The organism is Mesorhizobium comanense, from assembly GCF_005503535.1.
GTDB lineage: Bacteria > Pseudomonadota > Alphaproteobacteria > Rhizobiales > Rhizobiaceae > Mesorhizobium > Mesorhizobium comanense.
In genome coordinates, this window is sequence record NZ_SCNN01000014.1 from 113,051 (window position 1) to 169,877 (window position 56,827).

Consider the following 56,827-nt stretch of genomic DNA (forward strand, 5'->3'; position numbering starts at 1 on the left):
GGATGTCGACATGGGCGCGGTGGTCGGCGCCAGGGCGGCGGTGAAGTTCGGCCCGGCCAAAATCTACGCGCAACTGGACAAGACCATCGGCGGCAGCGACGGCATGGAGGGCACGCTTGGCATCGAGGTGACCCGGCCTCTGTCCCCGTCATTGATTGTCGGCGCCGGCGCATCGGTCGTCTTCGCCGACGAGAAATACATGCAGGCCTATTTCGGCGTCACGCCGGAACAATCGGCTCGCTCGGGGTTGGCACGGTATGATGCCGGCGCCGGGTTAAAGCGCGCCGATTTTTCGATTTCCGCCACATATATGCTCGATCGGAACTGGATGATGCGCGGCCAGGCGGGGGTCGGCATTCTTGTGGGGGACGCTGCCGACAGCCCCGTGGTTGTCGACAAGATCCAGCCCTCGGGGATGCTTCTCGTCGGATATCGGTTCTAATGCCCACACACCCAGCAATGCAGGCAGCGGCAGGTTCTGGCCGGATCGATCTGAACGCCGAGTTCAAATCGCCAAGGCAAGGCCCGCATATCCTCATTGTCGAAGACGATATCGAGATCGCGCGCATGCTGGGCGAGACGCTCACCGAAAACAGCATGACCGTGGAGATCGCCGGCAACGGCGTGCGCATGAACGCCGTTCTCCGCAACCAGAAATTCGATCTCATCGTGCTCGATATCATGCTGCCTGGCGAGAACGGTCTCAGCATCTGCCGCCGGCTTCGCGCGCAGACGAACGTGCCGATCCTGATGCTGACCGCGCTTGGCGAGGAAATCGACCGCATCTTCGGACTGGAGATCGGCGCCGACGACTATGTGACGAAACCGTTCAGCGCGCGCGAACTGACAGCCAGGATACGGGCATTGCTGCGCCGCACGGCTTACGCTCCCGATGAGCGGGACCGGTCGAAGGTGCTTCGCTTCAACGGTTGGCGCATCGATCCCGTTCGCCGGCAATTGCACGATCCCAGCAATGCGCGGGTCGCCACCACGACGCATGAGTTCGATCTGCTGCTTGCGTTCTGCCGCAATGCGGGCCGGGTCCTGTCGCGCGAGGAGCTTCTCAGCGTAACCCATGCCGGGCTTGCCGGCCCGATCGAGCGAAGCGTCGACGTCCATGTCAGCCGAATCCGCCAGAAGATCGAAAAGGACGCGCGCGATCCGGTTCTTCTCAGAACCGTCCGGCTGGGTGGCTATATCTTCACCGCGACGGTGGAGGAAGCGTGAGGCGCCTGGTCCGCCGCTTCCTGCCGCAGTCGGTGCGTGGGCAGTTCGCGGCGATCATTTTCATGGCCGTGATCGCGATCATGTCCGCCGGATCGGCCGTCGAAGGTTTGATCGAAAATACCAACCTTCCCGTCGTCGAAGACAGTGCCAGACGGGCCGGTGTCGTCGCTGCCCTGTTGCGCGAAACGCCAACCGAAGCCCGCGCCGCTGTTTTGGCCGCGGCAGCGCGCGCCGGCTTCGATTTCAAGATCCTGCCCAGGCAACAGACCAGCAATATTCCGGATTCCTATCTGCAATGGCGAAGCATCGCATGGCTTCTCCAGATCGAGAGCGGCCCGATCGCCGGGCGCTGGATAAGGATCGGTGGCCAATACGCGTTTGTCATCGATCTGGACCGCCAGAGTGTCCTGGCGCATTTCGGCATGCCCGATTCCTGGCTGACATCAGGCTTCGTCCGTGTCTCGTTCTACAGGTTCATGGCTTTCGTCGCCTTGCCCGTACTGATCTGGCTGTTTGCGGTCTGGGCCGTGACCGAGCCGTTGAAGCGCATCGCCAACGCAGTGGGGGAAGCAGGCATCGAGAACGGCAACGAGCTTTTCGCCGAACGCGGCTCCATCGAAATGATCGGGCTGGCGCGCGCGCTGAACAGGATGAGGACACGTATCCGCACGATGATCGAGAACCGCACGCGTATGCTGCGCAGCGTCAGTCACGACCTGCGCACGCCGTTGACACGGCTGCGGCTTCGCGCCGAACGCATGGATGAAGGCCTCGTTCGAACCGCCATATTGTCCGATGTCCAGCACATCGAGGATCTGATCGACGAGACCCTGACCTATCTGCGCAACGACGTGTCGACGGAAAAGCTGCAGCGGGCCGACATTGCCAGCGTGCTGCAAACCGTCTGCGCCGAATTCTCCGATGTAGGGTTCTCCGTTTCCTATTCCGGGCCGGACAGGCTCCTGGGCTGGTGCAAGCCCAATGCGCTGGCGCGTGCGATCACCAATCTGTGCGACAACGGGGTCAAATTCGCCGGCAACGTCACCGTCGCATTGACGCAGACCGACACAGCGGCGCGCATCGCGGTCGGCGACGATGGGCCGGGCATTTCGATGACGGCGCGCGCCCGCGTTTTCGAACCCTTCTTCAAGGAGGACATGTCGCGCGGCGTTGCGTCGAAGCACGGTTTTGGCCTCGGCCTGTCGATCGTGGCCGATATCATCCAGGGCCACGGCGGAAAGATCGAGTTGCACGACAACCAGCCAACCGGCCTGGTCGTGACCGTCGATCTGCCGAATGGGCCAGAGGTCCAGCCGTCATGAACGCTTGGTGCCCGTCGCCGAGTGCATACCAAGGGTAACGCTCGGACATATCAAACGAAATGCGCCCTGCCCGCCATGGCGGCGGCTGACACAAATCGGATTTCGGGAGGGAGAATGGTGCGGTCGAGAAGACTCGAACTTCCACGGGTTGCCCCACAGCGACCTCAACGCTGCGCGTCTACCAATTCCGCCACGACCGCACGTGGTAGGAGCCGGAACCGACCGGCTCGCGGCGTGTAGCAAATCGTTTCCGGCGAAACAAGTGCGCAATGCGCAATAATCCTAAGCGATTGGCATAACAATCCACAGAGCCGGAATGAGCACCCGGAACTGGACGTTTGCGCGCGATATCGCCATATGGAGAGGAGATGCATGCCGCCCCGGGCACCGGCCTTCGGCCTTGCCACGGGGACGCATAAGCGAAACAACGACAAGCCATGCCAGAACGCAGCCAGATCGCCACGTCGTTCCTGCCCTCGCCCGGCTCAGCACCGGTGGAATGGGTGATCGAGCCGGGCCTCACGGCCTATCCCGACGCCCTTGCCTTCATGGAGGCGCGCGCCGAGGCGATCCGCAGCGGGGCCGCCGGCGAACTGGTCTGGCTGGTCGAGCATCCGCCGCTCTACACCGCCGGCACCAGCGCCCGTAACGAGGACCTGATCGAGCCCGACCGCTTTCCGGTCTTCTCGGCCGGCCGGGGCGGTGAATACACCTATCATGGCCCCGGCCAGCGGGTCGCCTATGTGATGCTCGACCTGAAGCGCCGGCGCGAGGATGTGCGCGCCTTCGTGGCAGCGCTGGAACAGTGGATCATCGCCACGCTCGAAGCCTTCAACGTGCGCGGCGAACGCCGCGAGGACCGGGTCGGCGTCTGGGTGGTGCGGCCGGACCGCCCCGCGCTGCCGGACGGATCGCCCGCCGAGGACAAGATCGCGGCGATCGGCATCCGGCTGCGGCGCTGGGTGAGCTTTCACGGCATCGCCATCAATGTCGAGCCGGACCTCTCCCATTTCGGCGGCATCGTGCCGTGCGGCGTCCAAGACCACGGCGTCACCAGCCTCGTCGACCTCGGCCTGCCCGTCACCATGGCCGACCTCGACTTGGCTCTGAAATCAGCGTTCGAGGACGTATTCGGCCCGGCCGCGTCCTTGCCTGCCGAATCGGCTCGCAAGGCCGGCTGACCTCCGGTCCGGCCAGGCCGATTGCCGGCCCTACGCAGCTATCAGACCAGTTGCGCCGCAGCCCACAGGACACCGTATCCGTGGATCGCGAACACCGCCAGCAATGCGCCCGCTAGCACAAAACGGTCGACGGTCCGGATCGGCTCCAGCTCATGACGCGGCTTCACCCCGCTGCCCACGGTAAGCAGGCTGAGGATGGCGAAAACCGCACCGGCCGCGAGCAGGAAGCTGGAGGAAAAGCCCGCCTGCCAGCCAAGCGCCAGGAAGGCCGAGAGCAGCGAGAAGGAAGCCAGTGCCAGGGCGATCGGCCCGGGACAGATCTGGCGCAGCACCTGGCCCCCGTCGAATTTCCACACCGGCACCAGATTGGCGATGTTGAACAGGGCGGCACAGCCGGCGAGCGCGGCCAGCAGGGTGGCGACAGCCTTGTGGCCTTCACCGCCCGCGAGGGCGCTGGCGGCAATGACGATCGGCACCAGGAAGGCGGAAAAACCCGCTCCCATCAGCGCCACGAAGGCAACTTCGAAACGGCTGCTATAGGGCCGTCCGCCAATCGCGATGCCGCCGAGCAGCGGGATGAAGATCATCCGGGCCCTGCGGTGGCCCGTCAGCCTGAACGCCGCCATGTGACCGAGCTCGTGCAATGCCACCACCGACGTCAGGATAGACGCCAGCGCCAATCCGACGAGGTGCAGGCCGAAAAAGGGCCACAGGATCAGCGCCGACAGCACGGCGAAGCCGACCTGGCTCAGCGGATGCTCGAACCAGCCGCCCTTGCGATACTGCCCCGTTACCGCCCAGCGCTCCAGCTTGGACAGTTCGCGACGCATGGCGAAGAAGCGGAACACGAGGAAGGCGACGCCCCGGTAGCGGTCGGTACGGCTCAGCGTCACGCGCGTGCCGGCGCCTTCTGAAACGAGCTCCGCCGTTTCGCTGTAATCCTTCCAGAACGAGCTATCGAGCGCGGTGTCCTCGACGACGCGCATCGAGAATCGGCTGTCCTCGACAATGCCGTCGAAGCGCGCCCTGCGCTCGATCGGCTTGCCGTCGCTGCCTTCCCACGACAGCATGATGCGGGCGACGCCCTCCCCGTCCAGCGGCTGCGCCGACAGAATCTCGCCGGACCAGCCTGCATCGCTGCCCATCGGCCACAGCGCCTGCCAGAGGCGCTGCCGGTCCGCGGGAATCACGCGGCTGGCGCTGACCGTGCGCAAACCGAGCGGCACGGTCATCAAGAGAAAGATCAGCCCGAGATTGCTGGCCACCAGAATGGCCGTGACGATGGGCGACACTTGGACGTTGCTCCCTGCCTTCGGAAGCACCCTAACGTCGCGGCGGCAAGAAAGACTTAACGGCGGGAGCGGTCTTCAACGACCGAGAAAACAGCGGCGGCAAGCGCCGCCAGATCACATGGCTCCGATCCAGATCGCCATGGAAACGAGAAACGCGCTCATGCAAACCAGCGAGATGACATCCTGAACCAGATCGGTCATAACTCTCTCCTGTTGTTGATATGTTTTTAATTTGTTCTAATTTTGTTCCAAAGTCAATCGACCTCAGCGCCCTCGGATACGGAATCCCGGCCGGTCAATTCCGCAGGGTTAAGAAAAGGTTGATGAGACGTGGCCCTGTCGCCGCGTCGACTTCCCGGTGCCCGATGGCGCCACCATCTCGCCGCGCCGCAGCGAGAGTCGGCGCCGTTCAGGATGGTAAGCTTGCGCGGTCCAGGGCGTAGCGCCGTTGGACAGCCATCACTCGTACCGCAACGCTTCGACCGGATCGAGACGGGCGGCCTGCCAGGCCGGAAACAACGTCGCCAGGAACGAAAGGACAAGAGCCATGACAATGACCGACAACGTCTCGCCCAGTTCCATCCTGGCTGGAAGCTGGTTGAGGAAATAGAGCTCGGGATTGAACAGCACCTTGCCGGTCATCCAGGAGAAGAACTGGCGGATGCGCTCGACGTTGAGACAGATGACGACGCCGAGCAGCACGCCGGCAAGCGTGCCCGCGACGCCGATCGCCGCGCCCGCCATCAGGAAGATGCGCAGGATAGCGCCACGCGTCGCGCCCATGGTGCGCAGGATGGCGATGTCATGCCCCTTGTCCTTCACCAGCATGACCAGGCCCGAGATGATGTTCAGCGCCGCCACCAGCACGATCAGCGTCAGGATCATGAACATCACATTGCGCTGGACCTGCAGAGCCGAGAAGAAGGTCTGGTTGCGCTGGCGCCAGTCGACGATGTCGATCGGCCGTTGCGCGGCCTCCTCGATCTTCGGCTCCAGCGCGTCGACATCGTCGGGATTGTCGACATAGATCTCGATCGTCTGCGCCCGGCCGTCCATGTTGAAATAGAGCTGCGCTTCCGAAAACGGCATGTAGACGATGGAGCTGTCATACTCCGACATGCCGACTTCGAAGATCGCCGCAATCTTGTAGCCCTTCATGCGCGGGTTCGTGTCGAGCGGCGTCACGTCGCCGTCCGGCGAGATCAGCGTGATCGTATCGCCGAGCGTCAGGCCCAGATTCTCCGCCATGCGTTTGCCGATGGCCACGCCCTCGCCGCTGTCGAAGCCATCGAGCGAGCCCTGCTTGATGTTGCTGGCCACGATGGCGATCTTGCCCAGATCCTCGCCCCGGATGCCACGCACCAGAGCGCCGGTGCCACCGCCGACATTGCCTTGCGCCAGCACCTGGCCGTCGATCAGCGGCAGCGCGTATTTGACGCCGGCCACGCCATTGATGCGGCTGGCGACCTGGGCGTAATCCTCCAGCGGCGAATCCAGCGGCTGCACGATAAGATGGCCATTGACGCCCAGGATGCGCGTCAACAGTTCGGCGCGGAACCCGTTCATCACAGCCATCACCACGATCAGCGTCGCCACGCCCAGCATGATGCCGAGGAAGGAGATCGAGGCGATCACCGAGATCACCGTCTCCTTGCGCCGCGAGCGCAGATAGCGCCACGCCACCGTGCGTTCGAAGATGGAGAACGGGCCGGCGCCCGCCGATCTCGCAGCCGCCGCCTCGCTCATGCGGCGACACCCAGGCATTGGAGAGCAGTGGCCAGCGGCATAAAGTAGCCCTACAGCGGTACGACCTTGCCGTCGGCGAGCGTGACCCGCCGATCCATGCGCGAGGCCAGTTCGTGGTTGTGGGTGGCGATCAGCGCCGCCAGTCCCGATTGCCGCACAAGCGCTTCCAGCGCCTCGAACACATAGGAAGCGGTGACCGGATCGAGATTGCCGGTCGGCTCGTCCGCAAGCAGCACCAGCGGCGCATTGGCGACCGCGCGCGCGATGGCGACGCGCTGCTGCTCGCCACCGGACAGTTCGGACGGCCGGTGCGATGCGCGCTTGCCGATCTGCATGTAATCGAGCAATTGCGCCGCGCGTTCGGACGCTTCCTTGCGCGGCAGCCCCTTGATGAGCTGCGGCATCATGATGTTTTCCAGCGCCGAAAACTCCGGCAGCAGATGATGGAACTGGTAGACGAAGCCGACATCGTTGCGGCGGATCGAGGTGCGCTCGTCGTCGGAAAGCCGCCCGCAGGCGCGGCCGGACAGGATCACGTCGCCGGCGTCAGGCCGTTCCAGAAGGCCTGCCGTATGCAGCAGTGTCGATTTGCCGGTGCCCGACGGCGCCACCAGCGCCACCATCTCGCCGCGCCGCAGCGAAAAGTCGGCGCCGTTCAGGATGGTGAGCTTGCGCGGGCCCTGCACATAGTGCCGCTCGACACTCTTCAGCTCGATAACGGCCTCGGCCATCACTCGTACCTCAAGGCTTCGACCGGATCGAGACGAGCGGCCCGCCAAGCCGGAAACACCGTTGCCAGGAAGGACAGGCCAAGCGCCATGATGACGACATAAGTCGTCTCTCGCCCATCCATCTTCGCCGGCAACTGGCTGAGGAAATAGAGCTCGGGATTGAACAGCACCTTGCCGGTCATCCAGGAGAAGAACTGGCGGATCGATTCGATGTTGAGGCAGATGACGACGCCGAGCAGCACGCCGGCAATGGTGCCTGTGACACCGATCGCCGCTCCGGTCATCAGGAAGATGCGCAGGATGGCGCCGCGCGTCGCGCCCATCGTGCGCAGGATGGCGATGTCGTGCCCCTTGTCCTTCACCAGCATGACCAGGCCCGAGATGATGTTCAGCGCCGCCACCAGCACGATCAGCGTCAGGATCATGAACATCACATTGCGCTCGACCTGCAGCGCTGAGAAGAAGGTCTCGTTGCGTTGGCGCCAGTCGACCAGGTCGATCGGCCGTTGTGCGGCTTCCTCGATCTTCGGCTTCAGCGCGTCGACATCGTCGGGATTGTCGACATAGATCTCGATCGTCTGCGCCCGGCCGTCCATGTTGAAATAGAGCTGCGCTTCCGAAAACGGCATGTAGACGATGGAGCTGTCATACTCCGACATGCCGACTTCGAAGATCGCCGCGATCTTGTAGCCCTTCATGCGCGGGTTGGTGCCGAGCGGCGTCACGTCGCCGTCCGGCGAGATCAGCGTGATCGTATCGCCGAGCGTCAGGCCCAGATTCTCCGCCATGCGTTTGCCGATGGCCACGCCCTCGCCGCTGTCGAAGCCATCGAGCGAGCCCTGCTTGATGTTGCTGGCAACGATGGCGATCTTGCCCAGATCCTCGCCCCGGATGCCGCGCACCAGCGCACCGGTGCCGCCGCCGACATTGCCTTGCGCCAGCACCTGGCCGTCGATCAGCGGCAGCGCGTATTTGACGCCGGCCACGCCGTTGATGCGGCTGGCGACCTGGGCATAGTCCTCCAGCGGCGAATCCAGCGGCTGCACGATAAGATGGCCATTGACGCCCAGGATGCGCGTCAACAGTTCGGCGCGGAACCCGTTCATCACAGCCATCACCACGATCAGCGTCGCCACGCCCAGCATGATGCCGAGGAAGGAGATCGAGGCGATCACCGAGATCACCGTCTCCTTGCGCCGCGAGCGCAGATAGCGCCACGCCACCGTGCGTTCGAAGATGGAGAACGGGCCGGCGCCCGCCGATCTCGCTGCCGCCGCCTCGCTCATGCGGCGGCACCAAAGCGTGTTTTCGCCTCGGCGACCGGCAGCGTCACGCGCTCGCCGGTCTTGCGGTTCTTGATCTCGACCTCGCCCGCGGCGACGCCGCGCGGCCCGACGATCACCTGCCAGGGCAGGCCAATCAGATCGGCGGTCGCGAACTTGCCGCCCGGGCGCTGGTCGGTATCGTCATAAAGCACGTCCTTGCCGGCGGCGGTGAAGGCGGCGTTCAATTCGTCGCAGACGCGGTCGCACTCGGCGTCGCCGGCCTTCATGTTGATCAGGCCGATATCGAACGGCGCCACGGCCTCCGGCCAGATGATGCCGTTCTCGTCATGGCTGGCCTCGATGATCGCCGCCACCAGCCGCGACGGGCCGATGCCGTAGGAGCCGCCCGAGGCGAAATGGTCCTTGCCGTCGGGTCCGGTCACCTTGGCGCCCATCGGCTTGGAATACTTCTCGCCGAAATGGAAGATGTGGCCGACCTCGATGCCGCGTGCCGAGACCTGATCAGCCGCCGGTACGCTTGCCCAGGCCGCCTCGTCATGCATCTCGTCGGTTGCCGCGTACGGCGTCGTCCATGTCTTGACGATATCCGATATCTCGCCGTCATTGGCGAAATCGGTGTTCGCGCCGGGCACGGCGAGCGAAAGATAGTCGCGGTGGCAGAACACCTGGCTCTCGCCCGTCTCGGCCAGGATGATGAATTCGTGGCTTAGGTCGCCGCCGATCGGCCCGGTATCGGCCCGCATCGGAATGGCCTGCAGGCCCATGCGCGTGAAGGTCCTGAGATAGGACACGAACATTCTGTTATAGGCTGCCCTCGCGCCCTCGAAGTCGAGGTCGAAGGAATAGGCGTCCTTCATCAGGAATTCGCGCGACCGCATGACGCCGAAGCGCGGCCTCACCTCGTCGCGGAACTTCCACTGGATGTGATAGAGGTTGAGCGGCAGGTCCTTGTAGGACTTGACGTAGGCGCGAAAAATCTCGGTGACCATTTCCTCGTTGGTCGGCCCGTAGAGCATGTCGCGGTCCTGGCGGTCCTTGATGCGCAGCATCTCCTTGCCGTAGTCGTTGTAGCGGCCGCTCTCGCGCCACAGGTCGGCCGACTGGATGGTCGGCATCAGGATTTCCAGAGCGCCGGCGCGGTTCTGCTCCTCGCGGATGATGTTGCAGACCTTGTCCAGCACCCGTTTCCCAAGCGGCAGCCAGGAAAAACTGCCCTGGCCCTGCTGGCGGATCATGCCGGCACGCAGCATCAACCGGTGCGAGACGATCTCGGCCTCGCGGGGATTTTCTTTGAGGATGGGCAGGAAATAGCGCGACAAACGCATGGACTGGTCCGTGAATGAGAAGGGCCACGCCAGAATCGGCGCGGCGCAGGCTTGCTTGACCCGGCTTCATAGCCATTTCATGGCGGATTGGAAACCCGGGCATGGCGTCGCCTCGGCGCCTTCGTGCCTGCAATCCCTCTGTTGCCGGATGATGTCGCGCTGGTTAGCTTGAAGCCGAAAGCCGCGGCAATCCCGTCGGCTTGGGGTGGATCGGGGCATTGCGTTTTTTCCTGACAGTCATCCTGGCGATTCTCTTCGCCTCGGCGGCCCATGCGGAGCGGCGTGTCGCGCTCATCATGGCGGCCGACGACTATCGCAATGTGCGTCCGTTGAAAAACGCAGTGAATGACAGCCGAACGATCGAAGCCGCGTTGCAGAAGCTCGGTTTCGACGTCACCACCGAAGCCAACCGCGACCTGAAGCGCATGCGGCGAGCGCTGGAGGATTTTCGCGACGACGCAGCCGGCGCGGATGTCGCCCTGATCTATTTCTCCGGCCATGGCGTCGAGATCGCAGGGGACAATCGCCTTCTGCCGGTCGACGCCGATCCGTCTTCGCTGGACCGGCTGAAGGCCACGACCCTTGCGCTGGAGGAGGTGCGGCAGACCGTGACCTCGGCCGGCAGGATCGGCCTCGTTGTTCTCGACGCATGCCGCAACGATCCTTTCGGCCAATCCGAAGACGGCGCCTCCGGCAGCGGTCAATCCGGTGCAGGAAGAGGAGTCGTTGCCATCGCTCCCGAGGTCAAGGCGGAGGCAAAGCCAGGGCTCGGACGCATGGGCCGGGCCGAAAACGTCCTGTTCGCCTTTTCCGCGGCGCCCGGACAGACCGCCTCCGATGGCGCATCCGGAAACTCGGACTTTTCCGCCGCTTTGGCGAAGTTCCTGCCGACCGATGGGCTCGAAATTCGCTCCGTCCTGACGCTGGTGCAGCAGCAGGTCTATGATCAATCCCGCGGCAAGCAGCTTCCCTATGTGGAGAGCGGCCTGCCGCAGCTTTTCTTCGCTGCCCAGACCAGCAAGGACGCCCTGCCCGAGCGCGACCGGCTGCTGCTTGCCATGGCCGACGTCACACCCGACCTGCGCTCGGAGGTCGAAACTGTGGCCGCGAACGCGGATATGCCGCTGGCACCACTCTACGCCGCGCTTATCACGTCCGACGGCAAGGCCCTGGCGCCGAGACAGCGCCAGCAGAAACTTAAGGAGGCGGCAGACGCCTTCATCAAGGTCCGGGCCGATCTGCGCAATCTGGCCTCCTCCGACCCGCAGGTGACCGCGTTGCGCCAACAGGCTGAGGCGCAACTGGCGCTCGGCTCGTTCGACGAGGCACGGGCGCTGCTTGGCAAAGCGGCTGACATCGACGGCAAATCGCGCGACGATCTGAAAAGTCGCTTCATCGAGCGCACGCTGTCGGAAGCAACGACGCATTACCTCGCCGGAGGCGCCTCGCAGGCGCAATTGCGTTACGACCTCGCTATCGAGGACTACCGCAAGGCCGTCGCGCTCTATGCCGATGTCGAGGGTTTCCCGATACCGGACGAGGCACGCTACCAGCAGACACTGTCGTGGGAATTCATCGGCACGCTGGAAACGACCGTCGGCCATCTGCAGGAAGCCGGCAAAGCCTATGATTCGATGGTCCGATCCGCGGAGAAACGCGCGGCCGCCGAGCCCGACAAGATCGACCACCAACGCGACCTTGCCGTGGCGCTGAACAAGGTGGCCGACGTCAAGAAGGCGATCGGCGATAGCGCCGGCGCGATTGCCCTTTACCAGCAGGCTCTCGCCACGATGAAGGCGATCCTCGAAAAGGAACCTACCTTTGGCTATCTGCGTGACTACGCCATCTGCTTCAACCGCATCGGTGACGTCATGCGGGTATCCGGTGACGGACCGGGCGCGCTGGCCAATTATCGCTCGGCGCTCAAGGTGGCTGAATTCCTGGTCGAGCAGGCGCCGGATGATGACGGCTTTCGGCGCGACCTTGCCGTCAGCCACTCCAAGATCGGGCTGGCGCTCAGGCTGACCAATGATCTGGACGGCTCGATCGCAGAGTATGAAGTTTCCCTGCGGATCACTGAGGCGCTGGCGAAAAAGACGCCTGACGACACCGAACTGCAGCGCGACATCACCGTCAGCCTCACCGCGATCGGCGACCTGCAGCGGCTGACCGGGCATAATGAAAAGGCTTTCGAACCCTACAAGCGCAGCGTCGATATCGCGCAAAAGCTGGTGGCGCGGGACCCCGGCAACACATTGTGGCGGCGCGACCTCGAGCTTGCGCTGGGCAAGATATCCGACGCCCGCGCCGAGGCCGGAGACATTGATGGAGCGCTCGCCGACCGCCGCTCGTCGCAAGCCATTGCGGAATATCTGGCCGAGCTCGACCACGACAATGCCGAGTGGCAGCGTGACCTTGCCGTTGGCCACAACCGCGTCGGCGATATCTTGATGAGCAAGGGCGACAAGAGCGGCGCCGCTGCCGAATATCAGGCCGGTTTCCTGATCGCCAGCGCACAGCTGGAGGCCGACCCGGGCAATGCGCAGCGCACGGTCGATGCCGCCTTCAGCCATTACAAGCTTGCCATTGCCGGTATCGACACTCCGGCGAATCTCAAAGCCGCGCTGGCCATGCTGACGGGGCTGAAATCTCAAGGACGCCTGCCGGGCGCCAATGATGTCTGGATCGGCATGGTCGAAAAAGCGATGGCTGAGGCCGGGGTCGCGAAATAGGCTCGCATAGGCTGCGCGGAGAGCCGAACGTCTTCTGGTTTGGCCGCCAATTCTTTGCGCGCGTCAATTCAGGAGAGGCTCAAAAGGCTCCGCCGATGCTTATTGATCGATTCAAAAGCAAAGCATGCCATACTATTGTGCAGTGCAGCACGAGAATGCCTGTTTCGAGGCAAAATTCTTCGTGACATTTTCATTCGGCTTAGGCTAGTGTGCCGCGATAACCGAGAGGGCGGAGAAAAATCTGCTCTCCTACGCGGTCAAAGTCTTGGGAGGATGCGATCTAGGCGCGGTTACTCGCTGCCGCCGGAAACCGGAAACAGATCGGACGCGTTTAATTGCAAGGCCTCGTGCCTTGCATTTTTTTTGTGCAATCATCTGGTTAGCGCAACGGGTTAACAGCCCACATTACCCTGCGTCAGCAAACATGCGGCCCGCGAAATAAGCGGACCTGGCACCCCTCTTCCACAGAGTCGGAAACGGCGTCGCGGACGGCCTATTTTGCGGGGGGTTGGTCGAAATCCGGCACGATGTGCGGGATGTCGTTGAGGCTATAGCCCAGGCCGTGGGTGAGGCCGTAGAAAATGCCCATCACAATAGCCGTGACGATGGTCGTGCGGATCACGGCGCGCAGCATGTGCGGGCCGCGCGGCGCGCTCGCGACTGTACCGAGCGTCACATCGTGATCGTCGTCCTGCGTTTTGACGCTGAACGGCAGCACGACGAACAGCACCACCCACCAGGTCGCGAAAAACAGGGCGGTGAACGAAACCCAGCTCATGATTGCTCCAGTTCGGTCAGCGTGCCGAGGAAATCCTTCGGATGCAGGAACAGCACCGGCTTGCCATGGGCACCGATCCTGGGGTTGCCGTCACCCAGCACGCGGGCGCCGGAAGCCTTGAGCGCGTCGCGCGCGGCCAGGATATCGTCGACCTCGTAACAGAGATGGTGCATGCCGCCGGAGGGGAACTTCTCGAGAAACGCCGCGATCGGCGAGCCGTCGCCCAGCGGCTCCAGCAATTCGATCTTGGTGTTGCCGACATTGACGAACACCACGGTGACGCCATGCTCCGGCAGAGCCTGCGGCTCGCTCACTTCGGCGCCGAGCGTGTTGCGATAGGTGGCGACGGCGGCGGCAAGGTCCGGCACCGCAAGCGCGACATGGTTCAGCCGTCCCAGCATGTGCGAGCAATCCTCCTGCGTCCAATGCTGGCGTCATACGTCAAATCGACCGGCATCAACAGCCGTTGAGGACGGGCGCACTGTCGCACTTCGATCTGTCGCCGCCAAATCACGATCTCCGGCTGTTCCAACCCGCAAGCGCAAAGTACAAAAGGCAATGTCTGAAATCAGCCCTGCCCGCGCCCGCGTCTTCGCCTTCGATCTCGGCTCCTTCAAAGCCGCCGCTTTGCTCGACGCCGCCGATGTCAGGGACAATTTTGCATCGGCTTTCGCTGCCGGACAACCGCAGGCCGCGGTCGACGAACTCGCTGCTTCGAACTTCATCGACCGGCATCGGTACGAGCATTGTTTCATTCCAACGCTGATCGATACCGGTTCGCAAAAGGTCCTGTTCGACACGGGCTGCGGAGATGAGGGCAGTTCGATTCTGGATTGCCTTCACGACCTTGGGCTCGGCCCGGACGACATTGATGTGGTGGTCATCACGCACGGTCACCCGGACCACATTGGCGGTCTGGTCAGGAATGGCGAACCGGTTTTCAAACGCGCCCGCCACATATTCGGCGCGGCCGAATTCGCCTTCTGGACCGAAGGCGACGCGGTTCGCCCGGCCAGGCTGGCCAACCGTGACCTGTTCAGGCGGATATGCGCCGGCCTGGCGGAGCGCGCGACTTTCATCGCGCCCGGAGATGAAGTCGTGCCCGGCATCACCGCCGTCGACGCGGCCGGTCATTCCCCCGGGCTTCTGGCGTTTCTGGTCGAGAGCGATGGGAAGCGGTTGCTGATCTGGTCGGACGCCTTCCTGCACTATGCCGTGTCCATCCAGCATCCGGAATGGCATGCCGATTTCGATGACGACAGGGACCGTGCGGTCGAGACCCGCAAGCGGCTGCTGAAGATGGCGGCGGAGCAGCGCCTGCTGGTCGCGGGCCACCACATGCCATTCCCCGGCCTGGGCTATGTCGGACAGGCCGACGGATCTTTTCGCTGGATTCCGGTCAGCTACCAGCTGAACGTCTGACCTCGCCGGACAGTTACCTCGTGACGAAAACCGTGACCAGCGGCTTCTTGCCCCACGCCTCGTTGGCCGCGCCACGCACCGCGCGCCGCACCGCCTCCTGCACCAGGTCGAGATCCTTCCGGCGCTGGCGCGGAATAGAATCGACCGCGCCGACAGCGGCATCGAGCATCAGATCCTCGAGCGTCTCGCCGCTCGCATCGGCCTCGGCGACGCCGATGGCGACTAGGTCGGGATCGCCGGCCAGTTCATATTTGTCGTCGAGCACGACATTGACCGCGACATGCCCGGCAAAGGACAGTTTGCGCCGGTCGCGAATACCCATCGCCTGGTCGGTGCCGATCAGATTGCCGTCCTTGTAGATACGGCCGAACGGCACCTGGTCGATGATGGCGGCGGGGCCGGGGGCAAGCCGCAGCATGTCGCCGTCGCGCACCTGCGCCACCTGGCCGATGCCGGAGGTCGACATCAGCGACCCCTGCGCCACCAGATGCGCGGCCTCGCCATGCACGGGAACGCCGATCTGCGGGCGCACCCATTCATACATCTTGCGCAGTTCGCTGCGGCGTGGATGGCCGGAGACGTGCACCAGCGCGTCGCCGTCCTCGATGATCTTGATGCCGAGATCGATCAGGCGGTTCTTGATTTCGAGAATCGCCTTTTCGTTGCCGGGAATGGTGCGCGAGGAAAACACCACCGTGTCACCCGCCGTGAGCGATACCGATTTCATCTCGTCGCGCGACAGTTTCGCCAGCGCCGCCAGCGGTTCGCCCTGGCTGCCGGTGCAGATGATGACCAGATTTTCGCGCGGGATGAAGCCGAAATCCTCCTCGGCGATGAACTCCGGCAGGCCGTCCATGTAGCCGAGCTCATCGGCCACGTCGATGACCCGCTTCAGCGAGCGCCCGAGCACCAGGCACTGGCGGCCGGCATCGCGCGCGGCCCGGGCGATGGAAACGATGCGCCCGACATTCGAGGAGAAGGTGGTGACGGCGACACGGCCCTTGGCCGCCTGGATGACGCCCTTGAGCCCCTCGCCCACCGCGACCTCCGAAGGCGATTCGCCTTCCCTGAGCGCATTGGTCGAATCGCAGACCAGGGCCAGAACGCCCTTGTCGCCATAGGCGCGGAACCGGGCCTCGTCTGTCTTGGGTCCGATCGTCGGCTCCGGATCGATCTTCCAGTCACCGGTGTGGATGACCGTGCCGGCCGGAGAGGTGATCGCCAGCGACATCGGTTCAGGAATGGAGTGGGCCACCGGAATGGCCTCGATCTCGAACGGGCCGACGGTGAATTTTTCGCCGGCCCGGTAGATCGTCACCGGGATTTTCGGCGCGCCTTGTTCGCCCTGCCGCTTGGCGTCCAGCAGTCCTGCGCTGAACGGCGTCATCCACACCGGCGCCTTCAGCTTCGGCCATGTATCGAGCAGCGCGCCGTAGTGATCCTCGTGTGCATGGGTGATGATGATGCCGCGCAGATTGGCGAGGTTCTCCTCGATGAAGCGCGTATCAGGCAGGATCAGGTCGACGCCCGGATGCGCCGCGTCGGGAAAGGTCACGCCGACATCGATGACGATCCACTCGCGCGCGTTCGGCGGCCCGTAGCCGTAGAGGGCGAAGTTCATGCCGATCTCGCCGACGCCGCCGAGCGGCACGAAGACGAGTTCGGCGTTTTCCGCTTTCGCCATTATTTTTCCCTTCCTGGCCCTCGGGCCAAGCCGTTGAAGCAATCCCAGGAAAAGTGTGTAACGGCTTTCCCACAGGAATTGCGCAAAAACAAATCAAACCCGCGCGGACGCCACCGCGCCGAAATGCACGTCGCCAGCGGCAACCGTCACAACTGACCCCTCACCGTCGCGGATCACGAAACGGCAGTCCTCGTCAATGGTCTCGAACACGCCGCGCACCACATTACCGTCAATTCTGACAGCAACCTCGCCGCCAAGGCCCGCCGCGCGCGCCAACCAGCGCCGCCTGACGGCGGCAAGGCCGCGCCCTTCGTCCCAGAGCCGCGCATTCTCGCTCCATGCATCCGACAGCGCCAGGAACAGCGTTTCGGCGTCGCATGTCGCGCCCAGGGCCTGAAGCGATGTCGCCGGATACGGCAAATCCGGCGGATGTGCCACCACATTGACGCCGATTCCGACCGCAACGGCGAACCGGCCGCCATCGAGCATCGCCGACTCCAGCAGGATACCGGCAAGCTTCGCGCCCGATGCGAGCACGTCGTTCGGCCATTTCAGTTCGAAACGGTTCTGGCCCTGGCTGCCACCGTCGAGACCGATGGCGATGCGCCCCTTCGGCACCACCGCATCGAGCGCGTCGGCAAGCGACAGGCCGGCGACGAACCCCAGTGTCGCGGCAACGCGAAGCTCACCGCCGGTAATGAGCAGCAATGTCGCCGCCAGATTACCCTCGGGCGACACCCAGGCTCGGCCGCGCCGTCCGCGCCCGCTCTCCTGCTTCTTGGAAACGACCCATAATCTGCCGGTGTCGCCTGCCCTTGCATGGTCGAGCGCCACCGTGTTGGTGGAGCCGACGCTGTCATGGGCCTCGAGCCGGAAGCCTTCCGACGCCGAGGTTGGGGCCAGCCGAAATGCCATCCCGTCAGAAGAACGTCTTGGCCGCGGCTTCGGCATAGGTGCCGATCGGTCCGCCGATCAGCACGTAAAACAGCACGAAGGCGCCGGACACGCCGAGCACGAGGCGCAATTCGCTCGCCATCGGCACGAAACCGCCGACCGGCTCATCGAACCACATGATCTTGATGATGCGCAGATAGTAGTAGGCGCCCACCACCGAGGCCAGCACGCCGATGATCGCCAGCGCGTAGAGATGCGCGTTGATGGCGGCGAGGAAGACGTACCACTTCCCCCAGAAGCCGGCGAGCGGCGGGATGCCGGCCAGCGAGAACATCAGGATGGTGAGAATCGTGGCCATGATCGGGTTGGTCGAGGACAGGCCGGCCAGATCGCTGATCTGTTCGACATTGCCCTCCTTGCGCCGCATGGCGAGGATGAAGGCGAAGGTGCCGAGCGTCATCACCAGATAGATCAGCATGTAGATGGCCACGCCGCGCACGCCGGCCTGGCTGTTGGCGGCGAGGCCGACCAGCGCATAGCCCATGTGACCGATCGAGGAGTAAGCCATCAGCCGCTTGATGTTGGTCTGGCCGATCGCGGCGAAGGCGCCGAGCGCCATCGAGGCGATCGAAATGAAGACGATGATCTGTTGCCAGTCCGAAGCGATCGGCTTGAACGCACCCATGGTGACGCGCACGATCAGCGCCATCGCAGCCATCTTGGGGGCCGCCGCCAGGAAGGCGGTCACCGGTGTCGGCGCGCCTTCATAGACGTCGGGCGTCCACATGTGGAACGGCACGGCCGAGATCTTGAAGGCAAGGCCGGCCAGCACGAAGACCAGGCCGAAGACGAGACCAAGCTGGCGTTCGCCGCTGCCAAGTGCCGAGGCGATCTCCTGGAAGCCGGTGTTGCCGGTGTAGCCGTAGACGAGGCTGATGCCGTAGAGCAGCATGCCGGACGACAGCGCGCCGAGGACGAAATATTTCAGGCCGGCTTCCGTCGAACGGACATTGTCGCGGTTGATCGCGGCCAGCACGTAGATCGCCAGCGACTGCAGTTCGAGGCCGAGATAGAGGCCGATCATGCCGTTGGCCGAGATCATCAGCATCATGCCGAGCGTGCACAACAGGATCAGCACAGGATATTCGAACTTGTCGAAACGCTCGGCCTTGGCAAAGCGCATCGACATGACCAGCGTCACCGCCGAGCCGACCAGGGCCAGCACCTTCATGAAGCGGGCGAAGGAATCCTGGATGAAGGCATGGCCATAGGCGGTGCCCTGCCCCGTGGAGAAGATCAGCCAGGCACCCGATATCACCAGCACGGCAACCGCAAGGCCGGTCACCGTGTTGGCGGTGTTGGAGCGCGAATAGGCTCCGACCATCAGCAGCGCCAGCGCGCCGATGGCAAGGATCAGCTCGGGCGTCGAGAGCGACAGGCTGGAGAGAAGGTCCGGCGTCATGGTTCGCAAAACCCCTGGTCAGTTCGCCGCCGCGGTCTGCGCGGCGCCGATGGATGCGGTGACATTGGTGACGAGCGACTTGACCGACTGGGCCGTCGCGTTGAAGACGGGAGCGGGATAGACGCCGAAGAAGATGACCAGCACGACCAGCGGATAGATGATCGCCTTTTCGCGCGTCGACAGGTCGAGCAGCCCCTTCAGGCTATCCTTGGTCAGCGCACCGAAGATCACCCGGCGGTAGAGCCAGAGCGCGTAGGCGGCCGACAGGATGACGCCCGTGGCGGAGAAGAACGCCACCCAGGTATTGACCCGGAACACGCCGAGCATGGTCAGGAACTCGCCGATGAAGCCTGACGTTCCCGGCAGGCCGACATTGGCCATGGTGAAGATCAGGAACACGGTGGCGTATTTCGGCATGTTGTTGACCAGGCCGCCATAGGCCGCGATCTCACGCGTGTGCATGCGGTCGTAGATGACGCCGACGCACAGGAACAGCGCGCCCGAGACCAGGCCGTGGCTTAGCATCTGGAAGATCGCGCCCTGCACGCCTTCCTGGTTCATGGCGAAGATGCCCATGGTGACGAAGCCCATATGGGCGACCGACGAATAGGCGATCAGCTTCTTCATGTCCTCCTGCATCAGCGCCACCAGCGAGGTGTAGATGATGGCGACGACCGACAGCGTGAACACCAGTGGCGCGAACATCTCGGATGCCAGCGGGAACATCGGCAGGGAGAAACGCAGGAAGCCGTACCCACCCATTTTCAGGAGAATGCCGGCCAGGATGACCGAGCCCGCCGTCGGCGCCTCGACGTGCGCGTCCGGCAACCAGGTGTGAACCGGCCACATCGGCATCTTCACGGCGAAGGAAGCGAAGAAGGCGAGCCATAGCCAGGTCTGCATGTTGGCCGGGAAATTATGCGTCAGAAGCGTCGGAATGTCTGTCGTGCCGGCCTGGAAGAACATCGCCATGATGGCGAGCAGCATCAGCACCGAACCGGCCAGCGTATAGAGGAAGAACTTAAACGAGGCATAGACGCGCCGCTTGCCGCCCCACACGCCGATGATGATGAACATCGGGATCAGGCCAGCTTCGAAGAAGACGTAGAACAGCACGATATCGAGCGCGCAGAACACGCCGATCATCAGCGTTTCCAAGAGCAGGAAGGCGATCATATAGGCCTTGACCCGCTTCTCGATCGCTTCCCACGACGCCAGAATGCACAGCGGCATCAGGAAGGTCGTCAGGATGACGAAGAGCATCGAGATGCCGTCGACGCCCATATGGTAGGAGATGCCGGAATCGAGCCAGGCGTATTTTTCCACGAACTGGAAGCCGGCCTGCGAATTGTCGAAGCCGGTCCAGATGAACAGCGACACCACGAAGGTGAATGCCGTGGTTATGAACGCGATGGCGCGGATGTTGCGGCGCGCGTTTTCACTGTCATCCCGGATGAACAGGATAAGCAGCACACCAACCAGCGGCAGGAAGGTGACCAGCGAGAGGATTGGCCAGGCGGTCATCAGAGCATCATCCAGGTGACGAGTGCGGCAACGCCGATCAGCATGGCGAAGGCATAGTGGTAGAGGTAGCCGGTCTGCAACTTGACGACGCGGTTGGTGACATCGACGACGCGCGCCGAAATACCGTCAGGCCCGAGCCCGTCGATGACGGTGCCGTCGCCGGTCTTCCACAGGAAATGGCCAAGGCGCTTGGCGGGCCGCACGAACAGGAAGTCGTAGAGCTCGTCGAAATACCACTTGTTGAGCAGGAAGGCGTAGAGCCCGCGATGCTGCGCGGCGAGATTGGCGGGCATTTCCGGCGAGCGGATGTAGAACTTCCAGGCCACCAGCAGACCGATCAGCATCGCGACGAAGGGCGACAGTTCGACCCAAAGCGGCGATTCATGGATCTCGTGCAGGATGTGGTTATCAGGCAGCGTGAACAGCGAAGCCTTCCAGAACGCTTCGTAGCCCTCGCCGATGAAGGAATTGTGGAAAATGATGCCGGCAAAGAGCGCGCCGGCGGCCAGGATGAACAGCGGCACCAGCATGACGGGCGGCGATTCATGCACATGGTGCATGACCTCGTGGCTCGCGCGCGGCTTGCCATGGAAGGTCATGAAGATCAGCCGCCAGGAATAGAAGGACGTGAAGCAGGCAGCGATGACCAGAAGCACGAAGGCAAGGCCCGCGACCGCATTGTGGCCGACGAAGGCGCTCTCGATAATGGCGTCCTTGGAGAAGAAGCCGGCCGTGCCGATGACGGTCACCGGAATGCCGACGCCGGTCAGCGCCAGCGTGCCGATCACCATCATCCAGTAGGTGGTCGGGATCAGCTTCCTCAGGCCACCCATCTTGCGCATGTCCTGCTCGTCGGACACGGCATGGATGACCGAGCCGGAACCGAGGAACAGCAGCGCCTTGAAGAAGGCGTGCGTGAACAGGTGGAAGATCGCCGCGCCATAGGCGCCGACGCCCAGCGCCACGAACATGTAGCCGAGCTGCGAACAGGTCGAATAGGCGATGACGCGCTTGATGTCGTTCTGCACCAGGCCGACGGTCGCGGCGAAGAAGGCGGTGAAGGCGCCGATGAAGGTGACGACCGTCAGCGCCGAATGCGACAGCTCGAACAGCGGCGACAGGCGCGCCAGCATGAACACGCCGGCCGTCACCATGGTGGCGGCATGGATGAGCGCGGACACCGGAGTCGGGCCTTCCATGGCGTCGGGCAGCCAGGTGTGCAGCGGCACCTGCGCCGACTTGCCCATGGCGCCCATGAACAGCAGCAGGCACACGACGGTCATCGCCGCCTGCTTGTCCAGCGCATGGCCGAGGAAAGTCAGCACGGCGGCACCGTGCGGGGCGCCTTCAGCCGGAACGAACGTCGCCGCATTGGCGAAGATGGTGCCCAGATTGACCGAACCGAACAGAACGAACACGCCGAAGATGCCGAGCGCGAAACCGAAATCGCCGACGCGGTTGACCACGAAGGCCTTGATGGCAGCGGCGTTGGCGGAGGGCTTCTTGTACCAGAAGCCGATCAGCAGGTAGGACGCCAGGCCCACCCCTTCCCAGCCGAAGAACATCTGCACGAGGTTGTCGGCCGTCACCAGCATCAGCATGGCGAAGGTGAACAGCGACAGATAGGCGAAGAAGCGCGGCCGGTTCGGATCGTGGTGCATGTAGCCGATCGAATAGATGTGGACCAGCGCCGAGACGGTGTTGACCACCACCAGCATCACCACCGTCAGCGTGTCGATGCGCAGCGCCCAGGAGACGTCAAGGCCGCCGGACTGGATCCAGTGCAGCACCGGCACCGTGAACACCTCGCCGTGGCCGAAGCCGACGCTGAAGAAGGCAACCCATGAGAGCGCGGCCGAGATCACCAGGAAACCCGACGTGATGTATTCGGATGCCTTGGCGCCGAGCGAATTGCCGAACAGGCCGACGATCAGGAAGCCGAGAAGCGGAAGGAAGACGATCGCTTGATACATAATAGCCCCGTCAACCCTTCATCATGTTCACGTCTTCGACCGCGATCGAACCGCGGTTGCGGAAGAAGACGACCAGAATCGCAAGTCCGATCGCGGCCTCTGCCGCCGCGACAGTCAGCACGAACAGCGCGAACACCTGGCCGACCAGATCGCCGAGCGCCGCCGAGAAGGCGACGAAATTGATGTTGACCGCAAGCAGGATCAGTTCGACCGACATCAGGATGACGATGACGTTCTTGCGGTTCAGGAAGATGCCGAACACGCCGAGCGTGAACAGAACAGCCGATACGGTCAGATAATGTGCGATGCCGACGACCATCTCAGACTCCTTCGCCCGACTTGACCTTGCGGATTTCCATGCCGGTCGCCGGCGTCCGGCCGACCTGGGCTGCGATCGACTGCCGCTTGACCCCTTCCTTGTGGCGCAACGTGAGCACGATGGCGCCGATCATGGCGACCAGCAGCACGAGGCCCGAAATCTGGAAGTAGTAGAGGTAGTCGGTATAGAGGATGTCGCCGAGCGCTGCCGTATTGGAACGCGTGGCAAGGTCGGGAATGGGCTTGGCGACCGTCGACGCAAGCTTCGGCGCGAAAGTGTAGCCGCCCAGAACGACGATCAGTTCGGCCGCCAGGATCAGTCCGACCAGGGCGCCGATCGGCGCGTATTGCAAGGCGCCGCTCTTGAGTTCGGCGAAGTCGACGTCGAGCATCATGACGACGAACAGGAACAGCACCATGACGGCGCCGACATACACGACGAGCAGGATCATCGCCAGGAACTCGGCGCCCGTCAGCATGAACAGGCCGGCGGCATTGAAGAAGGTCAGGATCAGGAACAGCACCGAATGCACGGGGTTGCGCGACGAAATGACCATGAACGCCGATGCCACGGCGACAAAGGCGAAGAGGTAGAAGAAGGCCGCCTCTAGTCCACTCAGCATTGGGGATCCCCCGGGTTCCTGTGCGGACATGACGATCACGCCTTGTCCGATTTCTGCCGCCGCCTCCGGCTGGCAAGTTGCTTGTCCTTAGACGAGGCCCCTCGCCCCGTCCATGCGTCAAATATCAGCGGTACGGCGCATCCAGCGAGATGTTGCGCGCCAGTTCGCGTTCCCACCGGTCGCCGTTCGCCAACAGCTTGTCCTTGTCGTAGTAGAGCTCCTCGCGCGTCTCCGTCGCGAACTCGAAATTCGGCCCCTCGACGATGGCGTCGACCGGGCAGGCTTCCTGGCAGAAGCCGCAATAGATGCACTTCACCATGTCGATGTCGTATCGCACCGTGCGGCGCGTGCCGTCATTGCGGCGCGGACCGGCCTCGATGGTGATCGCCTGTGCCGGGCAGATCGCCTCGCACAATTTGCAGGCGATGCAGCGCTCTTCGCCATTGGGGTAGCGGCGCAACGCATGCTCGCCCCGGAAGCGCGGACTGGTCGGGCCCTTCTCGTGCGGATAGTTGATCGTCTCCTTCGGCGCGAAGAACTGGCGCATCGACAGGAAGAAGGCGCTGACGAAATCCTGCAACAGAAGCGATTTGGCGGCTTGGCCGAGAGCGGACATCACGCAAACCCCGTGATCTTGAGGAAGGCGGCGGTGGCGACCACCATGAACAGCGAGATCGGCAGGAACACCTTCCAGCCCAGGCGCATCAACTGGTCGTAGCGGTAGCGCGGCACGAAGGCCTTCACCATCGAAATGCCGAAGAACACGAAACAGACCTTCAGCACGAACCAGATCACGCCGGGCACCCAGGTGAACGGCGCGAAATCGAACGGAGGCAGCCAGCCGCCGAGGAACAGGATGGTCGCCAGCGCGCACATCAGCACGATCGCGACATACTCGCCGAGGAAGAACAGCAGGAACGGCGTCGATGAATATTCGACCATGTGGCCGGCGACCAGCTCCGATTCGGCTTCGACCAGATCGAAGGGCGGCCGGTTCGTCTCGGCCAGCGCCGAGATGAAGAAGATGATGAACATCGGGAACAGACACAGCCAGTTCCAGTCGAGGAACGTGTTGGGCAGCCCAAGCCTGGTTCCGAGCCCACCCTGCTGCGACAGCACGATATCGCTGAGATTGAGCGAGCCGGCGGTGAGCAGCACGGTGACGATGACGAAGCCGATCGAGACTTCGTAGGACACCATCTGTGCCGCCGAGCGCAGCGCGCCGAGGAACGGATATTTCGAGTTCGACGCCCAGCCGCCCATGATCACGCCGTAGACCTCGAGCGAGGAGATGGCGAAGACATAGAGGATGCCGACATTGACGTTGGCGATCGCCCAGCCCTCGTTGACCGGGATGACCGCCCAGGCCGAGATCGCCAGCACCGCGGAGACCAGCGGCGCCAAAAGGAACACGCCCTTGTTGGCGCCGGACGGAATGACCGGTTCCTTGAATACGAATTTCAACAGGTCGGCGAAGGCCTGCAGCGTGCCCCACGGGCCGACGACGTTCGGGCCGCGGCGCAACTGCACCGCCGCCCAGATCTTGCGGTCGGCGTAGAGGATGTAGGCGACGAAGACCAGCAGCACCACGATCAGCACGACCGACTTCAAAAGGATCAGCAGCGCCGGCAGCACGTAGAAGGAGAAGAAGGTTTCCATGCTTATTCCGCCGCCTGCTTGAAGCCGTTCTTGGCCAATGCCGAGCATTCGGCCATCACGGCCGACGCCCGCGCGATCGGATTGGTCAGGTAGAAATCCTTGACCGGCGAGGTGAAGGTGCCCTTGTTCAGCCGTCCGCCGAGTTTCGCAACTGCGGCGATGTCCTCGGCATTGCCGGCCGCGACCTGGTCGATGCGGGCCAGATGCGGGTATTCGCCATAGAGCTTGGCGCGCAGTTGCGGCAGCGAATCGAACGGCAGCTTCTTGCCCAGCACGTCCGACAAGGCCCTCAGGATCGCCCAGTCCTCACGCGCGTCGCCAGGCGCGAAGCCGGCGCGGTTGGTCTGCTGCACGCGCCCTTCCGTGTTGACGTAGGTGCCGGACTTCTCGGTGTAGGCGGCCGACGGCAGGATGACATTGGCGCGGTGCGCGCCGGCATCACCATGGGTGCCGACATAGACGACGAAGGCGCCGCCGGTCTTGCCCATGTCGATCTCGTCGGCGCCGAGCAGGAACAGCACGTCCGTCTCACCCAGCATGCCGGCGACATCCTTGCCGCCCTCGCCCGGCACGAAGCCGAGGTCGAGGCCGCCGACGCGTCCAGCCGCATTGTGCAGGACGGCAAAACCGTTCCAGTCGGCGCGCGCCGCATTCACGGCACCGGCAAGCCTGGCCGCCTGGCCGAGCACGGCCGCACCGTCGGCGCGCGCCAGCGCGCCCTGGCCGACGATGATGAGCGGATGTGTCGCCTTTTTCAGGGTCTGGAAGAACTTGCCGTTGCCGTCGGCCAGATCCTTCAGCGAATCCGGCCCGGCGCCGAGCAGCTCATAGTCGTAGCGCGTATCGCCGATATCGCCGATCACGCCGACCGGCAGGTTGCCGACGCGCCAGCGCTTGCGGATGCGGGCGTTGAGCACGGAGGCTTCGAAGCGCGGGTTGGCGCCGATGATCAGCACTGCGTCGGCCTGCTCGATGCCTTCGATGGTCGGGTTGAAGATGTAGCTGGCGCGGCCGAGCGAGGGATCGAGCGCGGCGCCGTCCTGGCGGCAGTCGGTGTTCTTCGAGCCGAGTGAGGCCATCAGAAGCTTCAGCGCGTAGATTTCCTCGACCGCAGCCAGATCACCCGCGATCGCGCCGATTTTCTCCGGCGTCGTCTTCGACACCGCGTCCTTGATCGCGGCGAAAGCCTCGGCCCAGCTTGCCGGGGCGAGCTTGCCGTTCTTGCGCACATAAGGCCGGTCCAGGCGCTGCGTGCGTAGGCCGTCCCAGATGAAGCGGGTCTTGTCGGAAATCCATTCCTCGTTCACCGCCTCGTTGACGCGCGGCAGTATGCGCATCACTTCGCGGCCTCTGGAGTCGACGCGGATCGCCGAACCAACCGCGTCCATCACGTCGATGGATTCTGTCTTGGTCAGTTCCCACGGCCGCGCCTGGAAGGCAAAGGGCTTGGAGGTCAGCGCGCCGACCGGGCAGAGATCGATGACATTGCCCTGCAGCTCTGATGTCATCGCCTGTTCGAGATAGGTGGTGATCTCGGCGTCCTCGCCGCGGCCGATCAGGCCGAGTTCGGAAATGCCGGCGACCTCGGTGGTGAAGCGCACGCACCGCGTGCAGTGGATGCAGCGGTTCATCACCGTCTTGACCAGCGGGCCGATATACTTGTCTTCGACCGCGCGCTTGTTCTCGTGATAGCGCGAGGAATCGACGCCGAAGGCCATTGCCTGGTCCTGCAGGTCGCATTCGCCGCCCTGGTCGCAGATCGGGCAGTCCAGCGGATGGTTGATCAGCAGGAATTCCATCACGCCTTCCCGGGCCTTCTTGACCATCGGCGTGTTGGTGAAGATTTCCGGCGGCTCGCCATTGGGGCCCGGGCGCAGGTCGCGCACGCCCATGGCGCAGGAAGCCTGCGGCTTGGGCGGGCCACCCTTCACCTCGATCAGGCACATGCGGCAGTTGCCGGCGATCGACAACCGCTCGTGGAAGCAGAAGCGCGGCACTTCCGCGCCCGCGTCCTCGGCCGCCTGCAGCAGCGTATAGTGGTCGGGTACAGTGATTTCTTTCCCGTCGACCTTGAGCTTTGCCATCAATTGCCCCCGGCGGTCTTCGCCGTCTCATATGCTTTCAACAGGTCGCCGAGCTTGATGCCATTGATCATCATGCCGGCGACCTCAGCGTTTTCTATCTTCACGTTGCTCATGTTCACGTTGGTGAAATGCGCATTCGAAAGGTTTGCGTCTTCCACCCTGGCGTTGCTCAGGTTCGCGTTCAGGATCGTCGACACCGACAGATTCACGTTGTGAAACCGCGTGTTGGACATGTTCACGTCGTCGAAATTCGAATTGGTGACGACGGCGCTGCGCACGTCCAGGACATCGCGTTTGTCGTGAACCTCCATCCCGGCCCCCTACCTCTTGGCCTTGGCTGCCAGCGCCGCGGCCTGGGCGGTCCAGTCGTCGCGTCCGATGCGGCCGTTGAACGACAGGTAATCGTCGACCCAGGCGATCTCCTGCGGCGACCAGGCGGCGATCTGGGTGAAGGTCCAGATGCCGAGACCGTTCAGAACCTTCTCCAGCTTCGGGCCGATGCCCGATATCGCCTTCAGGTCCGATGGCTTGGCCGGCTTGTCGATAGCCTTGGGCTGACGAAAATCCTCGGGCAGCAGCACGTCGGCGGCCTCGCCGGTCGCCGCCGCGGCATCCGCCACAGGCGCCGCGGTGGCGGCTGCTTCCTTGGCGGCAATGTCAGTGACATCGCGCGCAAAGGACTGCGCTTCTGCGATCAGTGTCTTTGCCGCCGCGCGCGCCCTGGTGGAGGAGGAGTCAGCGTCCTCGAACTGCTCGATGCGGGCCTCGAAATCCTCGATCAGCGGCTGCATGAGACGCTGCGATGCCTCCGCAGCGCCCGAAAGCGCGCCCATCCAGACCCCGAAAGCGTGATTGGCGAAGCCGATGCCAAGCGCCGACATCGCCGCCGCCCCCGCGACAGGGTGCACGAAAAGGTTGACGGCGCTGGCCATCTCCTTCGGCATCATCCTGGTCAGGTCCTGGTTCATTTTCTCGAGCTGGTCCAAATTGGGCATCAATGGGTAGGGTGTCGAATACGGCGCCATAGAATTCTCCTGGTCGTTTCTTCGTTTGCCCCGCCCCGTTCTTCCCGCAGTCCAAAAGTTCCTGTTATTCCGCCGCGACCATCACCGGCTCCGCCCGGTGCGCGTTACGCGAAAACTCGTCGATGCGGCGCTCCACCTCGCCGCGGAAATGCCGCATCAGGCCCTGGATCGGCCACGCCGCGGCGTCGCCCAGCGCGCAGATCGTGTGACCCTCGACCTGCTTGGTGACGTCGAGCAGCATGTCGATCTCGCGCTTCTGCGCCTCGCCGCGCACCAGCCGCTCCATGACCCGCCACATCCAGCCGGTGCCTTCGCGGCACGGCGTGCACTGGCCGCAGCTCTCGTGCTTGTAGAAGTAGGAAAGCCGCGCGATCGCCTTCACGATATCGGTCGACTTGTCCATGACGATGACAGCCGCCGTGCCGAGGCCCGACTTCAGGTCGCGCAGCGCATCGAAATCCATCGGCGTGTCGATGATCTGCTCGGCCGGCACCAGCGGCACCGAGGCGCCGCCTGGAATGACCGCGAGCAGATTGTCCCAGCCACCGCGAATGCCGCCGCAATGCGTCTCGATCAGTTCGCGGAACGGGATCGACATCGCCTCTTCGACGGTGCACGGATTGTTGACATGGCCGGAGATGCAGAACAGCTTGGTGCCGACATTGTTGGGCCGGCCGAAGGACGAGAACCAGGCCGCCCCACGGCGCAGGATGGTCGGCGCCACCGCGATCGACTCGACGTTGTTGACCGTGGTCGGGCAGCCATAGAGGCCGACATTGGCCGGGAATGGCGGCTTCAGCCGGGGCTGGCCCTTCTTGCCTTCCAGGCTTTCCAGCAGCGCCGTTTCCTCGCCGCATATATAGGCGCCGGCGCCGTGATGCATGTAGACATCGAAATCGTAGCCTGAGGTGTTGCCCTTGCCGATCAGCTTGGCCTCGTAGGCTTCTTCGATCGCGCGCTGCAGCGCTTCGCGCTCGCGGATGAACTCGCCGCGCACATAGATGTAGGCGGCAACCGCGCCCATGGCGAAACCGGCCAGCAACGCGCCCTCGACCAGCGTGTGTGGATCGTTGCGCAGGATATCGCGATCCTTGCAGGTGCCGGGCTCGGATTCATCGGCATTGATGACGAGATAGCTCGGACGCCCATCGCTCTGCTTGGGCATGAACGACCATTTGAGACCGGTCGGGAAGCCGGCGCCGCCACGGCCGCGCAGGCCCGACGCCTTCATCTCGTTGACGATCCAGTCGCGTCCCTTGGCAACCAGGCCCGGCGTATTGTCCCAGGCGCCGCGCGCCATGGCGCCGGCCAGCGACTTGTCGAAGAGGCCGTAGATATTGGTGAAGATACGGTCTTTGTCCTGAAGCATTTTTCGTCCCTCAGACCGGCTTCTTGCCGAAGACGCGGATGTATTCGGCGACGCCGCCCTTGGCGAGCGCCTTGGCCTGCTTGACCCAGTCGTCGCGGTCGATGCGGCCATGGAAGGAGAGATAGCCGTCCACCCAATCGCGCTCGGCCTTCTTCCACGACGCGACCTGCGCGAAGGTGAAAATGCCCAGCGTATGCAGGATGCCCTCGATCTTCGGGCCGACGCCCGAGATCAGCTTGAGATCGTCAACCGCCGCCGGCCTGTCGATGCCGGCCGGACGGTTCTTGTCTTCCAGCCATGGCTTGGCCGGCTTCGCGCCCGGTGCCTTCATTTCCGGAGATTTGCCCTCGGGCGCCTTGAAAGCGGTTGCCGGTTCGGCCTTGGCCTTGGGTCCATTGCGCGGCTTCGAAACCTGTTCGACTTCCGGCGCGGCCTTGTTGGCGTTGGCGGCCGAATGCAGCGGCGCGGAAACGCTTGCCGCCTTCTCAGCCGCGGGCGCGACCTTGGTTTTCGAAGGCGTCGTCAGGGCCGGGCTGGTTTCCGGAGCGTCGGTCTTCGGCTTGCTCGCATTGGACGGCGCCACGGGAGCAGCGGCCGGTGCGGTCGCCGCTGGAGCGCTTGCAGCCGGAGCGGCGACAGCAGCGGGCGCCGCCTCCTTGGCGGCCTTGGCGGCAGCCTTGGCTTCCCTGTCACGCGTCGACTTCAGGATCGCCTTCTCGCTCTTCAGCGTGGTCAGGCCGGAGGCCGGTTCAGAGCCGGTGCGGCCATTCTGCGGTCCCGGCGTCACCGAGGCGCCCTTGCCCGCATCGTAGAGATCGATGATCTCGGCCAGCCGCTCGGGCGTCAGATCCTCGAACGTGTCCTTGAAGACCATGACCATCGGCGCGTTGACGCAGGCACCCAGGCATTCGACTTCTTCCCACGACAGGGTGCCCTTGTCGTTGGTGTGGAACTGGTCGTGATGGATCTTGGAACGGCAGACATCCATCAGCGCTTCCGAGCCGCGCAGCATGCAGGGCGTGGTGCCGCAGACCTGGATATGCGCACGCGTGCCGACCGGATTGAGCTGGTACTGCGTGTAGAAGGTCGCGACCTCGAGACCACGGATGCGCGGCATGCCGAGCATGTCCGAAATCGTCTCGATCGCCGCCTTCGTGACCCAGCCTTCCTGCTCCTGCGCGATCATCAGCAGCGGAATGATCGCGGACTGCTCGCGGCCCTTCGGATACTTCTTGATCCACTGCTTAGCAGCCGCCGCGTTCGCCTTGTTGAAGGCGAAAGACGCTGGCTGGACGCTGGCTTCTGCGAGACGACGGACTGACATTTTAGCGATCGACCTCACCAAACACGATGTCGAGGGAGCCAAGCACGGCGGTGACGTCGGCCAGCATGTGGCCACGGCACAGGAAATCCATGGCCTGGAGATGCGCGAAACCAGGTGCGCGCAGCTTGCAGCGATAGGGCTTGTTGGTGCCGTCGGAGACGAGATAGACGCCGAACTCGCCTTTCGGCGCTTCGACGGCGGCATAGACCTCGCCGGCCGGCACGCGATAACCCTCGGTGTAGAGCTTGAAGTGGTGGATCAGCGCCTCCATCGACCGCTTCATCGCCGCGCGCTTGGGCGGCACCACCTTGCCATCGAGGTTCGACACCGGGCCGGTGCTTTCCTTGCCGAGCAGAAGATCGACGCACTGGCGCATGATCCGCGCCGACTGCCGCATCTCTTCCATGCGCACGAGGTAGCGGTCGTAGCAGTCGCCGTTCTTGCCGATCGGGATGTCGAAATCCATTTCCGAGTAGCACTCGTAGGGCTGCGACTTGCGCAAATCCCAGGCCGCGCCCGAACCGCGCACCATGACGCCGGAAAAGCCCCAGGCCCAGGCGTCCGCCAGCGAAACAATGCCGATATCGACATTGCGCTGCTTGAAGATGCGGTTACCGGTCAGCAGCTTGTCGAGATCGTCGATCGACTTCAGGAACGGGTCGATCCACTTGCCGATGTCCTCGACGAGTTGGCGCGGCAGGTCCTGATGGACACCGCCCGGACGGAAATAAGCGGCGTGCATGCGCGAGCCGGAGGCGCGCTCATAGAACACCATCAGCTTTTCGCGCTCGACGAAGCCCCACAGCGGCGGGGTCAGCGCGCCGACGTCCATGGCCTGCGTCGTCACATTGAGAATGTGCGACATGATGCGGCCGATTTCGCAGTAGAGCACGCGGATCAGCTGGCCGCGTTTCGGCACCTCGATGCCGAGCAGGCGCTCGGCGGCAAGCGCGAAGGCGTGTTCCTGGTTCATCGGCGCGCAATAGTCGAGCCGGTCGAGATAAGGCACCGCCTGCAGGTAGGTCTTGGCCTCTATCAGCTTCTCCGTGCCGCGATGCAGCAGGCCGATATGCGGATCGACGCGGTCGACGACTTCGCCGTCGAGCTCCAGCACGAGGCGCAAAACGCCGTGCGCCGCCGGATGCTGCGGGCCGAAATTGATGTTGAAATTGCGGACGGAGGTTTCAGCCATTCTGGCGCCTCAATTCGTCTTGGCTTTTTCGTCGCCCGGCAGGACATAGTCAGTCCCTTCCCATGGCGAGAGAAAATCGAAATTACGGAATTCCTGCTTGAGCTCGACAGGCTCGTAGATCACGCGCTTGGCTTCGTCGTCGTAACGCACTTCGACAAAGCCGGTCAGCGGGAAATCCTTGCGCAGCGGATGGCCTTCGAAACCATAGTCGGTCAGCAGGCGGCGCAGGTCCGGGTGGCCCGAAAACAGCACGCCGTAGAGATCGTAGGTCTCGCGCTCGAACCAGTCGGCGCCGGGATAGACGCCGGTGACCGACGGCACCATCGTCTCCTCATCGGCCTGAACCTTGACACGGATGCGCACGTTCTGTTTCGGCGAAAGCAGGTGGTAGACCACGTCGAAGCGCTTGGCCCGCGAGGGATAGTCGGCGCCGCTCACGTCGATGATCGAGATGAACTGGCAGCGCGCGTCGTCGCGCAGGAACGTCATCACTTCGACCAGGTCGCGCGGCTCGACATGGATCGTCAGTTCGCCATAGGCGAGCACCGCGTCATTGACGCGGCCGATCAGCTTCTCGCCGAGATAGGTCGACAGTTCGCTAAGGGAAGCAGCCATGGATTTACCGTTCGATCGTGCCGGTGCGGCGGATTTTCTTCTGCAGGAGAAGAATGCCGTAGAGCAGGGCTTCGGCGCTCGGCGGACAGCCGGGCACATAGATGTCGACCGGCACGACGCGGTCGCAACCGCGCACCACCGAATAGGAATAATGATAGTAGCCGCCGCCATTGGCGCACGAGCCCATCGAGATGACGTAGCGCGGCTCCGGCATCTGGTCGTAGACCTTGCGCAGCGCCGGCGCCATCTTGTTGGTCAACGTTCCGGCGACGATCATGATGTCCGACTGGCGCGGAGAGGCGCGCGGCGCCACGCCGAACCGCTCCGAGTCGTAGCGGGGCATCGAGGTATGGATCATCTCGACCGCGCAGCACGCCAGACCGAAGGTCATGAACATCAGCGAACCGCTGCGTGCCCAGGTGATCAGCGCCTCGGTCGAGGTGACCAGAAAACCCTTGTCGGCGAGCTCATTGTTGATTTCGAGGAAGAAGGGATCGTCCTCCCCCACCGGCCTGCCGGTGTTGGGATCGATGATACCCTTGGGCTTCGGCGCGACGAGGGTACCTGAACTGTCGTTCAATCCCATTCCAGCGCTCCTTTTTTCCATTCATAGGCAAAGCCGATCGTCAGCACCGCCAGAAACACCATCATCGACCAGAAGCCGAGCATGCCGATCTTCGAGAAGGACACGGCCCAGGGAAACAGGAAGGCCACTTCCAGGTCGAAGATGATGAAGAGGATCGACACCAGGTAGAAGCGGATGTCGAACTTCATGCGGGCGTCGTCGAACGAGTTGAAACCGCACTCGTAGGCGGAAAGCTTTTCGGGATCGGGGTTGCGGTACGCCACCAGGAACGGCGCGGCCAGCAGGGCCAGACCGACGACCAGCGCCACGCCTATGAACAGGACGATGGGCAGGTACGAACTGAGAAGTGCGTTCATGCAGCGGCTTTCCGTTGGCGCCAATCCACTTTGATTACAGCACCGGACCTTAATGCGGAAGCGTGACAGTTTAACCGCTGAACCGTTTTAAGGGGCCTATGCTGCAACGCGGCGAGGGTTAGCGCAGCACTTCCAGCGAAGCAAGTCAAACCTTGTTCAAAACATGGTCCTGGACGCCATATCCGGGGAAACTGGTCCGATCCGCTCCTGTTTGATTTCCTTCGCTTTTTACTCCACTTTTGTCTCCTGACATGGTTGCCGCCGAAACCCTGCTAGCATGGCCTGGAATCACCGGTCTGAAACCCGGTCAGATCGCTCACAGAGTAGGGCTTGATGAAGGAAAAGATCTCGCTTGCCACGGCCCGTCGCGTCGCGCTCGCCGCCCAGGGATTTCTCGATCCCCGCCCCGAGGCCACGCCGACCCGCCGCCACTTCGCCCGCGTACTGTCCCGCACCGGTCTGCTGCAGATCGATTCCGTCAGCGCCGTGGTGCGCGCTCATTATATGCCGCTCTATTCGCGCCTCGGCCCCTATCCGCTCGCCCTGCTCGACAACGCCGCCGTGACGCGCAAGCGCACGGTGTTCGAATACTGGGCGCATGAAGCCTCGTTCCTGCCCGTCGAAACCTATCCATTGATGCGGTGGCGCATGCAGCGCGCCGAGCAGGGCGACGAAATGTATCTGGGGCTCGCCAAATGGGGCCGCGAGCACGCTGCCTATATAGAAGAGATATACCGCGAGGTGGTCGAGCGCGGCCCGATCGCCGCTTCTGCGCTGGAAGGCCAGAAAGGCTCCGGCGGCTGGTGGGGCTGGAGCCATGCCAAGCATGCCTTCGAATGGTTGTTCTGGGCGGGACGCATCACCACCGCGCACCGACGCGGCTTCGAACGCTTCTATGATCTGCCAGAACGTGTGCTGCCGCAGGCGATCCTCGATCTGCCGGTGCCGTCGGCCGAGGACGCGCATCGCGAGCTGCTACGCATTTCCGCCCGCGCCCATGGCGTCGCGACCTCAGGCGACCTGCGCGACTATTTCCGCCTGTCGCCGGCCGACATGAAGGGCCGGCTTGAAGAACTCGTCGAGACGGGAGAATTGCTGCCGGTGCGCGTGGAGGGATGGAACAAGCCGGCTTACCTTCACAGGGATGCCCGCCTCCCCCGCAAGGTCGAGGCCCGCGCCCTGCTGGCACCGTTCGATCCCGTCGTGTTCGAACGCTCGCGCTCGGAGCGGCTGTTCGATTTCCACTACCGCATCGAGATCTACACCCCGGCCGAGAAGCGCCAATACGGCTATTATGTCCTGCCCTTCCTGCTCGGCGACAGGATCGTGGCGCGCGTCGACCTGAGGGCCGACCGGCCGGCCAGCGTCTTGCGCGTCCATGCCGCCTATGCCGAGCGCGGCGCGCCGCCGGAGACAGCCGCCCACCTCTACGAGGAATTGAAGCAGATGCAGGGCTGGCTCGGCCTTGCGAGCATTGAAATTACACCCGCCGGCGATTTGGGTCCGGCGCTGGTCGACATGGCGGTGTCGTAAGCCCGCGTTGACACCACAGCCCGCAAGAGCCTAAATCCCGCCACAGACGGTCTTCTCTCGGCAAAGGGAGGAGCCAAGAGGGAATGCGGTGCGGGCTAGAAAATCCCAAATCCGCGGCTGTCCCCGCAACTGTAAGCGACGAGCCACGGCCGAAAACCACTGGGAATTCCCGGGAAGGCGGCTAACCAGGGCAAAGACTCGCGAGCCAGGAGACCTGCCGTCTGCGACAAAAGAATCCGATCGCCCGGCGGGTTTCCGGGCAAGGAGCCTGGTTTTGGATCACGACGGCGGTTTTTCGGCTGGCATAGCGGACGATGCGTTCGCCCGCAATGATGCCTTGGCCGGCGTGACGGTGATTGTCTGCGCCTCCTGCCGCGATGAAACCGGTTCCGACGCCCATCCACGCGCCGGCGAAGCGCTGGCGCAGGATACCCGCCGCGCCGCATCCGGGGAAAACGTCCGCATCCGGACGGTCGAATGTCTCGGCAATTGCAAGCGCCGGCTGAGCGCCGCCATCGTGCGCGACGGCTGCTGGAGCTATGTCTTCGGCGACCTGACGCCAAACAGCGGCGCCGATCTCGTCACCGGCGCGAAACTCTTCGCCACCTCGACCGACGGCCTCATCCCCTGGCGCGGCCGGCCCGATTCCCTCAAGCGCGGCCTCGTTGCCCGCATCCCTCCCCTCGACATGCTGAAGGACCTGAAATGACCGCTTCCGTCTCCCGTGTTCCCTGCACCGTCGTCACCGGCTTCCTCGGCGCCGGCAAGACGACGCTGGTCCGCCATCTCCTGGAAAATGCTGGCGGCAAGCGCATCGCCATCATCGTCAACGAATTCGGCGACATCGGCATAGACGGCGAGATTCTCAAGGGCTGCGGCATCGACACCTGCCCGGAGGAAAACATCGTTGAACTGGCCAATGGCTGCATCTGTTGCACCGTGGCCGACGATTTCGTGCCCGCGCTCGACCAGATTCTGTCGCTGACGCCGAAGGTCGATCATATCCTGATCGAAACGTCGGGCCTTGCCCTGCCCAAGCCGCTGGTTCAGGCCTTCCAGTGGCCGACGGTGAAGAGCCGGGTCACCGTCGACGGCGTGATCGCCGTGGTCGACGGCCCGGCTTTGGCGGAGGGCCGCGTCGCCAACGACATGGAGGCGCTTCAGGCGCAACGCGCGCAGGATGAGACGCTCGATCACGACGATCCGGTCGAGGAGGTGTTCGAGGACCAGATCGCCTGCGCCGACCTGATCATCCTCTCCAAGAGCGATCTGATGGATGAGGCCGGTTCTGCCCGCGCCAACGCCATCGTCAACGAGCACTCCGCCCGCGCCGTCAAGATCGTGCCGACCTCTCACGGCAAGGTCGATCCTTCCGTGCTGCTAGGGCTCGGTCTTGCCGTCGAGGACGACATCGAGAACCGCAAGTCGCACCATGACGGGGCGTTCGATCACGAGCACGACGACTTCGACACCTTCATCGTTGACATCCCCTCGATCGCCAATCCGGACGAGCTGGCAAAGCGGGTCGCCGCGGCCGCGGAGCAGGAAAACGTCCTGCGTGTCAAAGGCTTCGTGGAAGTCGGCGGCAAGCCGATGCGGCTGCTGCTGCAGGCCGTCGGCGCGCGCGTCAATCATTACTATGACCGTGCCTGGACGTCTGAAGATGACCGCCGGTCGCGCCTGGTCGTCATCGGCCTCAAGGGGCTGAACCGCCCGGCGATCGAGCGTATACTCGCCGGCTGATTTCAGACACGGGCCTCGATGCATATCCTCACCACGACCTCCGCATCGCTCGACGATCTCGCCGAGCCGGTCGATCTGCGGCAGAAGCCGGCGGACATCGTGGCGCTGTCCTTCACCGACAGCGATCTTGCCGGACTGGCCACGGCCTGGAAGGCCGATGCCGGCCGGCTGCCCTCGATGCGGCTGGCGGCATTGCGCGACCTGCGCCATCCCATGTCCGTCGACCTCTGGGTCGACAGCGTCGCCCGCCACGCCAGGATCGTCCTGGTGCGCATCCTCGGCGGCTACGACTGGTGGCGCTATGGCTGCGACCAGCTTGCCTCGGTCGCGCGCGAGCGCGGCATAAAGCTGGCACTGCTGCCCGGCGAATGCCGCGACGAGGATTTGAGATTGATCGAGGCCTCGACGCTGCCACGCGACGAACTCGATGGCCTGCTAGACTATTTTCGCGAGGGCGGCCCGGCCAATATGAGTGCGCTGGTGCGCAGGCTGGCGCGGCTCGCGGGCCAGGATGCAGATGTCGCCGAACCGGTCGAGGTACCCAAGGCCGGCTACTACGAGCCGAGGAGTGGCGTCGTCCCCCTCCCCCTCGAGGGGAGGGTCCGGCCGCAGGCCGGAGGTGGGGTCCTCTCCGAAGCGCGCCGGCTCAAAGAAACGTCGCTCCCGGTCGCACCGACCCCACCCGGCCCTTCGGGCCACCCTCCCCTCGAGGGGGAGGGAAAGGTCGTGCCGATCCTCTTCTATCGCTCGATGCTGCTCGCCGCCGATATCGCGCCGGTCGATGCGCTCTTTGAGGCGCTCACCCAACGCGGCCTCAGCCCGGTCCCCATCTTCGTCTCCAGCCTGAAGGACCCGGCGTCACTCTCTTTCGTGGAAACCGCCCTCGCCACGCTGAAACCTGCGGCGATCATCACCGCGACCGCCTTCGCCTCCGGGGCGGAGCCTGGCGCGGAAACCCTGTTCGACCGCGCCGGCGTGCCCGTTTTCCAGGTCATCGTCGCCACCACCCGCCGCGATATCTGGGAGAACAACCAGCGCGGGCTGGCGCCTGCCGACCTCGCGATGCATGTCGTGCTGCCCGAACTCGATGGCCGCATCCTTGCCGGCGCCATCTCCTTCAAAGGCGAGAGCGACATCGACCCTGCGCTGGGTCATCGCGCGTTCTCCAACCAGCCGGAGCCGGATCGCGTAGTGCAGGTGGCGGATCGCGTGGCTGCGTTCATCCGCATGCAGGAAACGCCCCGCGCCGAGCGCAAGCTCGCCATCCTGATCCCCGATTATCCCAGCGCCCCCGGCCGCACCGGCTATGCGGTCGGCCTCGACGTGCCGTCCAGCGTGCTCGCCATGCTGCATGACCTGAAGGAACAGGGCTATGTGGTTGAGGGGATTCCGCAAACGTCGCGCGGTTTGTTGGATGCGTTGGAGCGCGGCGGTGATGAGCTGGAGTTGGAGGAGTATCTCGATTTCTCGAAGGAATTGCCTGCTGCAGCGATCGCCTCCGTCGAAGCCGCTTGGGGAAAGGCCGAAGAGACAGCTCTGCGCGAGGCGCCCCCCTCTGCAAGCTTCCCCTTCCGCGCCGCGATCTTCGGCAACGTCACCGTGGCACTCGCCCCCGATCGTGGCCGTTCTGCCGACCGCCGCGCCGACTACCACGACCCGACGCTGCCCCCGCGACACGCCCTGCTCGCCTTCGGCCTGTGGCTACGCAAATCGCTCGGCGTCCATGCCCTCGTCCATGTCGGCGCGCACGGCACACTGGAATGGCTGCCGGGCAAGACGGTCGCGCTCTCGCAAACCTGCTTTCCCGAGATCGTCACCGGTTCCTTGCCCGTCATCTATCCCTTCATCGTCTCCAATCCCGGCGAGGCGGCGCAGGCCAAGCGGCGCATTGCCGCCGTCACCCTTGGTCATCTGCCACCGCCGCTGACCGGCGCCGGACTGGACGAAGACCAGCACAAACTCGAGCGTCTGGTCGACGAATACGCCCAGGCGGATGGCCTCGACCGCCGCCGCCGCGACCGGCTGGCGAAACTGATCGTCGACACCGCGCAGAAGACCGGGCTGGCCGCCGAAGCCGGTGTCGCCAGGACCGATGCGCCGGACGAAGCGCTGCGCCGCATCGATGCCTGGCTCTGCGACCTCAAGGATTTCGCGATCAAGGACGGCCTGCATGTCTATGGCCGCGCCTCCGACCACGAAACCGATCCCACGCGCCGGCAGAGCGCCGACGCAGAGAAGGCCGCGCTGCTCGCCGCCCTCGATGGCCGGCACGTCAAGGCCGGCCCCTCCGGCGCCCCGGCGCGCGGCCGTTCCGACGTCCTGCCGACCGGCCGAAACCTGTTCACGTCGGATCCGCGCACCATGCCGACGCCGACCGCCTATGATCTGGGCAAGGCGGCGGCCGAGGAAGTGGTGCGCGCCTACATGCAATCGCACGGCGACTGGCCGCGTTCGCTGGTCATCGACCTCTGGGGCTCGGCTTCGCTGCGCACCGGCGGCGAGGAGATCGCGCAGGGCCTGGCGCTGATGGGCTGCCGGCCGCAATGGGATGCCGCCACCGGCCGCGTCACCGGCATCGAGGTGCTGCCGCCGGCGACGCTCGGCCGCCCGCGTGTCGACGTCACCTGGCGTATTTCGGGCCTGTTCCGCGACATGTTCCCGACCCAGATCGCGTTGATCGATGCCGCCGCCAATGCCGTTGCGGAGCGTGACGAGGACGATATGGAAAACCCGCTCGCGACCAGGACGCGCGCCGAAGGCAAGGTCAGCCCGCGCATCTTCGGCACCTCGCCGGGCACTTATGGAGCCGGCGTGGAGGATATTCTGTCCAGCGGCGACTGGGGCGCGCGCGAGGAGATTGGCCGCGCCTATCTCGACGCCACCTCACACGCCTATGGCGGCGCCGGTGGCGAAGGCATTGCAGCGCCCGGCGCTTTCGAGGGGCGCCTGGCCGAAGCCGATCTTCTCGTCCACACCGGCGACGACCCCGGCCGCGACATTCTCGAGGGCTCCGCCGATGTCGCCTTCATCGGCGGCTTCACGGCCGCGCTTGCCGCGCTGGGACGGAATGCCGACGTCATCGTGCTCGACACGACGGACCCGCAAAGACCCAAGCCGCGTTCGGTCGGCGAGGCCGTTTCGCGCGTGGTGCGGGCTCGCGCCGTCAATGCCCGGTTCATTTCAGGCCAGATGCGCCACGGCCCGCGCGGCGCGTCCGAGTTCGCCGAAACGGTCGACCGCCTGGTCGGCTTCGCCGAAACAACGCATGCAATCCCCGGCGCGCTGATCGAAGCCGTCCACGATGCCTATCTCGGCGACGAGCAGGTCCGCGCCTTCATCCTGCGCGAAAACCCTGCTGCCGCCAAAGTCATCGCCGAACGCTTTCTGTCGGCGCGACGGCGCGGGCTCTGGCATCCCCTGCGCAATTCGATCGACGACGATCTCACCGCGCTGATCGCCGAGGCCGAAGCGCTCGGAGTGGCGGCATGAACGCCTTCTCGCGTCGCGGCGCCTGCCCGGCCCTGTCGGCGCCGATGCAGACCGGTGACGGGCTGCTCGTGCGGCTCAATCCGGTCTCCGGAGGTTTGTCGCCCAGGCTGTTGATCGGAATCGCGCAATCCGCCCTTCGGCATGGCAACGGCATCATGGAGGTCACCGCGCGCGGCAGCCTGCAGATACGCGGGCTGACGGCGGAAAGTGCCTTGCTGCTGGCGACGGAGGTCGATGCGCTGGGCATTGCGGTGCGCACGGGTGTACCGATCGAGACCGGACCGCTGGCGGGTATCGACCCACAGGAGATCGCCGATCCCCGACCACTGGCAGAGCGGATCAGAGCCGCGATTGAAGAGGTGGGGCTGGCGGCAAGGCTGGGGCCGAAGGTGTCGGTGATTGTCGAGGGCGGCGGGCAACTTACATTGGATGCGGTGACGGCAGATGTGCGGCTGAAGGCGGTGCGAGCCAGCAACGGCATCGCCTGGAGCGTATCGGTTGCCGGCGACGGGCGGACAGCGCGGCCTCTCGCCACGGTCGGAGACCACGCAGCTACAGACATCGCCGTCGCGGCCCTCCGGATGGTTGCGGAAAAGGGTCGTGATGCGCACGCGCGGGATCTGTCGGAGAGGCAGTTCGGGTCTCTCGCAGGCTGGCATTCTGTGGCGCCCCCCTCTGTCCTGCCGGACATCTCCCCCACTAGGGGGGAGATTGGCAACTCAGCCGACGGCGCGCCGCCTGCAAAGCCCGAAATGCGCTCAGCCCTTTCGGCGTTGGAGATTAGCGAAGGCCGAGATGAGAACTCGATCTCCCCCCTAGTGGGGGAGATGTCCGGCAGGACAGAGGGGGGCGCCACAGAGCGCGTTCAGCCGCCGATTGGCGCCTTCGACTTGAATACCGACGCAGCCCTCGGCATTGCCTTCCCCTACGGCAGCATGCCGGCCGACAAAATCATCAACCTGGCGCAAAGCGCCCTCGCCCTCGGTACCAGCGAGATTCGCCTCGCCCCGGGCCGCGCTCTGCTTTTCCTCGGCCAGCCGGCCGCCGCTACGCAGCCGCTGCAACACACCGCATCCACCCTCGGCTTCATCACCATCCCCACCGATCCCCGCACGCGCATCGCCGCTTGCCCAGGTACCCCGGCCTGCGCTTCCGGCCGCATCGCCACGCGCGACATCGCCGAGGCGGTTGCGGCCGAAAATGCCGGCATTCTGGACTTCACCCTGCATATTTCCGGTTGCGCCAAGGGCTGCGCGCATCCCGGCGCGGCGGCGCTGACAATAGTCGGCGGCGAAAATGGAGCCGGACTTGTCGTGAACGCGACGGCAAAGGCCCTTCCTGCCGGCTACAGGCCGGGCTATGACGCCGCGCGCGGCATCGGTCGCGTCGCAGCGGCGATCCGCAGCGCACGATATCAAGGCGAGACCGCAGCTCACTGCCTGACAAGGCTCGGGCCGGCGGCCATCGCCGAGGCTTATCGACAGGCCCAAACTGAAAAACGGAAATGAGCATGGCCGCCTACGACTACATCCATGACGGCAACGCGATCTACGAGCGCTCCTTCGCCATCATCCGCGCCGAGGCAGACCTCGCCCGCTTCTCGGAAGCCGAAGCCGATGTCGCGATCCGCATGATCCATGCTTGCGGTCAGGTGGAGGCGGCCAGCCGCTTCGTCTTCTCGCCCGATTTCGTTGTCGCCGCACGCGCGGCGCTCGCAGCCGGCGCCCCGATCTTCTGTGATGCGGAAATGGTCTCGCACGGTGTCACGCGCGCGCGCCTGCCGGCGGGCAACGAGGTGATCTGTACGCTGCGCGACCCGCGCACCCACGACATCGCCAGGGAGATCGGCAACACCCGCTCGGCCGCAGCGATCGACCTGTGGGGCGAGCGCATGGCCGGCTCGGTCGTGGCCATCGGCAACGCGCCGACGGCGCTGTTCTACCTCTTGGAAAAACTGCGCGACGGCGCGCCAAAGCCGGCCGCCATCATCGGCATGCCGGTCGGCTTCGTCGGTGCCGCCGAATCCAAGGATGCGCTGGCCGAGAATTCCTATGGCGTGCCCTATGCAATCGTGCGCGGCAGGTTGGGCGGCAGTGCCATGACCGCCGCCGCGCTCAATTCGCTGGCGAGGCCGGGCCTGTGAACGCACCTTTGGCAAAAGGCCGTCTTGTCGGCGTCGGCACCGGTCCCGGCGACCCCGAACTGTTGACGCTGAAGGCAGCGCGGGCCTTGGCCGAGGCCGATGTCGTCGCCTATTTCGCCAAGCGCGGCAACAACAGCAATGCCCGCGCCATCGTCGAGGCGCGCTTCCGCCCCGACATGCTGGAACTGCCGCTGCTCTATCCCGTGACCACCGAGATCGACAAGGATCACGACGACTACCGCTCGCAGATCACCGGCTTCTACGAAGAGTCGGCCGAAAGGGTCGCCGAACACCTCGATGCCGGCCGGACGGTCGCCGTGCTGTCGGAAGGCGATCCGCTGTTCTACGGCTCCTACATGCATCTCCATGTGCGGCTTGCCCATCGTTTCCCGACCGAGGTCATCCCCGGCGTCACCGCCATGTCCGGCTGCTGGTCGCAGACCGGCGTGCCGATCGTCCAGGGCGACGACGTGCTGACCGTGCTGCCGGGCACGATGAGCGAATTCGAACTGACCCGGCGGCTGGCCGACACCGACGCGGCCGTCATCATGAAGGTCGGTCGCAACCTGCCCAAGATCAGGCGGGCGCTGGAAGCGACCGGCAAGCTGACACGCGCGGTCTATGTCGAGCGCGGCACGATGGCGGGCAGTGTCTCGATGCGGCTGGCCGAGAAGCCGGACGACAAGGCGCCCTATTTCGCCATCGTCCTGGTCGCCGGCTGGTCCGGCCGCCCCGGCATGTCGGGGGCAGAGGCATGAGCGGCCGTCTCACCGTCATCGGCCTCGGCCCCGGTAATGCCGACCAGGTCACGCCGCAGGCCAGCCACGCCGTCGCGGAAGCAAAGTTCTTCTACGGCTACAAGCCCTATCTCGACCGGCTCGAACTGCGCCCGGACCAGACCCGCGTCGCCTCCGACAACCGCGAGGAACTGGCCCGCTCGAAGGATGCCTTGATCAAGGCCGCCGAGGGTCATGCCGTCGCGGTGGTTTCCGGCGGCGATCCCGGCGTTTTCGCCATGGCCGCCGCCGTCTGCGAGGCGATCGAGGCCGGCCCGGCCGAATGGCGCGCGGTCGATGTCGCCGTCGTGCCTGGTGTCACCGCGATGCTGGCCGTCGCCGCCCGCATCGGCGCACCGCTGGGCCACGATTTCTGCGCCATTTCGCTCTCCGACAATCTGAAACCCTGGGAGTTGATCGAGTTGCGCCTGCTGGCGGCGGCCGGCGCCGGCTTCGTCATCGCGCTCTACAATCCGATCAGCAAGGCCCGCCCCTGGCAGCTTGGCCGCGCCTTCGAATGCCTCACCGCGATCCTGCCGGGCACCACGCCGGTCATCTTCGGCCGCGCTGCCGGCCGGCCCGACGAGCGCATCGAGGTTTTCCTGCTGGCCGATGTCGACGCGAACAAGGCCGACATGTCGACCTGCATCATCATCGGGTCACCGGAAACCCGCATCATCAAGCGCGGCGACAAGCCGGCGCTGGTCTACACGCCGCGTTCGGCGTCGGGTTCCAAGAAATGAACCACCGTCGCGGCCAGGGCGTCCACGGTTTCAGCCGAAGGCACCTCCGGCAGGTCGGGCCTGCGCACCATGACCACGTCGAGGCCAAGCGATCGAGCCGCCGCGATCTTGCCGTAGGTCGCGGTGCCGCCACTGTTCTTGGACACCACCACCTCGATCCGCTGCTCGATCAGCAACGTGCGCTCGTCGGCCTCGCGAAACGGCCCGCGTGCCAGCAGATACTCGGCGTCGGGTACGGCGAGCTTCGGCTCGACCGGATCGACGCTGCGGATGAGATAGTGGTGCTGGGGCGCGGCCTCGAAGGCGGCGACCTCCTGCCGGCCCAGTGCGAGGAAGACGCGGCGCGGCGACGAACCCAGCGCAGGCACGGCATCGGTGACGCTATCGACCTCAGTCCAGCGGTCGCCTTGCATGGGCACCCAGCCCGGACGGCGCAGAGCGAAGATTGGAACGCCTGTCGCTCGCGCCGCTTGCGCCGCATTGGCGGAGATTCGCGCGGCATAGGGATGCGTGGCGTCGATCAGCAGCCTGGTGCTGGTCTCCCTGAGATAGGCGGCCAGACCTTCGGCGCCGCCAAAGCCGCCGCTGCGCACCGGCACGCCCTGCGCAACCGGGCTTTCGGTGCGACCAGCCAGCGACAGCGTGACCGAAGCGCGCACCGCCAGCTTGCCAGCCAACTGCCGGGCTTCCGTGGTTCCGCCGAGAATCAGAATGCGGTGGGACATCATGCCTGCTGAGGGTTCGGGTGCCGCCAAACTTGCCCGGGAAAAATGGCTGACCGTCATCGGTATCGGCGAGGACGGTCTAGCGGGTCTCGGCGACGAGGCCAAGCGGCTGATCGCCGACGCGGAAATCATCTTCGGCGGCAAACGGCATCTGGCTCTGGTCGCTTCCTTCGCCAAGGGCAAGCCGCATCCCTGGCCGATTCCTTTCGACGCCGGGATGTCCGAAATCCTGGCGCTCGCGGGCAAAAACGTCTGTGTGCTTGCGTCAGGAGACCCCTTCTTCCACGGGGTCGGCGTCACGCTCGCCCGCAAGGTCGCGCCGGACGAGATGCACGTCATCCCTTCGCCGTCCGCCGTTTCGTTGGCCGCGGCGCGGCTTGGCTGGGCGCTGCAGGACATCGAGACCATCTCGCTGCATGGCCGCCCGATCGACCTGATCCGCCCGATCCTCCAACCGAATGGCCGCATCCTGGCGCTGACCTCCGACGCCGAAGCGCCCGCCGCCATCGCCCGCCTGCTCGAAGAGCTCGATTTCGGCGCATCGCGGCTGACGGTGCTGGAAGCCCTGGGCGGCACGAACGAAAGCCTGCGCACCGTGCGCGCCGACGCATTCACGCTTGAAAACGTCAATCCGCTCAATGTGCTGGCGATCGAGGTTGATTCAAATCCGCAGGCCCGCATCCTGCCATTGACGTCGGGACGCGCCGATCATCTGTTCGAACATGACGGCCAGATCACCAAGCACGATATCCGCGCTGTTACGCTCTCGGCGCTTGCGCCGAAGCGCGGCGAACTGCTTTGGGACATCGGCGCCGGCTCCGGCTCGATCGGCATAGAGTGGATGCTTGCTCACCCTTCGCTGCGCGCCATCGCCATCGAAGCCGACCCGAACCGCGCCGCCCGGATCGGCCGCAACGCGGCCGCCTGCGGCGTGCCGGGGCTGGTCGTGGTCGAGGGCAGCGCGCCCAAGGCTTTGGCCGGGTTGGAGACGCCCGAGGCGATCTTCGTCGGCGGTGGCGGCAGTGACGCCGGCGTCCTGAAGGCGGCCATCAAGGCGCTGCGCCCGGGCGGCCGCCTGGTCGCCAATGCGGTGACACTGGAGATGGAAAGCCTGCTTCTCGCCCAGCATGTGAAACTCGGTGGCGATCTGACCCGCATCGCCATATCGCGCGTCGCCCCTGTCGGTTCGATGCAAGCCTGGCGGCCAGCCATGCCGGTCACCCAGTGGAACTGGGTCAAGCCATGATGGTCGCGGGCATCGGCAGCCGAAAGGGCGTGAGCGTGGAAGACGTGCTTGCCGCGATAGAAACCGCGCTCGAAGCGCATGGCCTGGCAATGCCGGCGCTTTCGGCGCTGGCCACGGCCGCGCTCAAGAAGGACGAGGCGGCGATTGCCGCCGCCGGTCGGACGCTGAACCTCCCCGTCATCATTGTCGATGATGCAGCGCTTCGTACGGTCGAGACACTCAGCAAATCCGCCCTTTCGCTGGACGTGGCGGTGACGCCGTCGGTTTCCGAGGCATCCGCCTTGGCCGCCGCCGGCAAGGGCGCGAGACTGCTCGGCCCGCGCACCGTTCTCGGCCCGGTCACCTGTGCCATCGCCATCAGCGGAGACGCGCCATGACCGTCCATTTCATCGGCGCGGGTCCCGGCGCCGCCGATCTCATCACGCTGCGCGGCGCGAGACTGCTGGCAAGCTGCCCGGTGTGCCTGCATGCCGGCTCCATCGTCGCGCCCGAATTGCTTCAGCACTGTGCCCCCGGCACGAGACTGATCGACACGGCGCCGATGTCGCTGGACGAGATCGAGGCGGCCTATCTGGACGCCCACAAGGCCGGCCACGACGTTGCCCGCCTGCATTCCGGCGACCTTTCGGTCTGGAGCGCCGTCGCGGAACAGATCCGGCGGCTGGAAAAGCACGGCATCCCTTACACGCTGACGCCAGGCGTGCCCTCTTTCGCCGCCGCCGCGGCCGCGCTTCGCCGCGAACTGACGATCCCGGAAGTCGCGCAGAGCCTGGTGCTGACCCGCGTTTCCGGCCGCGCATCGAAAATGCCGCCGGGCGAAACATTGGCCGGCTTCGGCCGCACCGGCGCGACGCTGGCCATCCATCTTGCCATCCACGCCATCGACCGCGTCGTCGCAGAACTCACGCCGCACTATGGCGGCGATTGCCCCGTCGCCATCGTCTTCCGCGCGTCGTGGCCGGACGAGCGCGTGCTGACGGGAACGCTGGAGACGATCGAAGCACGGCTTGCCGCCGATCCCATGGAGCGCACGGCACTCATCTTCGTCGGCCGCTCTCTGGCGGCGGAAGGGTTTGGCGAGAGTTCATTGTACGACGCCCACTATCAGCGGCGTTTTCGCGGACGGGACGGATTGTGAGCGGCAGCAGCAGAAACAAAGGCGAAAACGCCACGCTCGAACAAGCCCTATCCCGGCTGAATTTCAAGCCGCGTCCGCTTGAAGCAGGCCATGTCTGGCTGGCCGGCGCCGGTCCGGGCGACCCGGGCTGCCTCACACTGGAAGTGCTGGCCGCGTTGGCGCAAGCGGATGCGCTGGTCTACGACGCGCTGGTCTCGCCCGACGTCGTCGCGGTGGCGGCGAATGCCGAGCTGTTCTACGCCGGCAAGCGCGGCGGCCAGCCGTCGATGAAGCAGGACGACATCACCGCCCTGCTGGTGAAGCTGGCGCGCGAAGGCCGCCGCGTCGTCAGGCTGAAGGGCGGCGATCCCTATATTTTCGGCCGCGGCGGCGAAGAAGCCTTGGCGTTGGCGCGGGAGAACATTCCGTTCCGCGTGCTGCCCGGGCTGACATCTGGTCTCAGCGCCCTGGCCGCCACCGGCATTCCAGCCACCATGCGCGGCATCAACAAGGCGATCATCCTGGCGACCGGCCATGCCGCCGGCACCGACGACGACATCGACTGGGCGGCGATTGCCCGCACCGGCCAGCCCGTCGTCGTCTATATGGGCATGGCCAACCTGCCGCTGATAGCTGCCGCGCTGCTCGACGGCGGACTGGCCCCGTCGACGCCGGCCGCCGTGATCGTCGCCGCGACAACGCCTCGGGAGCAAACCGTCGTGGCCACGCTCGCCACCATCGCTGAGGTGGCCGCGGCGGCGGGCCTGGCCTCGCCGGCGCTGATCGTCGTCGGCGGCATCGTCGCCATGCGCGCGGCATTGGCGGGTGAACCATGAGCGCCCGCGCCATCATCATCGGCGCGCCACGCTCCGGCTCGGGCAAGACCAGCGTCACCATCGGCATCCTGCGCGCGCTCGCCCGGCGCGGCCTGAAGGTGCGCGGCGCCAAATCCGGCCCCGACTACATCGATCCGGGCTTTCACACCGCCGCCACGGGGCTTTCCGGCGTAAATCTCGACAGCTGGGCGATGCCGCCCTCGCTGCTCAACGCGTTGGCGGCTCAAGCGGCCGACGACACGGATTTCGTCATCCTCGAAAGCGCCATGGGTCTGTTCGACGGCATTCCGGCCGCGCCGGGGCGCACAGGCTCGGCGGCCGACCTAGCCCGGCTCTACGGTCTGCCGGTGCTGCTGGTGCTGGACGTTTCCGGCCAGTCGACCACGGCGGCGGCCGTCGCCAAGGGCTTTGCCACCTACGATCCGGATGTTCGCATGGCCGGCGTTGTGCTGAACCGCCTGGGCAGCGAGCGTCATCGCCGCCTGTCGGGCGATGCCATCGAGGCGATCGGCCTGCCTGTCGTCGGCGCCATCCTGCGCGACCCCACGCTCAATTTACCGGAACGCCATCTCGGCCTTGTCCAGGCCGGCGAGTATGATGACCTGATGGCGCATCTCGACAGGCTGGCCGACATGGCGGAAAAATCGCTGGACCTCGACGCGGTCATGGCATTGGCAACGCCGCTGCACCCGACTGAAGGTGACTTCGCCGACGCCCTGCCGCCTCCGGGTCAACGCATAGCGCTGGCGCAGGATGCCGCCTTCACCTTCCTCTATCCGCATGTCGCCGCCTGCTGGCGCAAGACGGGCGCCGAGATCGTGCCGTTCTCGCCGCTCGCCGACGAAGCGCCCGGCCAGGACTGCGATGTCTGCTGGTTGCCGGGCGGCTATCCCGAACTCCATGCCGGCAAGCTTGGAGCGGCCGCGCATTTCCGTGGCGGAATGGCGAGATTTGCGGCGACAAAACCGATCCATGGCGAGTGCGGCGGCTTCATGGTGCTCGGCGAAGCGCTGGAAGACGCAGAGGGCGAGACGCACGCAATGCTCGGCCTGCTCGGCCATTCCACCAGTTTCGCCAGGCGCAAGATGAATCTGGGCTACCGCGAAGCGCGGTTGCGTGCCGATTGCGCCCTGGGCGCGCAAGGCGCGTTGATCCGTGGCCACGAATTCCACTATGCGCAGATGACGGCCACCGGCAATGACGAACCCCTTGCCGACCTCGCCGACGGCCAGGGCAACCCGATCGGGGCGTCCGGTTTCCGCCGTGGCCATGTCAGCGGCACCTTCTTCCACGCCATTGCGAGGGGCTAGCGCATGAAGCTGCCGAACTTGACGCTTTCGCCCCGGCAAATCCTCGACGACATCGCGCTGTCCCTGGTCTTCTTCACCAGGCTTCCCTTGCCCGCCTTCGATTTTCGCGGCCGCGCGCTTGCAGCCGCGATCTGGGCCGCACCCATCGCCGGGCTTGTCGTCGGCCTGATCGGCGCGATCGTCTTTGCCACGGCGGAACGGTTCGGCCTCGCCATGGGACCGTCCGCCGCCCTCGCCCTTGTAGCGACCGTGCTCACCACCGGCTGCCTGCACGAGGACGGGCTGTCCGATGTCGCCGACGGTTTCGGCGGCGGCAAGTCGCGCGGGCGCAAGCTGGAGATCATGCGCGACAGCCGCATCGGCGCCTATGGCGCGATGGCGCTCGGCCTGTCGCTGCTGATCCGCTGGAGCGCGCTTTCGCAACTGGTCGACCCCACCCAGGCCCTCTTCGCCCTCGTTGCCGCGCACGCGGCTTCGCGGGGGCTGCTGGGCGCCTTCATGCATATCCTGCCAGCGGCCCGCTCCGACGGCTTGTCAGCTGGCGCCGGACCCGTTTCCCTCGAAACGGCCATTGCCGGCGCCGTGCTTGGTTCGATCCCGCTGCTCCTGCTTGGTCCGGGCGGCGCGATCGCGGCGCTCGTCCTGCTTGGCCTGCTGTTCGCCGCCTTTCATGCGCTTTGCCTCAACCAGATTGGCGGCCAGACCGGTGACACGGTCGGCGCCTTGCAGCAGGTGAGCGAAATCGCGGTGCTTCTCGTCGCCACGGTAGCCCTCTCCTGATTCCCCTGCCCTGATTCTCTTTTGGAGACCTTGCCCCCATGTCCTTCAAATCACTCGATGAACTGCGCACCGCCTGTCTCGATCTGCCTTCCGGCAGCGATACGGCGGCCAAGGCGGTGGCCAGCCGCCAGAATACGCTAACCAAGCCGCAAGGCAGCCTCGGCCGGCTCGAGACGATCGCCGCGTGGCTGGCGCGTTGGCAGGGCCGGGACATGCCCAGACTCGACCGGGTGAAGGTGTTCGTCTTCGCCGGCAACCATGGCGTCACCGCGCAGGGCGTGTCGGCCTTTCCATCCGAGGTCACCGTCCAGATGGTGGCGAACTTCGCTGGGGGCGGCGCCGCCATCAACCAGCTCGCCCGGATCGCAGGCGCCGACCTAGCTGTGATCCCGCTCGACCTCGATCACCCCACGGGCGACTTCACCCAGACAGAGGCCATGGATGACAAGGCGTTCCTCGCCGCCGTTTCCGCCGGCTACGACGCGGTGACCAAAGACCTCGACCTGATCTGCTTCGGTGAAATGGGTATCGGCAACACCACTCCGGCCGCGGCCATCTCTGCGGCGCTGTTCGGCGGCGGTGCAGAAAAGTGGACCGGCCGTGGCACCGGCGTCGACGATGCCGGCCTGAAACGCAAGGTGGTCGCCATCGAAGCCGGCCTCAAGCGTCACGCAAGCGCCCTCGCCGACCCGCTTGGCGTTGCCGCATCACTTGGCGGCCGCGAACTCGCCGCCATCCTTGGTGCAACGCTTGCCGCCCGCCACTTGGGCATACCCGTGCTGCTCGACGGCTTCGTCTGCACCGCCGCCGCAGCACCCCTGGCAAGGCTGCATCCGACAGGCCTTGCCCACACCATCGCAGCCCATGTCTCGGCCGAGTCAGGCCATCGCGGCCTGCTCGAAGCGCTCGGCCTGCCGCCACTCCTCGATCTCGGCATGCGCCTTGGCGAAGGCTCCGGCGCCTGCCTCGCCGTCAACATCGTGCGCTCGGCGCTGGAGTGCCATGCTGGGATGGCGAGCTTTGCCGAGGCCGGCGTGTCGGAGAAGTAACCAAAGACTTTTCCGGTTGGCCTGGCCAAGCCACTCTCGTCACAGGCGGGAGTGGCATCTTTCGGTTGTGGCGATTCTCGAATAGATCTGACGGATGAGAAAACTTCATCCCGCTGCCGCTGCTGTTTCTATTGGCGTTGCACTTGCCATTGTGCTTCGGCGGACTGGATACTCCAGCTACGGTCCGATCGACACCGCGATTTTCGTTGTTTTCCTGGTTTTCTTCTGGTGGCTCGTCAGCGATTTTTCGGGCGGCAAAGGCGAAACTGACACCAATGAGGCTGCAAGCGTTGAAAAGAACATTGCTTTTCGGTTCGGCCGATTCCTAAGCCGTCTTTTCGTTCGCAAATAGATAGCCATGGGCGCGAAATTGCGTTGCCGGGCTGAACAACCGCAGCCAGGCAGCTGGCACGAGAGCGTCAAACGCGCCTCGTTTTCAGGTCATTTCCACCAACTCTTCTAGGAATTTGGTGGGTGCGCACAGGATTGAACTGTGGACCCGCTGATTAAGAGTCAGCTGCTCTACCAACTGAGCTACGCACCCACTCGGCCGGCAAAAACCGGCGTTGGCGGGCATATAGCCGCCGATTCCGGTCCTGTCCAGCCCTGCCGGAATCATTTCCCGACAAATCGCACGCAAGGCGTCTTTATCCCCGGCGAGGCCCTCGGCGCGTCAGACGAAAAGCCTGCCTTCCGCCACCTTGACCGCGTTGCCGCCAATGCGAGCGGAAGCCAGTTTTCCGCCCTCGACATTGAGTTCGAGGCGAATGCGTGACGGCCGGCCCATCTCCAGCCCCTGCTCTATCCACAGCTGCGAAACCCCGTCGGTCGGCGCGTCGAAGTGCATGATGGCGCCGGCAAAGGCGGCGGCCGCCGAACCCGTCGCCGGGTCCTCGTAGGAGGGCGTGCCCGGAACGATCATGCGTACGTGGAAGGCGCTTTCGTGGTTCACCGTCTCGCGGCAGTAGACATAGGGGCTGGCGAAGGCCCATTCGCTCTTGCGCGGCGCCAGTTCCGACCAGGCCTGGTTGTCGAGCCTGATACGGCCCGCCGCCTCCAGATTGGCGACCGGAATGGTCACATAGGGCACGCCGGCCGACCAGAACGAGACGCGGTGATTCTCAAAGCCGATCTCATGCGGCGCCAGGCCAAGGGCAGCGCCTATCGCCTTGGGATCGGCCGCAAGCTCAAGTGGCTCGGGCAGTTTGGCGAGGTCGAACTCGGCGAAGGTGGCGCCGTCGTGCCTGCTGACGGCGCAGCGCACCGGCCCGATGTTTTCTTCGAGCACGAAAATGCCGGCCGCGCCGTCCCCGGCAAGTTCCGCCAGCGCGATCGCCGAGCCCACCGTCGGGTGGCCGGCGAACGGCATTTCATAGTCGGGCGTGAAGATACGGATGCGGGCGCGATGCTTGGGGTTGTCCGGCGGCAGCACGAAGACCGATTCCGACAGGTTGAATTCACGCGCGATGGCCTGCATCGCAGCGGTATCAAGGCCGCCCCCGTCCAGCACCACGGCCAACGGATTGCCAGCCAGCCTGTCGGTCGTAAACACATCGTAAAGCAAGTAATCGCGTTTCATCGAGAGAACCTTCCGCATTGATCCGAATTTCTGCCTCAATCCCAACATGAGCGAAATTTAATTTGATATTCGAACCGTTAGCACTGATCTGTGACCCATAGGGACATAGTGCGCTTCAGGGGGTCCGGCGTGGACCAGATTGTCAATCTGCCAAAGACGGAATCGGATTCCGCCATCGAGACGGCGTTGGGTCTCGACCAGACCGGCCAGCGCAGGACACGCCGCCGCGGCTGGCTCTACGCGCTGCTGTCGTTGATCGTTCTGGTCGCGGCACTCGCCTTCTATCAGTGGTATGCCGGCACACCGGCCAGGGTCGACTACACCACGGTTCCCGCTGCCAAGGCCGACCTCACCGTGCAGGTATCGGCGACAGGCACGCTGCAGCCGCTCACCCAGGTCGACATATCGAGCCAGCTCTCCGGCATCATACGCTCGGTCGCGGTCAACGAAAACCAGCAGGTGAAGAAGGGCGACGTGCTGGCCGCGCTCGATACCGCCAAACTGCAGGTGCAGATCGAACGCGCCGAGGCCTCGGCCAAGGCGGCCGCCGCCAATGTCGAGGACGCCACCGTGACGCTGGCGGAGAACGAGAGCGCGCTGGTGCGCGCGGCGGCGCTCACCAAACGCGGCATGGCGACCGACCAGTCGCTGGAGGCCGCGACCGCGACGCGCGACCGCTCCAAGGCAGCGCTCGACAGTGCACAGGCCAATCTCGCCATCGCCAATGCTGACTTGAAATCGCAGCAGACCGATCTCGCCAACTCGACCATCTACGCCCCCATCGACGGCATCGTGCTGACCCGTTCGGTCGATCCTGGCCAGACGGTCGCCTCCTCGCTGCAGGCGCCCGTGCTGTTCGTCATCGCCGCCGACTTGCGGAACATGGAACTGGTGGCGGCGGTCGACGAGGCCGATATCGGCGCGGTCAAGCCAGGCCAGCACGCCCGTTTCACCGTCGACGCCTTTCCTGACCGGCCATTCGATGCCGAGATCCGCGACATTTCCTATGCTTCCGTCACCACGGACGGCGTGGTCACTTACAATGCGCGGCTCGAAGTCGACAACAACGAGCTGCTGCTGCGGCCGGGCATGACCGCCACCGTTTCGGTGGTGACGAGGGAAGCCAAGGCAGTGCTGACAGTGCCCTCCGGGGCTTTCCGTTATCGACCCCAGGCGCCTGCAGCCCGCGCGTGGAGCTTCAGCGATCTGTTCACCGGCCGCATGGGCCGTCCTGGCGGCAACCGCCAGCGCCAGGCGGCAACCGCTCCCACGGACGGCTCGCGCACGCTCTATGTGCTGGAGAACGGTCGCCCGCGTCCGGCCAGCGTCAAGGTCGGCTCGACCGATGGCGAACTGACCGAGATCACCTCCGGGCTGGAGGAAGGCGCGCAGGTCATCACCGCTTCCCAGCAGCGGAACTGAGGCCATGGCAGCCGGCGCGCCTCTCATCACCTTTGACAAGGTCTGGAAGAGCTACGGCCAGGGCGAGGCCAAGGTGCACGCTCTGGCCGGCGTCGACCTCGCCATCCGGCGCGGCGAATTCGTCGCCATCATGGGGCCGTCCGGATCAGGCAAATCAACGGCGATGAACATCATCGGCTGCCTCGACACGCCGACCGCCGGGACCTATTCCTTCATGGGCGTCGATGCCGGCCGGCTCGACCGCAACCGTCGCGCCATGCTGCGCAACCTCTATGTCGGCTTTGTCTTCCAGGGCTATAATCTCCTGGCCCGCACCACGGCGGCGGAGAATGTCGAACTGCCGCTGATCTATCGCGGCGTTGCCAGCCGCGAGCGCCGCGACCTTGCCATGCAGGCGCTCGCCCAGGTCGGCCTCGTCGGCCGCGAGCACCACACGCCGGCCGAACTGTCAGGCGGCCAGCAACAGCGCGTAGCGATCGCGCGCGCCATCGTCACAAGGCCGACGCTGCTCGTCGCCGACGAGCCGACCGGCAACCTCGACACCGCACGCACGCACGAGATCATGGAACTGCTGACGCGCCTCAACAGGGAGCTCGGCCTGACCATCACCATGGTCACCCATGAGGCCGACGTCGCCGAGTATGCGGAACGCACCATCCGTTTCCTGGACGGTCACGTCGCCTCCGATTCCACGAAGCTGGAGGTGGCGCAACCATGATCTGGGAAACCGTGCGCCTTTCCTTGCGCTCCATCCGCCGCAACGTGCTGCGCTCCTTCCTGACGCTGCTCGGCATCGTCATCGGCGTGGCCGCCGTCATCGCCATGCTCACCATCGGCTCCGGCACCACGCAGAAGGTCAAGGCCGACATCGCCAAGCTCGGCAGCAACTTGCTCGTTGTGCGAGCCGGGCGTCCGGCCGGTCCCGGCGGCCCGGGTGGGCTCGACCAGGCGGTGCGGCCGCTGGCCGAAAAGGATCTTGCGGCACTGGTCGCGCATCTGAGCGGTGCGCGCGCCATCTCGCCGGCTTCGCAGAAGCAGGTGCGCGTCATCTTCGGCACCGAAAGCCTGACCTCCGGCGTCACCGGTACTGACAGCGCCTATCTCGACGCGCGCGACTGGAAGCTTGCGTCCGGCCGCCCGTTCAGCGATTCCGAGACCCGTTCGGGCACCGGCGTGTGCCTGATCGGCGAGACGGTGCGCCAGCAGTTCTTCGGCGCCGGCGATCCCGAGGGCGAAACCATCCGCGTCAACCGCACCTCCTGCAAGATCATCGGCCTGCTCGAGCCCAAGGGCTATACCGGCTTCGGCCAGGACCAGGACAATGTGGTGCTGATGCCCTTGCACGCTTATCAGCGCCGCATCGCCGGCAATCGCGACATCGACAACATCTACATCGCCGCCGACGACCGCACCCCGACCAGCGAACTGCAGCCGCGCGTCGAGGACATTCTGCGCGATGCGCGTCGCGTGACGCCCGACCGGGAGAGCGATTTCGCCATCCGCGACATGACCCAGATCGCCGACGCCATGGCCAGTGCCACCACCACCATGACCGGCATGCTGGGCGCGGTCGCCGGCGTCAGCCTGTTGGTCGGCGGCATCGGCATCATGAACATCATGCTGGTCTCGGTCACCGAGCGCACCCGCGAGATCGGCATCAGGCTCGCCATCGGCGCGCATGAAAAGCACATCCTCATCCAGTTTCTCGTCGAGGCGACGGTGCTGTCGCTGCTCGGCGGCATCATCGGCATCCTGATCGGCCTTTCGCTTGCCGGTCTCGCCTCGGTGACGCTGACCATACCTTTCGCGCCGAGCCCTGCCGTCATCCTGCTCGCGGTCGGCTTTTCCGCGCTGATCGGCATGGTGTTCGGCTTCTTCCCGGCCCTGCGCGGTGCGCGCCTCGACCCGATCGATGCCTTGCGGCACGAATAGAGTGCGCTGCCATTCCCGGCGGAGCGCAGGGCGCGAACTTCGGCGCGACAGCGATCAGGGCTTTTGCGGCGCCCCAGTCGTCAACGACGAAAAGGAAAAGAACCGCCATCCGAGGTTCACGGCGAGTCCCGCCAGCAGGATCAGCACCAGGCCGACAGCCTGCATGAGCGTTATCGAACGGCCGAACACGAGAAAATCCGACAACAGGGCGGCAACCGGATTGAGGAATGCGCCCGCCGCGATGACGGCGATGGGAAGCTGGGGATAGGAGGAATAGAGCAGTATGTAGACGATGCCGGTATGGATGACGCCGAGGCCGACGAGCCACAGCCACATGGTGTTCTCGCCTCCCTGAAGTGCCGGCACACTGACGAACGGCGCGAAAACGATGACGCCGATGAGGCAATGAACGGCGCTGAGCACGCTCGGCCTGACGGATTTCACGGCCCGGGTCGTCAAGGTCGTTGCCGCGTAGAACAGGGAGGCGACAAGTGCCAGGCCGACCCCGATCAGCCAGTTGTGATCCGCCCGCATCATGCCAAGCTTCGGAATGATCGTGAGAACCAGGCCAAGGAATGCGACGCAAATCCATCCCAGCCTGTCCCGCGATAGCCCTTCTCCAAGAAGAAACGCCCCGGCCAGCACGATCCAGAACGGTTGCAGATGATAGATGA

53 protein-coding genes, 2 tRNA genes and 1 riboswitch (2 of these 56 cut by a window edge) are annotated in these 56,827 nt (G+C 64.7%); of the genes, 25 read left to right on the forward strand and 30 right to left on the reverse strand.

All coding sequences use genetic code 11. From position 1 onward, the window contains the following. The 3 genes in view from FFS37_RS22880 to FFS37_RS22890 are tightly spaced (at most 17 nt apart) and all read left to right on the forward strand, a layout consistent with a single transcriptional unit that may run on beyond the window. Positions 1–442, forward strand: partial view of a MipA/OmpV family protein gene (locus tag FFS37_RS22880; RefSeq protein WP_137933233.1) — the 3' portion only. Its footprint begins 413 nt before the window's first position; the window shows 442 of its 855 coding nt (coding positions 414–855); its start codon lies beyond the left edge, outside the window; it ends in the stop codon at positions 440–442. 17 nt (positions 443–459) lie between these two features. Continuing rightward, positions 460–1,227 carry a response regulator gene (locus FFS37_RS22885; protein ID WP_171026377.1) on the forward strand — a complete coding sequence of 256 codons (768 nt, stop codon included), beginning with the start codon at positions 460–462 and terminating at the stop codon, positions 1,225–1,227. Beyond that, positions 1,224–2,549 (forward strand): sensor histidine kinase, encoded by a 1,326-nt coding sequence (locus tag FFS37_RS22890; RefSeq protein WP_137933234.1) that lies wholly within the window; start codon positions 1,224–1,226, stop codon positions 2,547–2,549. The genes FFS37_RS22885 and FFS37_RS22890 overlap by 4 nt, the downstream gene beginning before the upstream one ends. 115 nt (positions 2,550–2,664) lie before the next feature. Here FFS37_RS22890 and FFS37_RS22895 read toward each other — a convergent pair. Continuing rightward, positions 2,665–2,749: transfer RNA gene (locus tag FFS37_RS22895), tRNA-Leu, on the reverse strand. Between the two features lie 237 nt (positions 2,750–2,986). On the opposite strand from FFS37_RS22895, the gene lipB reads away from it, so the two are divergent. Beyond that, positions 2,987–3,730, forward strand: coding sequence for a lipoyl(octanoyl) transferase LipB (gene lipB, locus FFS37_RS22900; protein ID WP_137933235.1), 744 nt, complete (start codon positions 2,987–2,989; stop codon positions 3,728–3,730). A gap of 41 nt (positions 3,731–3,771) precedes the next feature. Here lipB and FFS37_RS22905 read toward each other — a convergent pair whose 3' ends face one another. The 5 genes from FFS37_RS22905 to proS form a co-directional block, all read right to left on the reverse strand. Continuing rightward, a complete protein-coding gene (locus FFS37_RS22905) occupies positions 3,772–5,022 on the reverse strand; it encodes a site-2 protease family protein (protein WP_137933236.1) in 1,251 nt (416 codons plus the stop codon). Between the two features lie 459 nt (positions 5,023–5,481). After that, positions 5,482–6,768: a lipoprotein-releasing ABC transporter permease subunit gene (locus tag FFS37_RS22910; RefSeq protein WP_137933237.1), complete on the reverse strand. Its 1,287-nt coding sequence runs from the start codon at positions 6,766–6,768 to the stop codon at positions 5,482–5,484. Between the two features lie 50 nt (positions 6,769–6,818). Continuing rightward, a complete protein-coding gene (locus FFS37_RS22915) occupies positions 6,819–7,499 on the reverse strand; it encodes an ABC transporter ATP-binding protein (protein WP_137933238.1) in 681 nt (226 codons plus the stop codon). Beyond that, a complete protein-coding gene (locus FFS37_RS22920) occupies positions 7,499–8,785 on the reverse strand; it encodes a lipoprotein-releasing ABC transporter permease subunit (RefSeq protein ID WP_137933239.1) in 1,287 nt (428 codons plus the stop codon). The genes FFS37_RS22915 and FFS37_RS22920 overlap by 1 nt, the downstream gene beginning before the upstream one ends. Then, positions 8,782–10,110: a proline--tRNA ligase gene (proS, locus tag FFS37_RS22925; protein WP_137933240.1), complete on the reverse strand. Its 1,329-nt coding sequence runs from the start codon at positions 10,108–10,110 to the stop codon at positions 8,782–8,784. The genes FFS37_RS22920 and proS overlap by 4 nt, the downstream gene beginning before the upstream one ends. 218 nt (positions 10,111–10,328) lie before the next feature. Between proS and FFS37_RS22930 the strand changes: the two genes are divergently transcribed. Continuing rightward, positions 10,329–12,842 (forward strand): caspase family protein, encoded by a 2,514-nt coding sequence (locus FFS37_RS22930; RefSeq protein ID WP_137933241.1) that lies wholly within the window; start codon positions 10,329–10,331, stop codon positions 12,840–12,842. A 493-nt stretch (positions 12,843–13,335) separates the two neighbouring features. Here FFS37_RS22930 and FFS37_RS22935 read toward each other — a convergent pair whose 3' ends face one another. Together FFS37_RS22935 and mce are read right to left on the reverse strand one after the other, a co-directional pair. Continuing rightward, complete coding sequence (locus FFS37_RS22935; protein ID WP_137933242.1) at positions 13,336–13,620, reverse strand: DUF1467 family protein; 285 nt, start codon at positions 13,618–13,620, stop codon at positions 13,336–13,338. Beyond that, positions 13,617–14,021 carry a methylmalonyl-CoA epimerase gene (gene mce / locus FFS37_RS22940; protein ID WP_137933243.1) on the reverse strand — a complete coding sequence of 135 codons (405 nt, stop codon included), beginning with the start codon at positions 14,019–14,021 and terminating at the stop codon, positions 13,617–13,619. Before mce ends, FFS37_RS22935 begins: the two co-directional genes overlap by 4 nt. A gap of 157 nt (positions 14,022–14,178) precedes the next feature. Between mce and FFS37_RS22945 the strand changes: the two genes are divergently transcribed. Next, positions 14,179–15,042 carry an MBL fold metallo-hydrolase gene (locus tag FFS37_RS22945; protein WP_137933244.1) on the forward strand — a complete coding sequence of 288 codons (864 nt, stop codon included), beginning with the start codon at positions 14,179–14,181 and terminating at the stop codon, positions 15,040–15,042. 13 nt (positions 15,043–15,055) lie between these two features. On the opposite strand, the gene FFS37_RS22950 is transcribed toward FFS37_RS22945, so the two are convergent. The 18 genes from FFS37_RS22950 to FFS37_RS23035 form a co-directional block, all read right to left on the reverse strand. After that, complete coding sequence (locus FFS37_RS22950; RefSeq protein WP_137933245.1) at positions 15,056–16,726, reverse strand: ribonuclease J; 1,671 nt, start codon at positions 16,724–16,726, stop codon at positions 15,056–15,058. A 93-nt stretch (positions 16,727–16,819) separates the two neighbouring features. Then, a complete protein-coding gene (locus FFS37_RS22955) occupies positions 16,820–17,641 on the reverse strand; it encodes a biotin--[acetyl-CoA-carboxylase] ligase (protein WP_137933246.1) in 822 nt (273 codons plus the stop codon). A gap of 4 nt (positions 17,642–17,645) precedes the next feature. Continuing rightward, positions 17,646–19,082 carry an NADH-quinone oxidoreductase subunit NuoN gene (gene nuoN / locus FFS37_RS22960; protein ID WP_137933247.1) on the reverse strand — a complete coding sequence of 479 codons (1,437 nt, stop codon included), beginning with the start codon at positions 19,080–19,082 and terminating at the stop codon, positions 17,646–17,648. Positions 19,083–19,100: 18 nt separating this feature from the next. Then, positions 19,101–20,606, reverse strand: coding sequence for an NADH-quinone oxidoreductase subunit M (locus tag FFS37_RS22965; protein ID WP_137933248.1), 1,506 nt, complete (start codon positions 20,604–20,606; stop codon positions 19,101–19,103). After that, positions 20,606–22,579: an NADH-quinone oxidoreductase subunit L gene (nuoL, locus tag FFS37_RS22970; protein WP_137933249.1), complete on the reverse strand. Its 1,974-nt coding sequence runs from the start codon at positions 22,577–22,579 to the stop codon at positions 20,606–20,608. Before nuoL ends, FFS37_RS22965 begins: the two co-directional genes overlap by 1 nt. Positions 22,580–22,589: 10 nt before the next feature. After that, entirely contained in the window at positions 22,590–22,898 is a 309-nt protein-coding gene (gene nuoK / locus FFS37_RS22975; RefSeq protein ID WP_010910101.1) for an NADH-quinone oxidoreductase subunit NuoK, read from the reverse strand. Between the two features lies 1 nt (position 22,899). Then, positions 22,900–23,520 carry an NADH-quinone oxidoreductase subunit J gene (locus FFS37_RS22980; protein ID WP_137933250.1) on the reverse strand — a complete coding sequence of 207 codons (621 nt, stop codon included), beginning with the start codon at positions 23,518–23,520 and terminating at the stop codon, positions 22,900–22,902. A gap of 124 nt (positions 23,521–23,644) precedes the next feature. Beyond that, on the reverse strand, positions 23,645–24,136 hold the full coding sequence (nuoI, locus tag FFS37_RS22985) for an NADH-quinone oxidoreductase subunit NuoI (protein WP_096447170.1): 492 nt from the start codon (positions 24,134–24,136) through the stop codon (positions 23,645–23,647). After that, positions 24,136–25,179, reverse strand: coding sequence for an NADH-quinone oxidoreductase subunit NuoH (gene nuoH / locus FFS37_RS22990; protein WP_137933251.1), 1,044 nt, complete (start codon positions 25,177–25,179; stop codon positions 24,136–24,138). Before nuoH ends, nuoI begins: the two co-directional genes overlap by 1 nt. A 2-nt stretch (positions 25,180–25,181) precedes the next feature. Continuing rightward, the gene (gene nuoG / locus FFS37_RS22995; protein ID WP_137933252.1) at positions 25,182–27,263 is read right to left on the reverse strand and encodes an NADH-quinone oxidoreductase subunit NuoG; all 2,082 of its coding nucleotides are present in this window, start codon (positions 27,261–27,263) and stop codon (positions 25,182–25,184) included. Continuing rightward, positions 27,263–27,574, reverse strand: coding sequence for a pentapeptide repeat-containing protein (locus FFS37_RS23000; protein ID WP_137933253.1), 312 nt, complete (start codon positions 27,572–27,574; stop codon positions 27,263–27,265). The genes nuoG and FFS37_RS23000 overlap by 1 nt, the downstream gene beginning before the upstream one ends. 9 nt (positions 27,575–27,583) lie before the next feature. Continuing rightward, the gene (locus FFS37_RS23005; RefSeq protein ID WP_137933254.1) at positions 27,584–28,288 is read right to left on the reverse strand and encodes an NADH-ubiquinone dehydrogenase; all 705 of its coding nucleotides are present in this window, start codon (positions 28,286–28,288) and stop codon (positions 27,584–27,586) included. 64 nt (positions 28,289–28,352) lie between these two features. Then, complete coding sequence (gene nuoF, locus FFS37_RS23010) at positions 28,353–29,657, reverse strand: NADH-quinone oxidoreductase subunit NuoF (protein ID WP_137933255.1); 1,305 nt, start codon at positions 29,655–29,657, stop codon at positions 28,353–28,355. A gap of 10 nt (positions 29,658–29,667) precedes the next feature. Beyond that, positions 29,668–30,981, reverse strand: a complete 1,314-nt coding sequence (locus FFS37_RS23015) for an NADH-quinone oxidoreductase subunit E (RefSeq protein ID WP_137933256.1) — start codon at positions 30,979–30,981, stop codon at positions 29,668–29,670. Position 30,982: 1 nt separating this feature from the next. Beyond that, on the reverse strand, positions 30,983–32,173 hold the full coding sequence (locus FFS37_RS23020; protein WP_115144459.1) for an NADH-quinone oxidoreductase subunit D: 1,191 nt from the start codon (positions 32,171–32,173) through the stop codon (positions 30,983–30,985). A gap of 9 nt (positions 32,174–32,182) precedes the next feature. Next, positions 32,183–32,788: an NADH-quinone oxidoreductase subunit C gene (locus FFS37_RS23025; protein ID WP_137933257.1), complete on the reverse strand. Its 606-nt coding sequence runs from the start codon at positions 32,786–32,788 to the stop codon at positions 32,183–32,185. 4 nt (positions 32,789–32,792) lie between these two features. Further along, positions 32,793–33,374 carry a NuoB/complex I 20 kDa subunit family protein gene (locus FFS37_RS23030; RefSeq protein ID WP_015317338.1) on the reverse strand — a complete coding sequence of 194 codons (582 nt, stop codon included), beginning with the start codon at positions 33,372–33,374 and terminating at the stop codon, positions 32,793–32,795. Beyond that, on the reverse strand, positions 33,365–33,730 hold the full coding sequence (locus tag FFS37_RS23035; protein ID WP_010910112.1) for an NADH-quinone oxidoreductase subunit A: 366 nt from the start codon (positions 33,728–33,730) through the stop codon (positions 33,365–33,367). The genes FFS37_RS23030 and FFS37_RS23035 overlap by 10 nt, the downstream gene beginning before the upstream one ends. 333 nt (positions 33,731–34,063) lie before the next feature. On the opposite strand from FFS37_RS23035, the gene FFS37_RS23040 reads away from it, so the two are divergent. From FFS37_RS23040 to FFS37_RS23075, 8 genes are all read left to right on the forward strand, one after another. Then, positions 34,064–35,263 (forward strand): winged helix-turn-helix domain-containing protein, encoded by a 1,200-nt coding sequence (locus tag FFS37_RS23040; protein WP_137933258.1) that lies wholly within the window; start codon positions 34,064–34,066, stop codon positions 35,261–35,263. A 30-nt stretch (positions 35,264–35,293) separates the two neighbouring features. After that, positions 35,294–35,499, forward strand: a riboswitch (cobalamin riboswitch). Between the two features lie 38 nt (positions 35,500–35,537). Further along, positions 35,538–35,972, forward strand: a complete 435-nt coding sequence (locus FFS37_RS23045) for a DUF1636 family protein (protein WP_137933259.1) — start codon at positions 35,538–35,540, stop codon at positions 35,970–35,972. Next, on the forward strand, positions 35,969–37,006 hold the full coding sequence (gene cobW / locus FFS37_RS23050; RefSeq protein WP_137933260.1) for a cobalamin biosynthesis protein CobW: 1,038 nt from the start codon (positions 35,969–35,971) through the stop codon (positions 37,004–37,006). Before FFS37_RS23045 ends, cobW begins: the two co-directional genes overlap by 4 nt. An 18-nt stretch (positions 37,007–37,024) precedes the next feature. Then, positions 37,025–40,495 carry a cobaltochelatase subunit CobN gene (gene cobN / locus FFS37_RS23055; protein ID WP_137933261.1) on the forward strand — a complete coding sequence of 1,157 codons (3,471 nt, stop codon included), beginning with the start codon at positions 37,025–37,027 and terminating at the stop codon, positions 40,493–40,495. After that, entirely contained in the window at positions 40,492–42,003 is a 1,512-nt protein-coding gene (gene cobG, locus FFS37_RS23060; RefSeq protein ID WP_137933262.1) for a precorrin-3B synthase, read from the forward strand. Before cobN ends, cobG begins: the two co-directional genes overlap by 4 nt. Before the next feature lie 2 nt (positions 42,004–42,005). Beyond that, a complete protein-coding gene (locus FFS37_RS23065; protein WP_137933263.1) occupies positions 42,006–42,638 on the forward strand; it encodes a precorrin-8X methylmutase in 633 nt (210 codons plus the stop codon). Continuing rightward, on the forward strand, positions 42,635–43,396 hold the full coding sequence (locus FFS37_RS23070) for a precorrin-2 C(20)-methyltransferase (protein ID WP_137933264.1): 762 nt from the start codon (positions 42,635–42,637) through the stop codon (positions 43,394–43,396). The genes FFS37_RS23065 and FFS37_RS23070 overlap by 4 nt, the downstream gene beginning before the upstream one ends. Continuing rightward, complete coding sequence (locus FFS37_RS23075; protein ID WP_137933265.1) at positions 43,393–44,157, forward strand: precorrin-3B C(17)-methyltransferase; 765 nt, start codon at positions 43,393–43,395, stop codon at positions 44,155–44,157. Before FFS37_RS23070 ends, FFS37_RS23075 begins: the two co-directional genes overlap by 4 nt. Here the strand turns inward: FFS37_RS23075 and FFS37_RS23080 are convergent. After that, positions 44,121–44,882, reverse strand: a complete 762-nt coding sequence (locus FFS37_RS23080) for a cobalt-precorrin-6A reductase (protein ID WP_137933266.1) — start codon at positions 44,880–44,882, stop codon at positions 44,121–44,123. The genes FFS37_RS23075 and FFS37_RS23080 overlap by 37 nt on opposite strands. Position 44,883: 1 nt before the next feature. On the opposite strand from FFS37_RS23080, the gene cbiE reads away from it, so the two are divergent. The 8 genes from cbiE to FFS37_RS23120 all read left to right on the forward strand — a co-directional run bounded on the left by cbiE (position 44,884) and on the right by FFS37_RS23120 (position 51,572). Beyond that, a complete protein-coding gene (gene cbiE / locus FFS37_RS23085; RefSeq protein WP_137933267.1) occupies positions 44,884–46,128 on the forward strand; it encodes a precorrin-6y C5,15-methyltransferase (decarboxylating) subunit CbiE in 1,245 nt (414 codons plus the stop codon). After that, the gene (locus FFS37_RS23090) at positions 46,125–46,505 is read left to right on the forward strand and encodes a cobalamin biosynthesis protein (protein ID WP_137933268.1); all 381 of its coding nucleotides are present in this window, start codon (positions 46,125–46,127) and stop codon (positions 46,503–46,505) included. Before cbiE ends, FFS37_RS23090 begins: the two co-directional genes overlap by 4 nt. Then, positions 46,502–47,266, forward strand: a complete 765-nt coding sequence (cobM, locus tag FFS37_RS23095; RefSeq protein WP_137933269.1) for a precorrin-4 C(11)-methyltransferase — start codon at positions 46,502–46,504, stop codon at positions 47,264–47,266. The genes FFS37_RS23090 and cobM overlap by 4 nt, the downstream gene beginning before the upstream one ends. Further along, positions 47,263–48,081 carry a uroporphyrinogen-III C-methyltransferase gene (gene cobA, locus FFS37_RS23100; protein ID WP_137933270.1) on the forward strand — a complete coding sequence of 273 codons (819 nt, stop codon included), beginning with the start codon at positions 47,263–47,265 and terminating at the stop codon, positions 48,079–48,081. The genes cobM and cobA overlap by 4 nt, the downstream gene beginning before the upstream one ends. After that, positions 48,078–49,391: a cobyrinate a,c-diamide synthase gene (locus FFS37_RS23105; RefSeq protein WP_137933271.1), complete on the forward strand. Its 1,314-nt coding sequence runs from the start codon at positions 48,078–48,080 to the stop codon at positions 49,389–49,391. Before cobA ends, FFS37_RS23105 begins: the two co-directional genes overlap by 4 nt. A 3-nt stretch (positions 49,392–49,394) precedes the next feature. Beyond that, on the forward strand, positions 49,395–50,171 hold the full coding sequence (gene cobS / locus FFS37_RS23110; RefSeq protein WP_137933272.1) for an adenosylcobinamide-GDP ribazoletransferase: 777 nt from the start codon (positions 49,395–49,397) through the stop codon (positions 50,169–50,171). Between the two features lie 38 nt (positions 50,172–50,209). Continuing rightward, positions 50,210–51,220 carry a nicotinate-nucleotide--dimethylbenzimidazole phosphoribosyltransferase gene (cobT, locus tag FFS37_RS23115; RefSeq protein ID WP_137933273.1) on the forward strand — a complete coding sequence of 337 codons (1,011 nt, stop codon included), beginning with the start codon at positions 50,210–50,212 and terminating at the stop codon, positions 51,218–51,220. Between the two features lie 94 nt (positions 51,221–51,314). Then, positions 51,315–51,572: a hypothetical protein gene (locus FFS37_RS23120; RefSeq protein WP_137933274.1), complete on the forward strand. Its 258-nt coding sequence runs from the start codon at positions 51,315–51,317 to the stop codon at positions 51,570–51,572. A gap of 116 nt (positions 51,573–51,688) precedes the next feature. Here the strand turns inward: FFS37_RS23120 and FFS37_RS23125 are convergent. Next, positions 51,689–51,764, reverse strand: a tRNA-Lys gene (locus FFS37_RS23125). 129 nt (positions 51,765–51,893) lie between these two features. Then, positions 51,894–52,799, reverse strand: a complete 906-nt coding sequence (locus FFS37_RS23130; protein WP_137933275.1) for a PhzF family phenazine biosynthesis protein — start codon at positions 52,797–52,799, stop codon at positions 51,894–51,896. 129 nt (positions 52,800–52,928) lie between these two features. On the opposite strand from FFS37_RS23130, the gene FFS37_RS23135 reads away from it, so the two are divergent. From FFS37_RS23135 to FFS37_RS23145, 3 genes are read left to right on the forward strand one after another with little or no spacing between them, the layout of a single operon-like run. After that, positions 52,929–54,221, forward strand: a complete 1,293-nt coding sequence (locus tag FFS37_RS23135) for an efflux RND transporter periplasmic adaptor subunit (protein ID WP_137933276.1) — start codon at positions 52,929–52,931, stop codon at positions 54,219–54,221. 4 nt (positions 54,222–54,225) lie between these two features. Further along, the gene (locus FFS37_RS23140; RefSeq protein ID WP_137933277.1) at positions 54,226–54,939 is read left to right on the forward strand and encodes an ABC transporter ATP-binding protein; all 714 of its coding nucleotides are present in this window, start codon (positions 54,226–54,228) and stop codon (positions 54,937–54,939) included. Beyond that, positions 54,936–56,153, forward strand: coding sequence for an ABC transporter permease (locus tag FFS37_RS23145; protein WP_137933278.1), 1,218 nt, complete (start codon positions 54,936–54,938; stop codon positions 56,151–56,153). The genes FFS37_RS23140 and FFS37_RS23145 overlap by 4 nt, the downstream gene beginning before the upstream one ends. Before the next feature lie 54 nt (positions 56,154–56,207). On the opposite strand, the gene FFS37_RS23150 is transcribed toward FFS37_RS23145, so the two are convergent. Continuing rightward, positions 56,208–56,827 carry the 3' portion of a DMT family transporter gene (locus tag FFS37_RS23150; protein ID WP_137933279.1) on the reverse strand. Its footprint extends 304 nt past the window's final position, so the window shows 620 of its 924 coding nt (coding positions 305–924); its start codon lies beyond the right edge, outside the window; it ends in the stop codon at positions 56,208–56,210.

Bases quoted from the DNA above. Each gene is read 5' to 3' on its own strand.
- cobT (WP_137933273.1), top strand. From the start codon at position 50,210: ATGTCCTTCAAATCACTCGATGAACTGCGCACCGCCTGTCTCGATCTG.
- nuoH (WP_137933251.1), bottom strand. From the start codon at position 25,179: ATGGAAACCTTCTTCTCCTTCTACGTGCTGCCGGCGCTGCTGATCCTT.
- FFS37_RS22965 (WP_137933248.1), bottom strand. From the start codon at position 20,606: ATGACCGCCTGGCCAATCCTCTCGCTGGTCACCTTCCTGCCGCTGGTT.
- FFS37_RS23140 (WP_137933277.1), top strand. From the start codon at position 54,226: ATGGCAGCCGGCGCGCCTCTCATCACCTTTGACAAGGTCTGGAAGAGC.
- FFS37_RS22915 (WP_137933238.1), bottom strand. From the start codon at position 7,499: ATGGCCGAGGCCGTTATCGAGCTGAAGAGTGTCGAGCGGCACTATGTG.
- nuoL (WP_137933249.1), bottom strand. From the start codon at position 22,579: ATGTATCAAGCGATCGTCTTCCTTCCGCTTCTCGGCTTCCTGATCGTC.
- FFS37_RS22945 (WP_137933244.1), top strand. From the start codon at position 14,179: ATGTCTGAAATCAGCCCTGCCCGCGCCCGCGTCTTCGCCTTCGATCTC.
- FFS37_RS22920 (WP_137933239.1), bottom strand. From the start codon at position 8,785: ATGAGCGAGGCGGCGGCAGCGAGATCGGCGGGCGCCGGCCCGTTCTCC.
- FFS37_RS22955 (WP_137933246.1), bottom strand. From the start codon at position 17,641: ATGGCATTTCGGCTGGCCCCAACCTCGGCGTCGGAAGGCTTCCGGCTC.
- FFS37_RS23130 (WP_137933275.1), bottom strand. From the start codon at position 52,799: ATGAAACGCGATTACTTGCTTTACGATGTGTTTACGACCGACAGGCTG.
- cobN (WP_137933261.1), top strand. From the start codon at position 37,025: ATGCATATCCTCACCACGACCTCCGCATCGCTCGACGATCTCGCCGAG.
- cobS (WP_137933272.1), top strand. From the start codon at position 49,395: ATGAAGCTGCCGAACTTGACGCTTTCGCCCCGGCAAATCCTCGACGAC.
- FFS37_RS23035 (WP_010910112.1), bottom strand. From the start codon at position 33,730: ATGAACGCACTTCTCAGTTCGTACCTGCCCATCGTCCTGTTCATAGGC.
- FFS37_RS23120 (WP_137933274.1), top strand. From the start codon at position 51,315: ATGAGAAAACTTCATCCCGCTGCCGCTGCTGTTTCTATTGGCGTTGCA.
- nuoN (WP_137933247.1), bottom strand. From the start codon at position 19,082: ATGACGCCGGACCTTCTCTCCAGCCTGTCGCTCTCGACGCCCGAGCTG.
- cbiE (WP_137933267.1), top strand. From the start codon at position 44,884: ATGCCTGCTGAGGGTTCGGGTGCCGCCAAACTTGCCCGGGAAAAATGG.
- FFS37_RS23015 (WP_137933256.1), bottom strand. From the start codon at position 30,981: ATGTCAGTCCGTCGTCTCGCAGAAGCCAGCGTCCAGCCAGCGTCTTTC.
- FFS37_RS23020 (WP_115144459.1), bottom strand. From the start codon at position 32,173: ATGGCTGAAACCTCCGTCCGCAATTTCAACATCAATTTCGGCCCGCAG.
- FFS37_RS23075 (WP_137933265.1), top strand. From the start codon at position 43,393: ATGAGCGGCCGTCTCACCGTCATCGGCCTCGGCCCCGGTAATGCCGAC.
- FFS37_RS22910 (WP_137933237.1), bottom strand. From the start codon at position 6,768: ATGAGCGAGGCGGCGGCTGCGAGATCGGCGGGCGCCGGCCCGTTCTCC.
- FFS37_RS23105 (WP_137933271.1), top strand. From the start codon at position 48,078: ATGAGCGCCCGCGCCATCATCATCGGCGCGCCACGCTCCGGCTCGGGC.
- FFS37_RS22980 (WP_137933250.1), bottom strand. From the start codon at position 23,520: ATGCTGAGTGGACTAGAGGCGGCCTTCTTCTACCTCTTCGCCTTTGTC.
- cobM (WP_137933269.1), top strand. From the start codon at position 46,502: ATGACCGTCCATTTCATCGGCGCGGGTCCCGGCGCCGCCGATCTCATC.
- lipB (WP_137933235.1), top strand. From the start codon at position 2,987: ATGCCAGAACGCAGCCAGATCGCCACGTCGTTCCTGCCCTCGCCCGGC.
- FFS37_RS22885 (WP_171026377.1), top strand. From the start codon at position 460: ATGCAGGCAGCGGCAGGTTCTGGCCGGATCGATCTGAACGCCGAGTTC.
- FFS37_RS23000 (WP_137933253.1), bottom strand. From the start codon at position 27,574: ATGGAGGTTCACGACAAACGCGATGTCCTGGACGTGCGCAGCGCCGTC.
- nuoK (WP_010910101.1), bottom strand. From the start codon at position 22,898: ATGGTCGTCGGCATCGCACATTATCTGACCGTATCGGCTGTTCTGTTC.
- FFS37_RS23025 (WP_137933257.1), bottom strand. From the start codon at position 32,788: ATGGCTGCTTCCCTTAGCGAACTGTCGACCTATCTCGGCGAGAAGCTG.
- FFS37_RS23040 (WP_137933258.1), top strand. From the start codon at position 34,064: ATGAAGGAAAAGATCTCGCTTGCCACGGCCCGTCGCGTCGCGCTCGCC.
- nuoF (WP_137933255.1), bottom strand. From the start codon at position 29,657: ATGCTTCAGGACAAAGACCGTATCTTCACCAATATCTACGGCCTCTTC.
- FFS37_RS23005 (WP_137933254.1), bottom strand. From the start codon at position 28,288: ATGGCGCCGTATTCGACACCCTACCCATTGATGCCCAATTTGGACCAG.
- FFS37_RS23090 (WP_137933268.1), top strand. From the start codon at position 46,125: ATGATGGTCGCGGGCATCGGCAGCCGAAAGGGCGTGAGCGTGGAAGAC.
- nuoG (WP_137933252.1), bottom strand. From the start codon at position 27,263: ATGGCAAAGCTCAAGGTCGACGGGAAAGAAATCACTGTACCCGACCAC.
- nuoI (WP_096447170.1), bottom strand. From the start codon at position 24,136: ATGTCCGCTCTCGGCCAAGCCGCCAAATCGCTTCTGTTGCAGGATTTC.
- FFS37_RS23080 (WP_137933266.1), bottom strand. From the start codon at position 44,882: ATGTCCCACCGCATTCTGATTCTCGGCGGAACCACGGAAGCCCGGCAG.
- FFS37_RS23065 (WP_137933263.1), top strand. From the start codon at position 42,006: ATGGCCGCCTACGACTACATCCATGACGGCAACGCGATCTACGAGCGC.
- cobG (WP_137933262.1), top strand. From the start codon at position 40,492: ATGAACGCCTTCTCGCGTCGCGGCGCCTGCCCGGCCCTGTCGGCGCCG.
- FFS37_RS22935 (WP_137933242.1), bottom strand. From the start codon at position 13,620: ATGAGCTGGGTTTCGTTCACCGCCCTGTTTTTCGCGACCTGGTGGGTG.
- proS (WP_137933240.1), bottom strand. From the start codon at position 10,110: ATGCGTTTGTCGCGCTATTTCCTGCCCATCCTCAAAGAAAATCCCCGC.
- cobW (WP_137933260.1), top strand. From the start codon at position 35,969: ATGACCGCTTCCGTCTCCCGTGTTCCCTGCACCGTCGTCACCGGCTTC.
- FFS37_RS23145 (WP_137933278.1), top strand. From the start codon at position 54,936: ATGATCTGGGAAACCGTGCGCCTTTCCTTGCGCTCCATCCGCCGCAAC.
- FFS37_RS23030 (WP_015317338.1), bottom strand. From the start codon at position 33,374: ATGGGATTGAACGACAGTTCAGGTACCCTCGTCGCGCCGAAGCCCAAG.
- mce (WP_137933243.1), bottom strand. From the start codon at position 14,021: ATGCTGGGACGGCTGAACCATGTCGCGCTTGCGGTGCCGGACCTTGCC.
- FFS37_RS22950 (WP_137933245.1), bottom strand. From the start codon at position 16,726: ATGGCGAAAGCGGAAAACGCCGAACTCGTCTTCGTGCCGCTCGGCGGC.